This window comes from Gemella sp. zg-1178 (assembly GCF_018790995.1).
Taxonomy (GTDB): domain Bacteria; phylum Bacillota; class Bacilli; order Staphylococcales; family Gemellaceae; genus Gemelliphila.
Genome location: NZ_JAHKEI010000009.1, coordinates 1 through 57,671, shown reverse-complemented (window position 1 = coordinate 57,671; position 57,671 = coordinate 1). Strand labels below are relative to the sequence as shown.

65 protein-coding genes and 2 pseudogenes (1 of these 67 running past the window's edge) are annotated in these 57,671 nt (G+C 31.0%); 54 read left to right on the top strand and 13 right to left on the bottom strand.

Annotated features, from left to right (window positions below):
• The 6 genes from KMP12_RS07840 to KMP12_RS07700 form a co-directional block, all read left to right on the top strand.
• A protein-coding gene (locus tag KMP12_RS07840; protein ID WP_215756461.1) for a DUF1307 domain-containing protein crosses the window boundary here: on the top strand, positions 1 to 66 show its end. The gene continues 114 nt to the left of window position 1, outside the view; only the last 66 of its 180 coding nucleotides appear in the window; its start codon lies beyond the left edge, outside the window; the stop codon is at positions 64 to 66.
• 290 nt (positions 67 to 356) lie between these two features.
• Entirely contained in the window at positions 357 to 1,193 is an 837-nt protein-coding gene (locus KMP12_RS03935) for a hypothetical protein (RefSeq protein WP_215756441.1), read from the top strand.
• Positions 1,194 to 1,867: 674 nt separating this feature from the next.
• Positions 1,868 to 2,437 (top strand): hypothetical protein, encoded by a 570-nt coding sequence (locus tag KMP12_RS03930; protein ID WP_215756440.1) that lies wholly within the window; start codon positions 1,868 to 1,870, stop codon positions 2,435 to 2,437.
• Between the two features lie 354 nt (positions 2,438 to 2,791).
• The gene (locus tag KMP12_RS03925) at positions 2,792 to 3,847 is read left to right on the top strand and encodes a membrane lipoprotein lipid attachment site-containing protein (RefSeq protein ID WP_215756439.1); all 1,056 of its coding nucleotides are present in this window, start codon (positions 2,792 to 2,794) and stop codon (positions 3,845 to 3,847) included.
• A gap of 534 nt (positions 3,848 to 4,381) precedes the next feature.
• Entirely contained in the window at positions 4,382 to 4,564 is a 183-nt protein-coding gene (locus KMP12_RS07835) for an ATP-binding cassette domain-containing protein (protein WP_215756438.1), read from the top strand.
• Positions 4,565 to 4,761: 197 nt separating this feature from the next.
• Positions 4,762 to 4,884, top strand: coding sequence for a hypothetical protein (locus KMP12_RS07700; RefSeq protein WP_256442619.1), 123 nt, complete (start codon positions 4,762 to 4,764; stop codon positions 4,882 to 4,884).
• A 608-nt stretch (positions 4,885 to 5,492) separates the two neighbouring features.
• Here KMP12_RS07700 and KMP12_RS03915 read toward each other — a convergent pair.
• Complete coding sequence (locus KMP12_RS03915; protein ID WP_215756437.1) at positions 5,493 to 6,224, bottom strand: HAD family hydrolase; 732 nt, start codon at positions 6,222 to 6,224, stop codon at positions 5,493 to 5,495.
• Between the two features lie 448 nt (positions 6,225 to 6,672).
• On the opposite strand from KMP12_RS03915, the gene KMP12_RS03910 reads away from it, so the two are divergent.
• The 4 genes from KMP12_RS03910 (at position 6,673) to KMP12_RS07550 (ending at position 7,907) form a co-directional block, all read left to right on the top strand.
• Positions 6,673 to 7,008 (top strand): zinc ribbon domain-containing protein YjdM, encoded by a 336-nt coding sequence (locus KMP12_RS03910; RefSeq protein WP_215756436.1) that lies wholly within the window; start codon positions 6,673 to 6,675, stop codon positions 7,006 to 7,008.
• A gap of 125 nt (positions 7,009 to 7,133) precedes the next feature.
• Positions 7,134 to 7,268, top strand: a complete 135-nt coding sequence (locus tag KMP12_RS07695) for a hypothetical protein (RefSeq protein ID WP_256442618.1) — start codon at positions 7,134 to 7,136, stop codon at positions 7,266 to 7,268.
• Between the two features lie 76 nt (positions 7,269 to 7,344).
• Complete coding sequence (locus KMP12_RS07555; RefSeq protein WP_371741381.1) at positions 7,345 to 7,728, top strand: pyridoxal-phosphate dependent enzyme; 384 nt, start codon at positions 7,345 to 7,347, stop codon at positions 7,726 to 7,728.
• Between the two features lie 41 nt (positions 7,729 to 7,769).
• Positions 7,770 to 7,907, top strand: a complete 138-nt coding sequence (locus tag KMP12_RS07550; RefSeq protein ID WP_252344695.1) for a hypothetical protein — start codon at positions 7,770 to 7,772, stop codon at positions 7,905 to 7,907.
• A 183-nt stretch (positions 7,908 to 8,090) separates the two neighbouring features.
• Here the strand turns inward: KMP12_RS07550 and KMP12_RS03900 are convergent, their stop codons facing one another.
• Positions 8,091 to 9,089 (bottom strand): lactonase family protein, encoded by a 999-nt coding sequence (locus KMP12_RS03900; RefSeq protein ID WP_215756435.1) that lies wholly within the window; start codon positions 9,087 to 9,089, stop codon positions 8,091 to 8,093.
• Between the two features lie 206 nt (positions 9,090 to 9,295).
• Here KMP12_RS03900 and KMP12_RS03895 point away from each other — a divergent pair, with 206 nt between their 5' ends.
• The 13 genes and pseudogenes from KMP12_RS03895 to KMP12_RS03840 all read left to right on the top strand — a co-directional run bounded on the left by KMP12_RS03895 (position 9,296) and on the right by KMP12_RS03840 (position 20,504).
• Positions 9,296 to 9,754 (top strand): nucleoside deaminase, encoded by a 459-nt coding sequence (locus KMP12_RS03895; RefSeq protein WP_215756434.1) that lies wholly within the window; start codon positions 9,296 to 9,298, stop codon positions 9,752 to 9,754.
• 148 nt (positions 9,755 to 9,902) lie between these two features.
• Entirely contained in the window at positions 9,903 to 10,094 is a 192-nt protein-coding gene (locus KMP12_RS03890) for a hypothetical protein (protein ID WP_215756433.1), read from the top strand.
• 23 nt (positions 10,095 to 10,117) lie between these two features.
• Positions 10,118 to 11,152 (top strand): competence protein CoiA, encoded by a 1,035-nt coding sequence (locus tag KMP12_RS03885; protein ID WP_215756432.1) that lies wholly within the window; start codon positions 10,118 to 10,120, stop codon positions 11,150 to 11,152.
• A gap of 20 nt (positions 11,153 to 11,172) precedes the next feature.
• Entirely contained in the window at positions 11,173 to 12,072 is a 900-nt protein-coding gene (locus KMP12_RS03880) for a DNA-processing protein DprA (protein WP_215756431.1), read from the top strand.
• Between the two features lie 175 nt (positions 12,073 to 12,247).
• Complete coding sequence (locus KMP12_RS03875; RefSeq protein ID WP_215756430.1) at positions 12,248 to 13,030, top strand: TatD family hydrolase; 783 nt, start codon at positions 12,248 to 12,250, stop codon at positions 13,028 to 13,030.
• Between the two features lie 2 nt (positions 13,031 to 13,032).
• Positions 13,033 to 13,674 (top strand): annotated as a pseudogene (locus KMP12_RS07545) (ubiquitin-like domain-containing protein); the annotation flags it as partial.
• An 87-nt stretch (positions 13,675 to 13,761) separates the two neighbouring features.
• Positions 13,762 to 14,031, top strand: a pseudogene (locus KMP12_RS07540) (transglycosylase SLT domain-containing protein); the annotation flags it as partial.
• A 487-nt stretch (positions 14,032 to 14,518) separates the two neighbouring features.
• Complete coding sequence (locus KMP12_RS03865; RefSeq protein WP_215756428.1) at positions 14,519 to 15,463, top strand: diacylglycerol/lipid kinase family protein; 945 nt, start codon at positions 14,519 to 14,521, stop codon at positions 15,461 to 15,463.
• 5 nt (positions 15,464 to 15,468) lie between these two features.
• Positions 15,469 to 16,188 carry an HAD family hydrolase gene (locus KMP12_RS03860; RefSeq protein ID WP_215756427.1) on the top strand — a complete coding sequence of 240 codons (720 nt, stop codon included), beginning with the start codon at positions 15,469 to 15,471 and terminating at the stop codon, positions 16,186 to 16,188.
• Between the two features lie 85 nt (positions 16,189 to 16,273).
• The gene (gene murC / locus KMP12_RS03855; protein ID WP_215756426.1) at positions 16,274 to 17,584 is read left to right on the top strand and encodes a UDP-N-acetylmuramate--L-alanine ligase; all 1,311 of its coding nucleotides are present in this window, start codon (positions 16,274 to 16,276) and stop codon (positions 17,582 to 17,584) included.
• Between the two features lie 31 nt (positions 17,585 to 17,615).
• Positions 17,616 to 18,113, top strand: a complete 498-nt coding sequence (locus tag KMP12_RS03850; protein ID WP_215756425.1) for a DUF948 domain-containing protein — start codon at positions 17,616 to 17,618, stop codon at positions 18,111 to 18,113.
• A 216-nt stretch (positions 18,114 to 18,329) separates the two neighbouring features.
• Positions 18,330 to 19,535, top strand: a complete 1,206-nt coding sequence (gene gltS / locus KMP12_RS03845) for a sodium/glutamate symporter (protein ID WP_215756424.1) — start codon at positions 18,330 to 18,332, stop codon at positions 19,533 to 19,535.
• 99 nt (positions 19,536 to 19,634) lie between these two features.
• Positions 19,635 to 20,504, top strand: a complete 870-nt coding sequence (locus tag KMP12_RS03840; protein WP_215756423.1) for a hypothetical protein — start codon at positions 19,635 to 19,637, stop codon at positions 20,502 to 20,504.
• A 24-nt stretch (positions 20,505 to 20,528) separates the two neighbouring features.
• On the opposite strand, the gene KMP12_RS03835 is transcribed toward KMP12_RS03840, so the two are convergent.
• The 4 genes from KMP12_RS03835 to KMP12_RS03820 form a co-directional block, all read right to left on the bottom strand.
• Complete coding sequence (locus KMP12_RS03835) at positions 20,529 to 21,368, bottom strand: metal ABC transporter permease (RefSeq protein ID WP_215756422.1); 840 nt, start codon at positions 21,366 to 21,368, stop codon at positions 20,529 to 20,531.
• The gene (locus tag KMP12_RS03830; protein WP_215756421.1) at positions 21,362 to 22,222 is read right to left on the bottom strand and encodes a metal ABC transporter permease; all 861 of its coding nucleotides are present in this window, start codon (positions 22,220 to 22,222) and stop codon (positions 21,362 to 21,364) included. The genes KMP12_RS03835 and KMP12_RS03830 overlap by 7 nt, the downstream gene beginning before the upstream one ends.
• Before the next feature lies 1 nt (position 22,223).
• Entirely contained in the window at positions 22,224 to 22,985 is a 762-nt protein-coding gene (locus KMP12_RS03825) for a metal ABC transporter ATP-binding protein (RefSeq protein WP_215756420.1), read from the bottom strand.
• Between the two features lie 82 nt (positions 22,986 to 23,067).
• On the bottom strand, positions 23,068 to 23,997 hold the full coding sequence (locus KMP12_RS03820; RefSeq protein ID WP_215756419.1) for a metal ABC transporter solute-binding protein, Zn/Mn family: 930 nt from the start codon (positions 23,995 to 23,997) through the stop codon (positions 23,068 to 23,070).
• A 150-nt stretch (positions 23,998 to 24,147) separates the two neighbouring features.
• On the opposite strand from KMP12_RS03820, the gene KMP12_RS03815 reads away from it, so the two are divergent.
• The 6 genes from KMP12_RS03815 to KMP12_RS03790 all read left to right on the top strand — a co-directional run bounded on the left by KMP12_RS03815 (position 24,148) and on the right by KMP12_RS03790 (position 31,395).
• Positions 24,148 to 24,798: a metal-dependent transcriptional regulator gene (locus tag KMP12_RS03815; protein ID WP_215756418.1), complete on the top strand. Its 651-nt coding sequence runs from the start codon at positions 24,148 to 24,150 to the stop codon at positions 24,796 to 24,798.
• 402 nt (positions 24,799 to 25,200) lie between these two features.
• Positions 25,201 to 26,475, top strand: a complete 1,275-nt coding sequence (hisS, locus tag KMP12_RS03810; RefSeq protein ID WP_215756460.1) for a histidine--tRNA ligase — start codon at positions 25,201 to 25,203, stop codon at positions 26,473 to 26,475.
• Between the two features lies 1 nt (position 26,476).
• On the top strand, positions 26,477 to 28,249 hold the full coding sequence (gene aspS / locus KMP12_RS03805) for an aspartate--tRNA ligase (protein WP_215756417.1): 1,773 nt from the start codon (positions 26,477 to 26,479) through the stop codon (positions 28,247 to 28,249).
• 98 nt (positions 28,250 to 28,347) lie between these two features.
• Entirely contained in the window at positions 28,348 to 28,686 is a 339-nt protein-coding gene (locus KMP12_RS03800; RefSeq protein WP_215756416.1) for a hypothetical protein, read from the top strand.
• Positions 28,687 to 29,102: 416 nt separating this feature from the next.
• Positions 29,103 to 30,410 (top strand): DNA (cytosine-5-)-methyltransferase, encoded by a 1,308-nt coding sequence (gene dcm, locus KMP12_RS03795; RefSeq protein ID WP_215756415.1) that lies wholly within the window; start codon positions 29,103 to 29,105, stop codon positions 30,408 to 30,410.
• A gap of 4 nt (positions 30,411 to 30,414) precedes the next feature.
• Complete coding sequence (locus KMP12_RS03790; RefSeq protein WP_215756414.1) at positions 30,415 to 31,395, top strand: DNA cytosine methyltransferase; 981 nt, start codon at positions 30,415 to 30,417, stop codon at positions 31,393 to 31,395.
• Positions 31,396 to 31,418: 23 nt separating this feature from the next.
• Here the strand turns inward: KMP12_RS03790 and KMP12_RS03785 are convergent, their stop codons facing one another.
• Genes KMP12_RS03785 through KMP12_RS03765 form a run of 5 tightly spaced genes read right to left on the bottom strand, consistent with a single transcriptional unit; the run spans position 31,419 to position 36,912 of the window.
• Entirely contained in the window at positions 31,419 to 33,053 is a 1,635-nt protein-coding gene (locus KMP12_RS03785) for a hypothetical protein (protein WP_215756413.1), read from the bottom strand.
• Entirely contained in the window at positions 33,054 to 33,266 is a 213-nt protein-coding gene (locus KMP12_RS03780; RefSeq protein ID WP_215756412.1) for a helix-turn-helix domain-containing protein, read from the bottom strand.
• Positions 33,253 to 35,067, bottom strand: a complete 1,815-nt coding sequence (locus tag KMP12_RS03775) for an AAA family ATPase (protein ID WP_215756411.1) — start codon at positions 35,065 to 35,067, stop codon at positions 33,253 to 33,255. Before KMP12_RS03775 ends, KMP12_RS03780 begins: the two co-directional genes overlap by 14 nt.
• Positions 35,067 to 35,516 carry an ABC-three component system middle component 2 gene (locus KMP12_RS03770; protein WP_371741342.1) on the bottom strand — a complete coding sequence of 150 codons (450 nt, stop codon included), beginning with the start codon at positions 35,514 to 35,516 and terminating at the stop codon, positions 35,067 to 35,069. The genes KMP12_RS03775 and KMP12_RS03770 overlap by 1 nt, the downstream gene beginning before the upstream one ends.
• Positions 35,509 to 36,912: an ABC-three component system protein gene (locus KMP12_RS03765; protein WP_215756409.1), complete on the bottom strand. Its 1,404-nt coding sequence runs from the start codon at positions 36,910 to 36,912 to the stop codon at positions 35,509 to 35,511. Before KMP12_RS03765 ends, KMP12_RS03770 begins: the two co-directional genes overlap by 8 nt.
• A 407-nt stretch (positions 36,913 to 37,319) precedes the next feature.
• On the opposite strand from KMP12_RS03765, the gene KMP12_RS03760 reads away from it, so the two are divergent.
• From KMP12_RS03760 to KMP12_RS03700, 13 genes are all read left to right on the top strand, one after another.
• Positions 37,320 to 37,814 (top strand): RNA polymerase sigma factor, encoded by a 495-nt coding sequence (locus tag KMP12_RS03760; RefSeq protein ID WP_215756408.1) that lies wholly within the window; start codon positions 37,320 to 37,322, stop codon positions 37,812 to 37,814.
• 154 nt (positions 37,815 to 37,968) lie between these two features.
• Complete coding sequence (locus tag KMP12_RS03755; RefSeq protein ID WP_215756407.1) at positions 37,969 to 38,178, top strand: hypothetical protein; 210 nt, start codon at positions 37,969 to 37,971, stop codon at positions 38,176 to 38,178.
• 22 nt (positions 38,179 to 38,200) lie between these two features.
• Positions 38,201 to 38,482 (top strand): rRNA biogenesis protein rrp5, encoded by a 282-nt coding sequence (locus tag KMP12_RS03750; protein WP_371821661.1) that lies wholly within the window; start codon positions 38,201 to 38,203, stop codon positions 38,480 to 38,482.
• Position 38,483: 1 nt separating this feature from the next.
• Entirely contained in the window at positions 38,484 to 39,611 is a 1,128-nt protein-coding gene (locus KMP12_RS03745; RefSeq protein ID WP_215756405.1) for a DUF2800 domain-containing protein, read from the top strand.
• Between the two features lie 2 nt (positions 39,612 to 39,613).
• Positions 39,614 to 40,165, top strand: coding sequence for a DUF2815 family protein (locus KMP12_RS03740; protein WP_215756404.1), 552 nt, complete (start codon positions 39,614 to 39,616; stop codon positions 40,163 to 40,165).
• Positions 40,166 to 40,479: 314 nt separating this feature from the next.
• A complete protein-coding gene (locus tag KMP12_RS03735) occupies positions 40,480 to 42,417 on the top strand; it encodes a DNA polymerase (RefSeq protein WP_215756459.1) in 1,938 nt (645 codons plus the stop codon).
• Between the two features lie 121 nt (positions 42,418 to 42,538).
• Positions 42,539 to 43,219 (top strand): Rha family transcriptional regulator, encoded by a 681-nt coding sequence (locus KMP12_RS03730; protein ID WP_215756403.1) that lies wholly within the window; start codon positions 42,539 to 42,541, stop codon positions 43,217 to 43,219.
• A gap of 7 nt (positions 43,220 to 43,226) precedes the next feature.
• Positions 43,227 to 43,595, top strand: coding sequence for a DUF7768 domain-containing protein (locus KMP12_RS03725; RefSeq protein ID WP_215756402.1), 369 nt, complete (start codon positions 43,227 to 43,229; stop codon positions 43,593 to 43,595).
• Positions 43,570 to 45,816: a phage/plasmid primase, P4 family gene (locus KMP12_RS03720; protein WP_215756401.1), complete on the top strand. Its 2,247-nt coding sequence runs from the start codon at positions 43,570 to 43,572 to the stop codon at positions 45,814 to 45,816. The genes KMP12_RS03725 and KMP12_RS03720 overlap by 26 nt, the downstream gene beginning before the upstream one ends.
• Before the next feature lie 122 nt (positions 45,817 to 45,938).
• Positions 45,939 to 46,220 carry a PDDEXK family nuclease gene (locus KMP12_RS03715; protein ID WP_215756400.1) on the top strand — a complete coding sequence of 94 codons (282 nt, stop codon included), beginning with the start codon at positions 45,939 to 45,941 and terminating at the stop codon, positions 46,218 to 46,220.
• A complete protein-coding gene (locus tag KMP12_RS03710; RefSeq protein WP_215756399.1) occupies positions 46,201 to 47,544 on the top strand; it encodes an SNF2-related protein in 1,344 nt (447 codons plus the stop codon). The genes KMP12_RS03715 and KMP12_RS03710 overlap by 20 nt, the downstream gene beginning before the upstream one ends.
• A gap of 45 nt (positions 47,545 to 47,589) precedes the next feature.
• Complete coding sequence (locus KMP12_RS03705) at positions 47,590 to 48,045, top strand: DUF1492 domain-containing protein (protein ID WP_215756398.1); 456 nt, start codon at positions 47,590 to 47,592, stop codon at positions 48,043 to 48,045.
• A gap of 175 nt (positions 48,046 to 48,220) precedes the next feature.
• On the top strand, positions 48,221 to 48,511 hold the full coding sequence (locus tag KMP12_RS03700) for an HNH endonuclease (RefSeq protein ID WP_252344692.1): 291 nt from the start codon (positions 48,221 to 48,223) through the stop codon (positions 48,509 to 48,511).
• Positions 48,512 to 48,527: 16 nt separating this feature from the next.
• On the opposite strand, the gene KMP12_RS03695 is transcribed toward KMP12_RS03700, so the two are convergent.
• Both KMP12_RS03695 and KMP12_RS03690 read right to left on the bottom strand, forming a co-directional pair.
• Entirely contained in the window at positions 48,528 to 48,800 is a 273-nt protein-coding gene (locus KMP12_RS03695; RefSeq protein ID WP_215756396.1) for a type II toxin-antitoxin system YafQ family toxin, read from the bottom strand.
• Positions 48,800 to 49,075, bottom strand: a complete 276-nt coding sequence (locus KMP12_RS03690) for a type II toxin-antitoxin system RelB/DinJ family antitoxin (RefSeq protein WP_215756395.1) — start codon at positions 49,073 to 49,075, stop codon at positions 48,800 to 48,802. Before KMP12_RS03690 ends, KMP12_RS03695 begins: the two co-directional genes overlap by 1 nt.
• Before the next feature lie 207 nt (positions 49,076 to 49,282).
• Between KMP12_RS03690 and KMP12_RS03685 the strand changes: the two genes are divergently transcribed.
• From KMP12_RS03685 to KMP12_RS03630, 12 genes are all read left to right on the top strand, one after another.
• The gene (locus tag KMP12_RS03685) at positions 49,283 to 49,834 is read left to right on the top strand and encodes a terminase (RefSeq protein WP_215756394.1); all 552 of its coding nucleotides are present in this window, start codon (positions 49,283 to 49,285) and stop codon (positions 49,832 to 49,834) included.
• Positions 49,835 to 49,836: 2 nt separating this feature from the next.
• Entirely contained in the window at positions 49,837 to 50,619 is a 783-nt protein-coding gene (locus tag KMP12_RS03680; protein WP_215756393.1) for an S-adenosylmethionine synthetase N-terminal domain-containing protein, read from the top strand.
• A gap of 9 nt (positions 50,620 to 50,628) precedes the next feature.
• A complete protein-coding gene (locus KMP12_RS03675; protein WP_215756392.1) occupies positions 50,629 to 51,870 on the top strand; it encodes a site-specific DNA-methyltransferase in 1,242 nt (413 codons plus the stop codon).
• Positions 51,863 to 53,302 (top strand): DNA cytosine methyltransferase, encoded by a 1,440-nt coding sequence (locus KMP12_RS03670; protein ID WP_215756391.1) that lies wholly within the window; start codon positions 51,863 to 51,865, stop codon positions 53,300 to 53,302. Before KMP12_RS03675 ends, KMP12_RS03670 begins: the two co-directional genes overlap by 8 nt.
• A 62-nt stretch (positions 53,303 to 53,364) precedes the next feature.
• Positions 53,365 to 53,556: a DUF6900 domain-containing protein gene (locus KMP12_RS03665; RefSeq protein WP_163545661.1), complete on the top strand. Its 192-nt coding sequence runs from the start codon at positions 53,365 to 53,367 to the stop codon at positions 53,554 to 53,556.
• Positions 53,537 to 53,758: a DUF4314 domain-containing protein gene (locus KMP12_RS03660; protein ID WP_215756390.1), complete on the top strand. Its 222-nt coding sequence runs from the start codon at positions 53,537 to 53,539 to the stop codon at positions 53,756 to 53,758. The genes KMP12_RS03665 and KMP12_RS03660 overlap by 20 nt, the downstream gene beginning before the upstream one ends.
• Positions 53,759 to 53,855: 97 nt before the next feature.
• Positions 53,856 to 54,149: a hypothetical protein gene (locus tag KMP12_RS03655; protein ID WP_215756389.1), complete on the top strand. Its 294-nt coding sequence runs from the start codon at positions 53,856 to 53,858 to the stop codon at positions 54,147 to 54,149.
• A gap of 160 nt (positions 54,150 to 54,309) precedes the next feature.
• Positions 54,310 to 54,510 (top strand): hypothetical protein, encoded by a 201-nt coding sequence (locus KMP12_RS03650; RefSeq protein WP_215756388.1) that lies wholly within the window; start codon positions 54,310 to 54,312, stop codon positions 54,508 to 54,510.
• A gap of 35 nt (positions 54,511 to 54,545) precedes the next feature.
• Positions 54,546 to 56,135, top strand: a complete 1,590-nt coding sequence (locus KMP12_RS03645; RefSeq protein ID WP_215756387.1) for a terminase large subunit — start codon at positions 54,546 to 54,548, stop codon at positions 56,133 to 56,135.
• 49 nt (positions 56,136 to 56,184) lie between these two features.
• Positions 56,185 to 56,367 (top strand): hypothetical protein, encoded by a 183-nt coding sequence (locus tag KMP12_RS03640; protein ID WP_215756386.1) that lies wholly within the window; start codon positions 56,185 to 56,187, stop codon positions 56,365 to 56,367.
• A 6-nt stretch (positions 56,368 to 56,373) separates the two neighbouring features.
• Complete coding sequence (locus KMP12_RS03635) at positions 56,374 to 57,282, top strand: hypothetical protein (RefSeq protein ID WP_215756385.1); 909 nt, start codon at positions 56,374 to 56,376, stop codon at positions 57,280 to 57,282.
• 73 nt (positions 57,283 to 57,355) lie between these two features.
• Positions 57,356 to 57,671 (top strand): phage portal protein (locus tag KMP12_RS03630; RefSeq protein WP_215756384.1); only part of this gene is annotated, 316 nt, incomplete at its 3' end.

The window sequence follows — 57,671 nt, the reverse complement described above, 5'->3', positions numbered from 1 at the left end:
GCTAAATCAATACAAGGACTAATTATTGACGGAAATACTAAAAATATAATTTTAGCTAAGAGTTAAGAATTATTATAAAAAGAAGGATATTTAGAGAAAAAATAGATAAACAAAAAAGCTAAGTAATTTTTTACTTAGTTTTTTATTTTGAAATTTGTGTGGATAATTTATTTTAAATTTTTTATGCTATTTTATTAAAACTATAAATTTTTGAAAGCTCTAATTTATTTATTATATCAAATATTTTGAAGAAATACAAGTCTTGTTTTTTTCTTTTTTATTTATTATAATCGGGATGTAGATAAAAGTATATACTTTAAAACAATTAATAATATTTATAAAAGGAGGGAAATATTATGAATAAAAAAATAAAAATAGCAAGTGCTGTAATTTCGGCTAGTTTATTAGTTTCTCCCATTTCAGTATTAATTAATCATTATGATAATGTGGCTAAGGCTAATAATTATTCAAATTTAAATATAGGAAAAATGCTATATTTAAATAAAAATGAACAATATGTAGTTGTTAATAAAAATGACTATTTTATTACAGAATATGTAGTGGATAATAAAAAAATTTATAGCGTTATTTTAAAAGGTAAAGAACATTTAAGTAAAGATGAAAAAGAAAAATATTTAAATTTAGCAAAAAAAGATATAGAAAAATTACCTCAAGATAGAGCATTCCCATTACTTGTAGTTATAACAATAGTTGCTGGATTAGCGACTGTCGTAGGGATATCGAATGATATATATAAAACTTATTATAAACCTGATATAGATGAAGTTTCAAGAGCAGAGTCTGTTCAAAATGGTTGGATTAGTATATCTAAAGATTATAAAACTATGTGGTTTTATAAAGAAAATGGAAATTTCAAGAGCGGTTGGCATTGGGATGATTATTATGATGGATGGTATTTTTTCTATGATATAAAATTTAGTTTTTTCTTAAGATCTGATGTTTACGCTTCATTAATGTATAATCCCAGATTTGAAAATAGTCCATGGTTAAAAATAAACGATAAATGGTATGAATTTGAAGATGGAGGAAAATTAATTCAATATTCTGGTTGGCGAGAATATAATGGTAAATGGTTATATCATTTACCAGGCGACTATGGGGCTGTTGCTGGTCAAGGTTTGTATATAGCTGGGACATGGTATGATTTTGATGAAAATGGGTATTGGGTGTAAAAATGGAAAATAAGATATCATTATTATTAAACTCTGTAACTACTTCATTTTCCACTATAACATTAATAGGAGCATATCTTTTGTACAAAAAAAATAAAGAAAAGTCTAATATTGAAAAGACTTATAAAATAATATTAATTTTGATATTATTAGTAATAGTAATGTCAACTATATTTCTTATAACTTCATACGTATATCAATTAATGAATATTGGATATATTTTTAGTGATAAAATATTTGAAAGATTTCTATTAATAATATTATTAATTAATGGAATAATTATATTAACACTAATATTAATTACATATAAACAAAATAGAAAATATTAATAAACAAACCTAGTTTCTTAATATTTTATAAAATTATAATTATGTTTATTCATAAAGGAGATTAGATTTATGAAAAAAATATCTTATTTAATTAATTATAATGGGATGAATAATTAAAAAATATTGCAGACACTACTTCACTCACAGTATTGTACATATATTAAATTTTGTATGAATATTTTATTAAAACTCTAAAATTTTTAAAACCCTAATTCACTAATTATATCAAATATTTTGGAGAAATACAAGTCTTGTTTTTTTTCTTTTCTATTTATTATAATTGGGGTGTGAATAAAAGTATATACTTTAAAACAATTAATATATTCATAAAAGTAGGAAAATATTATGAATACAAAAATAAAAATAGCAAGTGCCGTAATTTCGGCTAGTTTATTAGTTAGCCCAATTTCTACTTTAGTTAGCGGTTATGATAATGTAGCTAAGGCTAAAGATAAGACTTTTAATGAGAATACAATTAATAACGAAAATAACTCTTTTGAAATAGAAATTAACTTCTCTGAAATAGACATAGAAAGAGAACTTTATAATGCACAGATAAGATTAAATAAAAACTTAATATCTCAAGAAGAATATAATTTAATTGAAATGATACTAAAACCAGAAATAAAAATAAATCCTTATTTAAGGAGTGCATATTATCCAGAAACTAAAATTGGGTATATCAATTACTGGGGTGTAAAACATATGTACGAGAAAGGATTACGTTATGGAAAGCTAGCTGAAACTTTATCTTCTATTGCATTTGGGTTGATTCCTGGTGTAGGTTGGGGACTTTCAGCAATTTCAATAGCTGCTACTTATGGGGGATATAATTACTTAGAAAAAGTAGTTCAACAGGCATATTGGCAAGGAAAAGGAATAGATATATATATTATCAAATACACACAAGTATAATGAGTTTAAACAAAATAAGATTAGAGGTTATTTGATGTGAACAAAATAATAAATAAATATGATATAGTAATGTTTCTTATTCTTACCAGTATATCTTCAATAATATTAAAAAATAAATATGGAGTTTCTATAATTACGTTAATTATTTCTTGGACAGTATTACTTATATTTATGCTTATAGGTAGGTTTTTAATTATAAAAAATAAAAAATAAAAAATAAAAAATAAAAAATTACTAAAATATTTAAAAATAAGTAGACAGTAGAGAATACAATATTTTTTAATATTATTATTATTATTTTTATTATACCTGTATTGTATAATTATTTTATTATTCATAAAGGAGGTTAGATTTATGAAAAAAATATTTTATTTAATAATAACACTTGTATTAATTCTAACGGGATGTTCCAATTTTAAAAATAATGAAAAAAAATATCAATATGATATAGGGATTGTCGATAAAAACAAAATACTTTTATTTGAAGAAAAAAATAATGAATTAAATTTAGTAGACACTAAAGAGAGGTCTGGTAAGTATGGGTTCTTAAATTATGATTATATAGATTTGGATAAAAACCTGCTTATAAAAACTACAGTTATAGGAAAGCATGCTCTTTTGGCAAATATAGATAAGGATACTTTAGATATTAACTTAAAAAATGATAGTAGCGAACCCTATACATTTACTCACTACAAGGATAAAATCTATGCAACAGATGTTTTTACGGATAGATTTAACATTTATGAATACGATATGTCCTTTAAAGAATTGAGAAAAAAAGAAATAAAAAGAAGTGGTATCAATGTTACTAATGACATCATAGTAAAAGATGATATTATCTACTTGTTAATAGGTAATGTAGTAGAGAAACAAAATAAAAATATATTATTAAAACTAAATATGGATTTTGAAGTGCAGGAAGAAATAGATTTGAATTATGAAAATGGTGCTTATATGAGAATGGTTATGGATGATAATTATATCTATCTTAGTCAAAATTCTGCCGGCTTAACAGAAAGTAGAGAGCCGAGAGGTAGTAATAAAATACTAAAATTAAATTTAAAAAATAATAAGCAAGAATTTATAACTTTAGACTATAACTACCCCTTATATATGCATCAAGATGAAAAAAATTTAATAATAGAACATTACAATTTATATGTTCCCAGCCATGTTTTCACCATATACAATAAAAGAAGTGGCAAAAAAACCATCATAAACTTCCCAAATGAAAAACCTGGAGATGGAAACAGTCCATATTTTGCTCAAGATAAAAATAATTTTTACTTTTTATTTGAAAAAACAATATATAAATATAACAAAGAAACTTTTGCTGAACAAATATATGATTTATCTAAATTTAATGTAGAAAAAGCAAATGTGATGATTAAAAAAGACGACAAATAGTCGTCTTTTTTCTAAATAAATTCTTTTCTTATGAAGAAATTTTAAAAAATAATTTATTGCTAGTTAAATTTTATTTTAAAAATAATATTTTTGTTTTTAAATTTTTGATTGGTTAAATATTTTTCAAATAAAACTTTCAACTAGAAAAAACATTTTTATAATTTAAATTTATATTTATCTAAATTCCTTTGGTAAGGGTTTATTGAAAAGAGAAATTTATTATGTTTAATGAAAGTAAGAGATTGTAATTATATAGTAAATTTTAGGAGATAAGATAAATGAAATTACATAAAATTCTTTCGATGATAGTATTGTCAGCAATATTTTTAACTGCTTGTTCATCAAGTGGCAACCACCACAATTAGTCAGATTCTTTATGTGAATATAATCATTCTGCAAGTACAGAGCATTCTTTTAAAAAGATGTCAGGGAAAAAGAAAATATGTTGTTGTTTATACTAGGTCGATGGGATAATATTATTTTAGATAATATCAGTTATACTTTTGAAAAAGGGAAAAATACGCATTTCTTGCTTTGTTAGGTTCTGGCAAGTCAACGCTCTTAAAATTATTATTAAGAATTAATATTTCTAATGATGATAGTGTAAAAATTAATGGGATAGATATAAACTTAATAGATGATATGAAATTAATTAATAAATTTTCCTGCATAGACCAAAACGTTTTTGTTTTAAGTAAAGTATATTTAATAATATAAGTCTACATAATAATAAGTATTCCAAAGAAGAAATAATTAAATTAATGAAAATACTAGGACTGTATCATTTTATTGCCGAAATCGATAATGAAAATTTTATAAAAGAAAATGGAAGTAATCTTTCTTTAGGGTAAAAACAAAGAATATCAAGAGCAAGGCTTCTTATAAGAGCTTGCCAGCCAATATTAGCGGATGAAATGTTTCCTAGTTTAGATAATAATAATGCTTTAAATATTGAGAACTACTTATTAGAGTATGAAAACTTAACCCTTACCTCTATAACTCATAAAATAATGGCAGAAAGTCTAAGAAAATATTAGAAATATTAGTTTTAAAAGATGGCAAAATAATAGAGTGTGGTTCTTTTGAATATTTACTTAATCAAAAACCTCACTTTAAAAAATTATACACAGTGGAAAATATATAAAATTTTCTTAACAAAAAAGATGACTAACAAGTCATCTTTTTATTTTAGCAAGATTATATTTATTAGTGCTAAATTGCAGAAAATATTGCGATACTAGATGCAAACCAATTTGGTAGGTAAATAAACTATACTTTGATAATTAAACACTTTCTATGTTTATTTTTAGCACAATTAAATTTTATTTAAAATCTTTTATTAAGATTTTAGTATGAATTTTTACTTATAGACTTTGTTTATTTTCTTTTACAAGCTAGAAGTAAATTAATTTATTCTCTTCTAGTATTTAATTAACAATAAATTAAACTAATCGATATTTTAAAAGTTTTAAATACTATTTCACTAAAGCTAGAATAATTTCTAATTATTTTTTCTAGCAGATAGTATTTCAATTTTCAACTAACTTTTTCAGAATATTAACTGAAAAAATAGAAAAATAATTTTTATTTTTATTTGAATATAATTTTATATTTGATATTAAAATTTAATGAAAGCAGAAAAATTTTATATTTCTAGTGTTTTGACAGTATCTTTTAGTGAGTAGATAACATCTTTTCTTTCTATTATAATATCAATTTTTTGGGAAAGATTTTTATTATTTTTAATATTTGTTAAGAGTTCGCTACTCGGATTTATTGCCACAGGATTTCCAACCCGGCTAAGCATTTCATAATCTCCGTTAGTATCGCCATAAGCGTAGGAATTTTCTAAGTCTATTTCATAGGTCGCTATAAGTTCATCAATCATATTATTTTTACTCTGCGAATCCCACATAGGAATTACCTTACCAGTAAAGATATTGTCTTTTATAATATAGCCGCTACCAACGCTTAAAAAAACTTCGTGTTTTTCTCCCATTTTTTCGACCAAAAAGTCTGGACTACCCGAGATGAAAAATACTAAATGCCCTTGTTCTTTGTGTTTTTTAATAATATTTCTTGTATACTTATAAACCCTATCAGCCTTTAATTTTATCACCTGCTCGGCAACAAAATCTAAGGTGCTTTTTTCAAGGCCAGTTATTGCCTGAACATATTTATTAGATAGTTCAAACAAATAACCGTCGTAGTCATCTTCCCTATTGTCCCAAGCCTGATACAAGTGGCGAATGTCGTTTACCCAAATTTTATTGTCCAATATTTCATATTTAATTAATTTTTTAAAGTGTTCTGTCATCAAGGAATCACGATAAAGAGTTCCATCTATATCAAAAAAAGCTGCTATTTTCTTTGCCATGGTTACCTCCTTTTAAATTTTTCTTATCTTATCACATATATTTAAAATAAGCAAATAAAGAAAGCTACTATTATTTAGTAAATAGGGATTTGTAATAAAATAATTTTTTGCAATTAAAATTTCTTAGACAAGATATTACATCTTGAGATTTTTAAAAACTTTAGCAAGGTAAAAAATAGTTTATAAATAGAGAAATATGTAAATTTAATTTGTATTTTAATAAAGTAAAAAAATTGTTCAAAAGTATAAATTCAAAAATCATAAATTTAAAATAATTTTAAGTCTTTTTTGTTTTTGTTTATATATTTTTACTAATAACTAATTTATTTCAGCAAAACTTTAAATATGCTCAAAGGAAAAGAAAAAATTTAACAAGTAAAAATGTTATATATGCTAAAATATAAATATTTATGTTAAAATAATTTTATAAAATTAATAGGAGGTTATTATGACAATTTTACCAAATTGTCCAGAATGTAAATCAGAATATACTTATGAGGATGGGGCTTTATTTGTCTGTCCTATGTGTACTTATGAATGGACTGCAAATGATATAAAAGAAGACGAAGAAAAAGTTTATAGAGATTCTAAGGGAAATATCTTGCAAAACGGAGATACAGTAACAGTAATAAAAGATTTGAAAGTAAAGGGAGCCTCATCAGTTTTAAAACAAGGAACACGAGTAAAAAACATTCGTTTAGTGGAGGGCGACCACGATATAGACTGTAAAATTGATGGTTTTGGAGCTATGAAATTAAAATCAGAATTTGTTAAGAAGATATAGAATATAAATAAAAAACATGAGAAATATTATTAATAATATAAAAAATTTTTTAAATATACTATACAAAAAATCAAATAAAAGTAGTGATAATAAAATAATAAATTATCCTAAAATATATATATATAATGAATAAACAAACAGATTTAGACTATATAGAGAAACTTATTTTTGATTTAAATAAGGAAAATTTTGGTATAAATTCAGATGATTTTGAATTTTTACTTGATGAAAATTTTAGCTCTAAAGAAAATCTTTTTTAGGATATAAGGCTATATTAGTAATTACAGAATCTATGAGTCTTGAAGGTCGTACACTTATTAAGCTCTATTGAACTAAATTAATTCTAACTCCAAAAAATTAGGTATTAAGGCTTCTATTGAAAAAGCAAAAGAACTAACAGAAAAATACGAAAATGCAATTATTTTAAGTCAATTTGATAATCCTGCAAATCCAAATTATCACTATAAAACAACTGCAAAAGAAATTTTAGAACAAGTACCTAATGTTGATATTTTTGTTGCTGGAGTTGGTACTGGTGGAACATTTACAGGGGTAACTAAGTTTCTAAAAGAATCTAAAAAAGATTTATTAGCAGTAGCACTTGAGCCAGCAGAATCACCAGCAATTTCTAAAGGTGAAGCTGGAGTACACAGAATTCAAGGTATAGGCAGAGGTTTTGTTCCTGGTAATTTCAACAGAGAATTAATGATGAAATTTTAACAAGAACAAGTGAAGAAGCTATTGAAGAAGCTAAAAACTTTATGCTGACAAGAGGCATTGGTCTAGGTATTTCATCAGGAGTCGTAATATTAGGAGCTAAGCGTGCAGACGCTAAGTACCCAGAAAAAACAATAGCTAATTTTACCAGACGGAGCAGAAAAATATTTCTCAATGTATGAATTTGAGGATTTAAAATATATTAACTAATTAGGTAATATAACTATTGGAGAAAATAGTAAAATATCTACTAATCTTGTTGTAAAAAAGACGTTCCTAAAAATTCAGTAGTATATGACCACAGATCAATAGTAAAATTACAAAATGAAAATTAAAAAACTGGTTAATGGATTTAAATCCACTCATCAGTTTTTATTTACTATATTAACAACTTCTGGAGCAAAAATATTTTTTTCAATACACTTAAGTCTGCCGTCTTCATTTCTTTCAAATAAGGTTAGATTATCAGATTCTTGATGTCCTACAAGTAAAAATTTATCATCTGAAGATAAATTAAAATCTCTAGGCACACTACCCAAGGTATCAATAGTTTGAATATGATTTAATAAGCCATCATCTTCAATTTTAAATGCTAGTAAAACATCTTTTCCTCGGTTGCTAGCATATAAATTTTTTCCGTCCTTAGTAATGCGTATAGCTGCTGCCCATTTTTTTTCATCATTTTCTACTAGGGCGATACCATCCTTTTTAGTAAAACTTCCATTAATTTTATCAAAATTTAATATTTCTATGCTGGCATTTAGTTCACATATCAAGTAGGCTATATCTTTTTGAGGATGAAATACTAGGTGTCTAGCCCCGCTTTTTTCTGTTGCCTTGTAGGTTGCGACCTTAAGTAATTTTTTATTTTCTATTTTATATGTTATTAGGCTGTCAGTTCCCAAATCGCAAGCTACAATAAATTTTTTATCAGAACTAAAATTGCTGTAATGTATGTGGGATTTTTCTTGAGAACCTAATGAACTTTTGCCTTCATGAATTATTTTATCAAGTAAAATTATTTTGTCCTTATTAATTTCATACAAGATAAGACTAGCTGTATGGTAATTAGCTGTTAGTAAAAAATTATTTTTTTCATCATAGGCTATGTAGCAAGGACCAGAATTTTCTGAATGATGGTCGGCTATTTTTTTACCATTTTTAAAATATGTAAGTCCTCCTAAAGATTCTTTAGTAGAAACGGTAAAAATATTTTCTTTGCTAGTTACTAAATATGTAGGATTATTTACTGAATATTCTAGTTTCAAATCAAATAATTTTTTATTTACTTTATCAAGTTTTATAGAATAAATTCCTTGACTAATTCTTTTGGTATAAGTTCCTAAATAAAATTTTTCAATCATTAGCTACCTCTAAAATTTATTTTATCTAATTATATAATATTCTAGCTTATAATTCTAATTTTATATTTAAAGTATTTTTAAAATTTAATAATTATTTTAGCTTGAAATTATATTCTAAAATTTTAAAAGAAGCCTTGGATCTTAGCTTGATAACTTTTTTTTATTTTGATACAATTTAATTAAAAGTATAGTAAGGATAAGTGTAAATGACAAATCATGATTACTTTATGAGCATTGCTTTAGAAGAAGCTAGACTTGCCTACCAGAAAGGAGAAGTTCCTATTGGTGCTGTCTTAGTTGTCGATAATAAAATTATTGCTAAGGCACACAATACCAGAGAAACAAGCCAGCAAGCCCTAAATCATGCAGAAATTTTGGTGATAAATGAGGCTTGTAAGAAAATAGGATTTTGGCGACTTGATAATAGTTTTTTATATTCTACTGTTGAACCCTGCGTTATGTGTAGTGGAGCTATAATTCAAGCTAGGGTAGAAAATGTTATTTACGGCACAAAAGACCCCAAAAATGGTTGTTGTGGTAGTATAATAAACTTGGTAGAAAGTAATCTTTTTAATCATAGGGCTAAGATAATTGGCGGTGTCATGGAAGAAGAATGTAGTTATATTGTAAAAAAATTTTTTAAAGAGCTTAGGGAAAGAAAATAAAATTTAAGATAAAAATAGAAAATGTAGTAAAAAATTTAATAGTCAATTAATTTATTCTTGTCATAAGTGTAAGGCTAACTCATATATAAAGGAAAAAAGTTTAGTTTTTATAAACAAGCACAGTTAGGGTTTTTCAACAAAGGCTTATATGCATCTAATAGCTAATTATAAACCTACTAAGTATAGCGAAGAACTATTTAAGCCTAGGGAAATAATATTTAATGCTACTTTTTATAATCATATAACATTTTCTAAGGAAATAAGGGCTGAAGATATCGAAAAATTAAAAAATATAAGTATTGAATTAGAGATGATTGTCGCCAAGGTTAAGAAAGGATAAGTTTTATAAGGAAGTGAGTAGGTATGTATATTGTATATGATAAAAATAATAAAATTTGTAATGCAATAGATGAGGAGATAAATAGAAGGGATAAGTATTATTGTCCCCTGTGCAAGAGTGAAGTTATTTTTAAAAAGGGAAGCAAAATCCAATCACATTTTGCTCATGTAAAAAATAGTGAGTGTAGTTTTGAAAATTATAAAAAAGAGAGTAAGGAACATTTAGAGGTAAAGAAAAAGTTATATCAACACTTTAAAAATAAATATAAAAATGTCCAAGTTGAATATATTTTTAAAACAAATGATAGTTTACAGATTGCAGATCTTTATTTAGCCGATAAAAATATTGCTCTTGAATACCAGCGTTCTATCATACCCTATACTTTATTGGCAGATAGGACAAGGGGATATTTAGATGCAGGAATAAAATTAATTTGGCTAATAGATGTTAATAAATTTGTTAAAGAGATTAAAAGAAATAATGATATAGTGTATATAAAGTATTCACCTTTTGTAGATAATTTTTTAAACTATCACAAGGGGGCTATTTTTTTCTATGGTTTTGATAGGAATAGGGATGAAATTTTATTCTATCAACTTTGGGCTAGCAGTTTAAAAAAACATAATGCGATTTGTAAAATTAGTAGTTGTAAATTATCTAATTTTGATTTGCCCCTAAATTTTACTTTTTCTAGCAAAAATTTAACAACAAAATTTTATCCGACCGATATAGAAAATTATGTTTATAGGCAATTAAAATTTGATAAAACTGTAAAAAACAAACTTTTAAGTTTATTCTACAATCAAAGAATTGCCCTTAATAAGATACCAAAAATTATTGGTCTTAATCTAAACGAGCAACTATTATTAAGAAGCCCCTTAATCATGTGGCAGGGACAAATGTTTAAACTTTATAAGCAGGGAAAATCATATCAAGAAATTTTAAAATACATGCTCAACTATATTACTTTTATTGATACTATATATATTAATGATTATGAAAAGTTAAAGATACTAAAAAAAATAATAGACTGGTATTACACAAAATTACAAAATTAATTTAAGAGGAGGGAAAAAATATGGATAGGGAAGAAATCTTGCAAAAGAAATTAACAGATGAAGAAAAAAAGATAATCTTATCACTAATAGCCATTGAAAATATAACAACATTAAGGATACACAAGGCACTAAAAAATGTAAAAAAAATTGAAGATATGGCTAGCCTAGACTTAAAAACTTTTACATCTTATTTTGGCAAGTCTTGTGAAGAGGCTTATGATAAATTTCAGTATAATTTAAGTTTTAACTATGAAAAATATTTTAATTTTTACGGAACTGAATATATTTTTTATGACACTGAATACTATCCGAAAGAATTATTTAGATTATATGATTTTCCTTTTGTAATTTTTTATAGGGGCAATAAAGACTTGCTCCTGTTCAAAAGAAAAATTTCCATAGTGGGGACAAGAAATAATACAAAATATTCTGAGAATGCCCTTGATGTGATTGTGCCTTTTTTGGTTGATAATAATTTTGTTGTGGCAAGTGGTCTTGCAAGTGGAGTAGATAGCATAGCCCATACAAAAACCATAAGAAGCAGGGGCTATACAATAGGGGTAATAGCTCACGGTCATAATACAATTTACCCTGAAAGTAATAATAAATTGTATGAAATAATGAGAAGAAAACATTTGATTATATCGGAATATTTTCCTACTGCCAAAATTAGAAAATACAGATTTTTAGAACGTAACAGAATAGTTGCAGCCCTAGGTTGTGGTTTAATAGTTACAGAAGCGGGTATAAAAAGTGGAACTTCTAGGACAATAGATTTTGCTCTTGATATAGGTAATGCAGTATTTTGTCTGCCTGGTAGATTTGGAGATAAGATGAGCTTAGCCTTGAATGAACATATTAGAAGCGGAGCAATTATGTTAAATCAGTTGAAGGATATAAAAGATGAATTTAATCTTTAAGCAAGTATATTAAAAGTTATAACTTAATAGAAATAAAAAATCTAGTTTGATATTTTAATCGACTAGATTTTTTATTGAAATTAATTTTTGTAAAGAATTTGTAACATAAAAGTAATAATCATTATATTTAATTGTAATTTTTATTTGTTACAATGTAATAGGTAAGGAGTAGCTTATGTTATTTGATACACATGCTCATCTTAATGATGATGCTTTTAAAAATGATTTAGAAAAAACAGTTAATAGGGCAAGAGAGGCTGGAGTTAAACTGATAAATATTGTCGGTTTTGACGATAAGAGTATAAAACGTGCCTTAGAAATTGTTGAACTTTATGATGAAATGTATTTGACTGTGGGTTGGCATCCAGTAGAAGCCATAGACTTTACAGAAGAAAAATACAATATGATAAAAGATTTAGCCTTAAATCATAAAAAAGTAATAGCTATTGGTGAAATAGGTTTGGATTATTACTGGGATAAAAGTCCCAAAGAAATTCAAAAAGAAGTATTTAGAAAACAGATAAAATTAGCAAAAGAAGTTAAAAAACCAATAGTAATTCATTGTCGAGATGCCATGGCAGACACATTAAAAATATTACAAGAAGAAAATGCTAAAGAAGTCGGAGGAATAATGCATTGTTTCTCTGGTTCTGTTGAAAGTATGAAGATAGCATTAAAAGAAAATTTCCATATATCATTGGCTGGTCCGGTAACATATAAAAATGCAAAAACTCCGAAAGAAATAGCAAGATTGTGTCCATCAGATAGGTTATTACTAGAAACAGATTGCCCCTATTTAACACCAAGTCCATACAGGGGAAAAAGAAATGAATCTTCTTACGTTAAATATGTTGCACAAGAAATTGCTGACTTGCGAGAAATGTCTTACGAAAAGTTGGCAAGCCTAACCTATAATAATGCTTGTAATTTATTTAAAATAAAAAATAAAGAGAGGTAACAATGTCAAAATTTAAAAAAGTAATAGCTTCTATTTCTGTTATTACTGTATTATTCTCTGGAGCTTATATAACTAATGATGACTATAGAAAAGTTGCTTTAGCCATACATGCAGATGATTCGGTAATTGAGGTTAAAGTTAAAAAAGGAACTGTTAGGGAAATACTAGAAAGTCAAGGAATAAAACTAAATCCTACTGACAGGGTAGAACCGTCTTTAGATTCAAAAGTTAGTAACAATGACGTTATAAAAATATTTAAGGCTAAAGATATTCTTATACAGGATGCAGACAAAACAGAAGTCAGAAAAACTACTTATACAAAAGTAGAGGATATTTTAAAAGAATTAAATATTAGCTTGGGTCAGTATGACATAGTAAGTCCAGAAAAATCATCTGACGTAAAAGCTGTCGATACCATAACTATTACAAGAATAGAAAAAGAAAAAACTACTTCAATAGAAGAAATACCTTATACTAGGAAAGAAGAAAAGAAATCTACACTAAAAGCAGGTGAAAGAAAAGTAGTAACTCAAGGTAAAAATGGAAAAAAAGAAATAATAAGAGAAGTAGTAAAAGAAAATGGACTTGTAGTTTTTGACGATATAGTTTCAGAAAATATAATTACAGAAGCAATAGAAGAAGTTGTCCAAGTTGGTTTATTATCATCTACACAAAATATTTCTAACAATTCTAGTTCAGCACTGCCTGTTCAAAAAACTTCTTATAGCGGTAGAGTTTTATCAAATGGAAATAGGGCTGGAGCAACTGGAGAATATGCAGCTCAACAAATGGCGGCAAAAACTGGAGTTCCAGCAGCAACTTGGGAATATATTATAGCAAGAGAATCAAATGGAGATCCATCAGCCCGCAATCGTTCAGGAGCGTCTGGTCTGTTCCAAACAATGCCTGGCTGGGGGTCAACTGCTACTGTTGAAGATCAAATCAATGCAGCAGTGCGTGCATACAAGGCTCAAGGCTTAAAAGCATGGGGAATGAGATAAGTTATACAAGTAAATTGCTTGTATAACTTTTTTTCTTTTTAATAGCACTGATGAAAAATATTTTAATTTTTTTGTTAAAATAATACCTAGTTATGTCAATGACAACATAAAATAAAATTTCTAGCAAGTTAATTAATATATCTAGTATGAATAAAAATTTATACTAGATATTTTTATTTTTAGAAAATAATATTTAAAATAATTTAAAGAATAAAATTTATAAATTAATTTTGTAAAAGTAAACAATTTTTTTGTAAGATAATAATAAAATTTAGCTGGATAAAAAATTCAAACTAAATTTTTTATTTTTTATAAATTAAACTAAAAATTTTTTATCAAGAACAAGCAAAAATTAATTTTATAAAAATCAAATTTTAAAAAAGTAATTAATACAAAAATTCTATAATACGGAAGAACACAATTAAATTGTTAAAAAATACTTTTCTATGTTAAAATATATATAATTAATTTCTGAAAGGATATAATAATGAATAGTATATCTATACTTGTATATTTAAATGCAGGTGGTGAGCATGGGAAAAGTTCAGTTGCAAGACTGCAAGCTACCTGCAATCAAAGAAATATAGATTTTAAAGTTTATACAACAAAATATCCAAAACATACTAAAATATTAATACAAGAAATTGCCTTGAAAAATAAATATAAAGAAAATCATAGAATAGTTGTTGTCGGTGGAGATGGTACTCTTAATGAGGCTATGTATGGTCTGCATAGTCTTAAAGAAAAAATACCTATATCATATTTTCCATCTGGAACTGGTAATGATTTTGCTAGATCCTTAAAACTTACAGCCGATGCAGAAAAATTTATTGATAATATTTTTAAAGTTGATTTAGAAAATCTTGAATTTATAGAGGTAAGTAATGAACGGGGGCTTGCCTATGTAGCTATGAATGGTATGGGTATAGGTTTTGATGCCCTAATTTCACATCTAACCAACCAAGATAAAAAGAAAAATATTCTTAATAGGGCAAAAATGGGAAAAATGATTTATATTTCTAAGATACTTGCTGCTTTTAGAAATAGAAGTGTTTTTGATGCTGAAATTTCTGTTGATAATAAAGAAGTTTATAAACACAAAAATATTTTATTTGCGTCATTTATGAAAAATCAATATTTTGGTGGTGGAATAAAAATAATTCCTGACGCCCATAAAAATAGTGGTTTGATTTATCTGGCTTTGGCAAAATATATTTCTGCTAAGGATATTTTAAGACTACTACCCCACGTTTTAAAAACTGGAAAACATTTTGAAAAAACTCCAAAATTCACCAAAATTATCGGCAAGGAATTCACTATAAATGTGTCTGGTGAAAATTATTTGCAGGCAGACGGAGAAACAGATAAAATAAAGGATACTAAATTTAATATCAAGCTAGCAACCTATCCATTTTATTTAGTGGAGGAATAGTGCTTATGAAAGAAAATATTAAGGCTGTAATTTTTGATTTGGACAACACCCTGTATGACTTTAGTAAATCCTGGTTAAGAGCAAATAGAGATATGTATAATTATCTAAACTTATCCCCATATGCAAGTTACGAAAAATTTTTTGCAATATTTAAAAAATACAATGAAAATATATTAGCCGATATTTCTCAAGGTAAAACTAGATTAAGACACTTACGATTTTTAAGAATTATGGCAACTATGAAAGAGCTAGGTCTTAATTTTACAGAAGAAGATGCCCAAAAATATTATGAAAAAATGTTTGAATTTATCTTGGCAGATATTAGAGAAGATAAAATTTTAACTAGCAACCTAACTAAATTAAAATCAAAATACAAAATTTTTCTTCTTACTAATGGCATAGCAAGAGAGCAGAGATTAAAATTAGAAAAAATGAAAATTTTAGATATTTTTGATGGTATTTATATCTCTTCTGAAACAATGCTAAATAAACCAAATAGTCAGGCTTTTTTACAAATAATTGAAAATCATAATTTAAGGGTGGAACATACACTCATGGTTGGTGATTCTTTTTATCATGATATTGTTCCAGCTCAAAAATTAGGCTTGCAAACTTTTTTTATAGAAAAAAAGTGGCACCTATCAGATGAAAATTATACTTATGACTACAAGGGCTACAAGACGAATAGAATCAATAATGTATTTTCTAAACTCTTAGCAAATTAGATATTTGCCTAACTCTTGAAAAAAATTCTAATATAGGGTAGAATTAATTTGCTTGTATAAAAGTTACTTTAATTAGGAGGAGAATATGGAAAAATTTCATTTAATAGGAATAAAGGGTTCTGGTATGAGTCCCTTGGCACAAATATTACATGATATGGGATATTACGTTCAAGGCTCAGATATTGAAACCTATTTTTTTACACAAAAAAAACTAGAAGATAGAAATATAAAAATATTAGCCTATTCTGAAAAAAATATTGAAGAAGGACTTACCATAATTTTAGGAAATGCCTTTAATGAAGAACATATAGAATATGTCAGGGCAAAAGAATTAGGACTAACAACCTACACATATAGTGAGTTTTTAGGAAAAATAGCAGATAAAATAAAATCTATCGCAATCACGGGTGCTCACGGTAAAACTACTACAACAACAATGGCAAGCACCATCTTTAAAAATGCAAAAGACATTTCCTACTTAATAGGAGATGGCACAGGGCTGGGTAAAAAAAATTCAGATTTATTTATCTTTGAAGCCTGTGAATACTATCGTCATTTTTTACATTATAGACCTAATCATGCGATAGTAACCAATGTTGATTTTGACCACCCAGATTATTTCAAAGATGAGAGTGATGTTTTAGATGCTTTTCAATCATTTGTAAATCAGGTAAGAGATGCTGTCGTTTACTGTGGTGATGACTTGTTAGCGTCAAAACTAAAATCTTCTTCAGCCCAAATGATTTCTTATGGCTTTAAGGATAGCAACGACTATCAAGTTAGAAATTTAGAAACTTCTGAAGAAGCTAGTAAGTTTGATGTTTATAAGCACGGTGAATTTTTCGGAAAATTTGTTATGCGAGTTTTTGGACTTCATGAAATTAGTAATGCACTTGCTGTTATAGCTATGGCTGATATAAATGGCATTCCACTAGAAAAAATGCAAGAAGCGGCAAAAAATTATAAAAATGCCCAGCGTCGTTTTATTGAATATAAATTTAAAAATAATATCATAGTTGATGACTATGCTCATCACCCAAGAGAAATTGAAGCTACGATAAATACGGCACGCAGAAAATATAAAGATAAAAATGTGGTAGCAATTTTCCAACCCCATACATTTACTAGAACTGAAGCATTTTTAGATGGCTTTGCTCAGAGTTTACGCAAGGCTGATGATGTTTACTTGTATCCAATTTTTGCTTCGGCAAGGGAAACGAGTGGTAATGTAAGCATAGAAGATTTGAGAAAAGTAGTAGATGAGAATGCGAAAGTTATAAGAGGGGAAGAAGATTTTTCTACCCTATCCAAATTAGAAAACTCTGTAATTTTATTTATGGGAGCAGGAGATATTAATAAATATCAACAAAAATTTTTAAAATCATTAGACAATTAATAATAAAATAATAGTTAAAAGGAGAAATATTATGCCGGATATAGATTGGTTAAATATTGCTTATGCAGGTATATTTTTAGCAGGAATAGGAGTTTTAGCGATGGGCTTTAGTGCGGCAAGAACTCTTAGAACACTTAGAAAATCAATAAAGACAACTACCGAATGTGTAGAAGATTTAACAGCCATGGCTGATGATGGAATAAAATTAGCTAAAGATTTGAATGAAACTATTAAAAAAGTAGAAAAAAATATTGAACCTATCATGATAGAAACAAATATACTACTTCAAAACACAAATCTTTTAGCAGAAGATATGCAAGAAAAATCAGAAAAATTAAATCCACTTTTCGACTCGGCAGAAGGATTTGTAAAATCGGTAAATACTTTACAAAATTCTGTAACTAATATGACTAACAATGTTACAAGTTTTAAAAAAGAAACTGATGAAAAAATAACTAATGCAGTAGAAAAAAGCAAAGAGAATGTAGAAAAAGCAAGCGGACTTATAAATAAATTTTTGAAAAAATAAAAAAATTCTAGGGTAATTACTTACCTTAGAATTTTTATTTTTGTTAGGAGTTTTAATAAAAAATAAAATTTTAAAAACAAAGAAAAATCCAAATACAGTATCATTTAAAACGTTATAAAATCTTACACACTCGGTAAATAAATCTTACAAACATTTGCAGAAAAGATATTTCTTAGATAAAATATTATTAAATTATTTTCTGAAAGGAGCAATACTATGATTGAATTGAAAATGAATATGATACAAACAGTAGGATTGGCAGTGATAGTATTATTAGTTGGAAGAATACTGAGAAAGCAGGTTAAATTTTTTGAGAATTACTGCATACCTTCACCAGTAATAGGAGGTTTTTTATTTGCCATTATAAATTTAATTTCCTACAAGGCAGGATTTTTATCCATAAAATTTGATATTACTTTACAAAGTTTTTTTATGACAATTTTCTTTACCAGTGTAGGCTTTAATGCCAGTTGGAAATTATTAAAAATCGGTGGAAAGAAAGTTGCTACTTTTTTAATAGCGTCAATAGGCTTAGTTATTGCTCAAAATATTACGGCGATAGGTGTAGGCAAGTTGCTGGGCTTGAATGCTATTTTATCATTAATGACAGGGTCAACACCTATGACAGGTGGGCATGGTACTTCTGCTGCCATAGCCCCCCTAGCAGAAAATTTAGGTGCTTCTGGAGCTAGTACGGTAGCAATAGCGACGGCAACATTTGGACTGATAGCCGGATCTAGTTTAGGAGGTCCCTTGGCAAATAGGTTAATAAAAAAACATAATATAGCTATCAAGCCAGAAACAACCAAAGAAGAAAAATTAAAAAATGATGAGTTTTTATTTGGTATTAATAATAAAATACTTGATGGAGAAAAATTTACTAAGGCATTTTTTATTATTCTAGTTTCCATGTTTATTGGTAGTTATGTGTCTATCTTTCTAAATAAATTTTTAAACTTTCCTAGTTACATAGGACCCATGCTGGTAGCGGCCCTGCTTAGAAATATAAGCGACCATACTGATAAATTTAACCTGCACTATGAAGAAATAAGAATTTTAGAAGATGTTTCGCTAAATTTATTTTTAGGTATGGCAATGATGACTTTAAAACTTTGGGAACTGACAGGCCTCGCCCTTAGCTTGTCCCTACTTTTAATTGCTCAGGTCTTGCTAGCTTATCTTTATATTTATCACATAACATTTAGACTTATGGGGAAAAACTATGACGCCGTTGTGCTTTCGGCTGGACACATGGGTTTCGGACTAGGTGCAACACCAAACGGAATTGCCAACATGCAAAGTTTTAGTGATAAATACGCTTATTCCAATGTAGCATTTTTTGTTCTGCCCATAGTCGGAGCCTTGTTTATTGATTTCTTCAATATTTCCATAATAAGTTTATTCCTATCTTGGTTGCAATAGATTTAATATTTATAAATTTACTTGCCCTGCTTAGAACTTTACAAGCAAACTTATATTTGCTAAAATCAAATTAATAATATTTGTGGAGGAAGAAAAAATATGGGGAAAATATCAAGAAGAATATTACTAGGAGTCGTTTCAGCCTTGGGAGCTTACTACTACAAAAATCCGAACAAGGCAAAAAATCACAAAGATTTATTGGTAGACAATATTAAGCAAGGGCTTGAAAAAATAAAAAACAAGGATGTAGCAGAAGTAAGCCAAGAAGAGAAAAATGAAGCTAAGGAAAAACTAGATAATTTAATCTCTGCCTTTGATATTAAAGAAGATCTTGTAAGAGAAGATGAGAAAACAGGGCAAGAAGATACAGTAATCGATGGACAAGCAGTAAAAGAACAAGAAATATTAATTCCAGAACAAAAAGAAAATGTTTCGACTGCTGAATTTGTAATATTAAAAGATGGACTAGCAGACCAAGAAGTAGAAAATATCTTTGATGAAGACTTAGTAGAGGGAGCATTAGGACAAGAAAATATTTCAGCACACGAACCACTAGTAAGAAAAGAAATATTAATTCCAGAGCAAGAAAAAAATATTTTAGAAGAAGCAAACCTAGAAGTGCCAGAAGCAAATATTTCTAATGAGCAAGCCCAAGAAATTTCACAAGAAGAAATTTTAAATGAAATAAAAATTAGGGAAGTTGGTGGAAATATCTTAGAAGAAGTTGAAAAAAATAGCCTAAACGAAGAAGCAATTGCTGAAATTAGCCTGCAAGACACGGTAACAAATCTCGATAACTCAGCCCTAAAAAAAGAAAATGAAAATATAGAAATAGCAGAAATAAAAGAAAAAATAATGAAACGTTCAGAAAGAGAAATTCATTTCTCTAACGAAACAGAAGAAGCAAAAGAAAAAACTAAAAATGCACTAGAAACAATAGTTTCTCTATTTTCATCAAAAGAAAAATAAAACCAGAAAATATTTTCTGGTTTTTTATTTATGAAATTTTATTTTAATTTTACTAATATTGATAATCAATAAAAGATTTATTAGAGAAACAAAGCAAGTTATACCTGCAATATTAATATCCATGTAGAGGGCAACAAAAAATCCTATAATGGCATTTACTACACTAATTAAGCCCGATAAGACAAGCATTTTAAAATAATTTTTTGTTAAAAATATGCTGGACATGGCAGGAGCAACAAAAAAACAAATTACGGCAATAGAACCTACCGAATTAAAAGAAATTATACAGGTAGTTGCCACCAAAACAACAGAAATTAATTTTAATACTCTGGTATTTATTCCAAGTAATTTTGCTTGTGTTGGATCGCTAAGATATACTTTTAACTTGTAATAATTCAAACCGATAAAAGAAATATTTAGAATTAATATTATGGCTAATTCTAAAACTGATTTTGCTATGGAAAAACCAAAAATTTCAGTTCTATTCAAAGAAGTAAAAAGAATTTCTCCCATAAGAACAATATCAATATCCAAGTGGGCATTTCTAACAAACATAGTTATTAAAATTACGGCTATGGAAAAAAGTAGGGGAAAAATAATTCCAGTCGCAGAATCATGATTTATTTTTTTAGACGTATTTATCCAATCTATTAATAAAATAGTTAGTAGGGCAAAAAGTGCTGCTCCGATAATTAATAGGGGAGAATTTAAGTCTGGATTAACAAAAAAGGCCAAAACAATTCCTAAAAGAACAGAGTGCGACAGGGCATCTGTTAGCATAGATTCATTCCTTATAACTAGAATAGTTCCCAAAGAAGAACAAGCCAGACTTGTTAAGATTAAGGCAATAAAAACTTCTAACATTTTTTCTTCCTCCCTCCACTAAAAGTTGGTAAAGATTTAAGAGCTAGTGATGTTAAACAAATAATAGACATTATCACAATAATAGCTGGGCCCGTTGACAAACCAGAAATAATTGATGACAGATAAGAACCTGTTAGGGCAGCAAAAGCACTTGACAAAATAGAAATTATCAAAGCCCTAATATATGTTTTAGACCATATTATGCCCGTAACTGCTGGAGCAATCAGAAAAGAAGAAATTAAAATAGCACCGACAACTTTTAAACCGACTGCAATAATACTAATCATCATAAAATTAATTAGATGTTTTAAAAATTTCACAGGCAAACCAGAAAGCTTAGCCAGGCTATAGTCCATAATATAAAGTTTAAAATTATTATAAAATAAAATAAACACGACAATACACATCGAAGCAACAATAGAAATCATAATAATATCATTATATTTTATAAAGGCCGCTTGCCCGAATAAATATTTTTGCAAACCCGCTTGTGCAGATTTTGCTGAGAATGACTGCGTTAAAGTTTTTAAACTTATACCCAAACCAAAAAATGATGATGAAACTAGGGCTAAGGCATTAACTTTTGTATGCTTAGAATGGCTGACGATATATTCTACTGTATAGTAAGACAAGTAGCCAGAAAACATTGCTCCCAGTGTCATTATTACGGGATTAAAAGAATTGAATATAATAAATGCAAAAATTAATCCGGGATAACTAGAATGTGCCAGGGTGTCGCCAACTAAACTTTGACGAGTAAGAACAGATACAGACCCAACCAAAGCCGCAGCAATAGCTAATAAAGACGTACCTATTGCAATAGTTAGGAAAGAATAATCTAACAAAATAGTCATACTAATTCACTTCCTTATCAAAAGTAAATATTTTTGAATCTACTGCAGTATAAGTTTTTTTATAATTTTCTTCATTAAAGGCTTGCTCTACACTCCCCTGAGCTACCACATTTTTATTTATCCAAATAACATAGTCAAAATATTTACTCACACTAGATAAATCATGATGAATAACTATACAAGTTGTATTATTTTCTTGAAATTCTTTAAGACTATTCATAATAATTTCTTCAGTTTTTATATCTACACCAGCAAGGGGTTCGTCCATAATAAAAATATCTGCCTCCTTGGTTAAGGCTCGTGCAATAAATGCCCTTTGAGCCTGCCCACCAGAAAGCTCGCTTATATGCCTATCTTTTAAGTCGCTTATTTTCATTTTTTCCAAAGCAGAAATTGCAATATCCTTGTCTTTTTTACCAGGAATTTTTAAAAAATTTTTTATGTTTGCATATCTTCCCATTAAAACAATATCAAAAACATTTGTAGGAAATTGTGAATTTATTTCGCTACGTTGAGCAATATAGGCTATCCTATCAACAATAGTTTCTTTACTCATCTCCTTGCCGAGTATTTTTAATTTATCATATTTTGCTTTTTCCAGTCCCAGTATAGTTTTTACCAAGGAAGATTTTCCAGCCCCATTAGGTCCTAAAATTGCAATTCTTTTTCCCCTGGGAACTTTTAAAGATAAATTATTTAAAGCCTTGTAGCCATTAGGATATACTAGGTTTAAATTTTCTATTTCTAATACATAATCATCCATAATTTTACCCCTTCTCTAATCTTAGATACAGAAAAAAGGAGTTTCCTCCTTAATTTTCTGTACTATTTTTATTTTAAATCTTCTATTTTAAATTTTCAACAATTAAGTTAATATTATGCTTATACATTTCTATATAAGTATCCCCAGCTTGCCCTTGAGGAGCTAGTGAGTCAGAGAATAACTCTTGTCCTTCGCCCGTAACAACTTTTACATTATGTCCTCTTGCTGCGACAGCCTCTTTTAATTTTTCCATTCTTTCAGGGTTGGTAGTAGATTCTGAGAAGATGGCCTTAATTTTTTTCTCGATTATTAAATTAACTGTTTCTATCATGGCCTTATTATCAACCTCTGATTCGGTAGTAATTCCCTGTGGGGCTTCTACCTTAACATTATATTTTTTGCCAAAGTAAGTAAAGGCATCGTGTGGTGTAATTAAATATCTAGATTCAGCTGGAATTTTATCTAATTCTGTTTTAATCCATTTATCCAATTCATCAAGTTTAGCAAGATAATTTGTCGTATTAGTTTTTACTAAATCTGCTTGGTCTGGAAGTAGTGTGCTTAATTCTTTAGAAGCAGCCTCTACTGCCATTTTGTAAAGGTCAATATCAAACCAGAAGTGAGGGTCAAGAAGCTTAACTCCGTCTTCTTCCATAGTATTGATTTTATCTTTTGGAAAATCTTTACTAACTGCTTGGCCCCTACTTTCTAAAGCCTCAACCATTTTTCCTTCAAAATGTAAACCATGATATAAAACTAAATCAGCATCTTTTATCTTTTTCAAATCGCTAGCCTTAGCAACGTAAAGATGTGGGTCTTCTCCGGCTGGAATAATAGTTTCAATATTAACCTTATCGCCTACTAATTCTTTAGTCATATCTGCCAAGAATGAAGTAGTTACCGTAACAGTTTTTTTGTCAGTTTGTGTATTGTTTGTTGATTTACTAGAACAAGCTGTTAAAGTAAAAACTAAAACTAAGCAGATTGCTATAATTTTTTGTAATTTTTTCATATAATTTACTCCTTATATTTTTTGTTAAGTATGATTAACTACAATATTAAGTATACATAAAAAAAATTTTATGTCAATAGCTTATTTAAAATTTTTAATAATTTGACTAAAAAAAAATAATAAAATATAATAGCACAAAAGGAGATAACTATGACACCTAATAAAGAAGATTATTTAAAATGTATTTATAACATAAGTATCAGCAAGGAAAAAGTTACAAATAAATTAGTTGCAGAAATTATGAACGTATCAAAACCAGCAGTTACTGAAATGTTAAGAAAATTAGTAAATTCTAAGCTAATAGAAAAAGATAATTCTAAAGGCTATACTCTTACAGAAGAAGCCCTGATTTTAGTTTCTAATGTTGTGCGTAAACACAGACTTTTAGAAGTTTTTCTTTTAGAACATTTAGCCTATCCAACAAATAAAGTTCATGAAGAAGCAGAAATATTAGAACATGCCGTATCCGATTTTTTTATTGACAGTTTGGATAAAATGTTAGGCTATCCTAATAAATGTCCTCACGGCAGTATAATTCCCCAAAAAAATATTATTCTTGAAGATGATATAGTCTTATTGTCAGAAGCCTTGCAAGGAAAAATTTATTATGTAAAAAGACTATCTGCAAAAAAAGAAATAACAGATTACTTATTAGGTGAAGGAATTAAATTAGGTTCAAAAATTATTATAAAAGAAAAATCAAGTTTAGGAAAAATTATCAAGTTAGAAGTTGACGAGCTTACCATAAGTCTTAGCGACCATCTAGCTAGCCACATTTTTTTAGCAACAAATAATTTATAATTTATCATTTGTCTTGACAACAAGCCTAAATTATTATAATATTTAAAGATAACAAAAAGTAATAATAGTAATAAAGATTTTATTTTAAAAAATATTAATTTTAGAGAATCTGGTTCGTCGGCTGCAAGACTGGATAATTAATTTTAAAATGAGCAACACTTTATTATCACAAAAAATATTTTAATGAGGTATCAATAAATTTTGATATAAATTAGGGTGGCACCACGAATTATTATCGTCCCATATAAGCACTAGCTTGTATGGGATTTTTTATTATTAATTAAAAAATTAATTTTACAAGTTAAAAAATTTGAAGAGAAAATTCACAAAAATATTTTAATTAATTTCAAAGAATATAAATTAAAAATTTATGGAAAAAAGGAGAGAAATTGCATGAATAATATAATAAATATGCCAAGGGGTACACAAGATATACTACCCCTAGAAGCAAAAAAATGGCAGTATGTAGAAAACATGCTTAGAAAAATAAGTAATAATTTTTGCTACGACGAAATTAGAACGCCAATTTTTGAATCGACAGAACTTTTTGCTAGGGGAGTAGGAGATACTACCGACATAGTTCAAAAAGAAATGTACACATTTTTAGACAAGAGTAATCGTTCTTTGACCTTGCGTCCGGAGGGAACGGCGGGGACGGTACGTTCTTACATAGAAAATAAACTTTTTGCAGAAGTAATTAAACCCCAAAAATTATTTTATATCGGTCCTATGTTTCGTTATGAAAGAAAACAAAAGGGCAGATACAGACAGTTTGTGCAATACGGAGTGGAAGTTATCGGTGAAGAAAGTCCCAAGATAGATGCAGAAGTTATCAGTCTAGCTTATAACATTTACCGTTCGTTCGGTTTAGAAAATATTAAAGTCAGCATTAATTCTTTGGGCAATCCAGAAGAAAGAAAAGCCTATAACGAAGCCTTGGTAAAACATTTTGAACCCTCTATTGATGAATTTTGTAGCGACTGTAAAAATAGATTGTATAAAAATCCAATGCGTATCCTAGATTGTAAAATTGATGCGGGTCATAAACTTATGAAGACAGCACCAAAATTATTAGATTTTCTCGGTCAAGAATCAAAAAATTATTTTGATGAAGTGCTTAAACACTTAGACAGCTTAGAAGTAAAATATGAAATTGACCACAATTTAGTGCGAGGCTTGGACTATTATACACATACAGCCTTTGAAATTATGATAGACAATAAAGAAGTTGAACTGAAAACTCTTTGTGGTGGTGGTCGCTATAATGGTCTTGTAGAAATGTTAGGTGGGCCTGCTGGGGAAAAAGGTATCGGTTTTGCCCTGAGTATTGAACGTCTATTACTGGCACTAGAAACTGAAAATATTTCTTTACCCTTAGAAGATAATATTGATATTTTTGTAGTTTCTATGGGAGAAGAAGCAGGGAATTACGCAGTAAAACTTACAAATGATTTACGCTTGGCAGGTTTTAAAGTTCAAAACGACTACTTCGATAAAAAAATGAAAGCACAATTAAAATTAGCCGACAGATACAAGGCAAGCTTTACAATAATTATTGGCGAGCAGGAACTAGAAGAAAAAGAATTAGTAGTAAAAAATATGGCAAACTTTACACAAGATAGGGTAGCCATAAATGAAGTTATAAAATATTTAGAAGAAAGAATTAAAGGAGAATAAAATGTCAGCATACGGAAGAACAGAATATGCAGGTCTTATCGACGAAAGATTTGTAGGACAAACAGTAACAGTAAAAGGCTGGGTAGCCAAGAGAAGAGATTTAGGGAATTTAATTTTTATTGACCTTCGTGATAGAATGGGAATTGTACAATGTGTTTTTTCAGGAGAAAAAAATGAAAAAGCTCATAAGATAGCCGACAGCATTCGTAATGAATATGTAGTTTCTATCGAGGGGCAAGTAGTTTTACGTAAGGCAAAAACAATCAACGAAAAAATCCATTCAGGTAAGGTTGAAATTATCGTAACTCATGTAGAAATTTTATCAGAAGCAAAAACTTTGCCATTCGTACTAGACGACGCTTCACTATCAAGTGAAGAATTAAGAATGAAGTACCGCTACCTAGATTTACGCCGTACAGAATTAGCAGATGTAATTAACCTACGTTCAAAAATTACCAAAGCAAGTCGTGATTACTTAGACGGTAATAATTTTATAGACGTTGAAACACCAATTTTAACAAAATCAACACCCGAGGGAGCAAGAGATTATTTAGTACCTAGTAGGGTTCATCCAGGAGAATTTTACGCCCTGCCTCAATCACCTCAACTTTTCAAACAATTATTAATGGTTGCAGGTTTTGATAGATATTATCAAATCGCCCGATGTTTCCGTGATGAAGACTTACGTGCCGACAGACAACCAGACTTCAGCCAAATAGATATGGAAATGAGCTTCATGTCGCAAGATGAAATTATTGCTACCATCGAAGGACTGATTGCCCACGTCATGAAAGAAGTAAAAGGAATTGACGTAAGTCTGCCATTTGCAAGACTAGATTATGACGACGCAATGGAACGTTTTGGTTCTGACAAACCAGATACACGCTTTGGTATGGAATTAAAAGACGTGAGTGATATCGTAGCGACTAGCGATTTTAAAGTTTTTTCTAACGCAGTAGAACAAGGCGGAGCCGTTAAGTGTATAGTTGCCAAAGGTGTAGCCGACAAATATTCACGAAAAGATATTGATAATCTTGCATCCTATGTCGCAAATTACGGAGCTAAGGGACTGGCATGGCTTAAGGTAACAGAAGAGGGACTTAACGGAGCAATAGCAAAATTCTTTACTGAAGATGTAGCAGCAGAATTAGTAGAACGCACAGAAGCAGAAGTAGGAGATTTAATTTTATTTGCCGCCGACAGTAAAAAAGTATGTTACGCTTCACTGGGAGCCTTACGCCAAAAACTTGCTCGTGATTTAGACCTAATAGATAAAAATAAATTTAATTATCTGTGGGTAGTCAACTGGCCCCTACTAGAATTTGACGAAGAAAGTGGACGCTACAGTGCAGCCCACCACCCATTCACCATGCCAAAAGAAGAAGACGTTCATCTGCTAGAAAGTTCACCAGAAAAAGCCTACGCCCAAGCCTACGACATCGTCCTTAACGGTTATGAATTAGGTGGAGGAAGTATTCGTATCTTCGACAAAGAAATTCAAAAATCAATGTTCAAGGCTCTAGGCTTTACAGAAGAAAGTGCCAATTCACAATTCGGTTTCCTACTAGACGCCTTTGAATACGGAGTACCACCACACGGAGGGTGTGCAATAGGTTTAGACAGATTTGTAATGTTGCTAGCCGGCAGAGAAAATTTAAGAGATACAATCGCCTTTCCAAAAACAGCCAATGCTTCTTGCCTAATGACACAAGCACCATCACCAGTCGACCTAGAACAATTACTAGAACTAAACATTTCAACCCTAAAAAAATAAGAAAAAAACACCAAATTTTTGGTGTTTTTATTTTGGGAAAATTTAATAAAATTCTATTTTATGATACAATAAAAAAAATAAGACAGAAAGGAAAAACCATGGCAAACATATCACAGCAAAAAAGACAGAAAATGCTAGAGTTTTTAAATAAACTAAAAGAGGAACATCAAGATGATGATAGTCTAAGAGCTTTGGGAGAAATTGAAACAGCACTTAACGAGAAAAAATACGGTCTAGTCTGGGAAAAACACACAGAAAAAGTAGATGAAATGTTAGAACACAACATACCCGTATTCTGTGAAGATGAGAATAGAAAAATCACAGTAAAAGAAAATGAAGTTTACAATTTTTTATTAGAGGGGGACAATCTCCACTCCCTAAAACTTCTTGAAAAAACACACAAGGGTAAAATTGATGTTATCTATATTGAAATGTAAGTTACAGAAATGATACAATAGGAATGCTTATATTAAGGGCTTTTATTCAATTAAGAATAGAAGGCTTATTTTTTATCTAAAAATAGCATAAAATCTAAAAGATAGAGTTTAGGTAGGTGCATACTTTATAACGAATAAAAAGGTCTATCGTTAAATGTTGCACATAGTTTATTAATTATGTGAAGTGTGCTGTATTGCTGAAAAAAGGGGCTCTAAAGCTACTTGATACTAAAGGTTTTGTTAACTCTTTTTTGGCTTTAAACCATTGTGTCTATTGGCTTAGTGAAGTTGATAGAATGGTTACAAGGGGAGGTTATGGAGAGAGGGGAGATTAATCAAAAAAATTGAAAAACTCCGAAAGACATGGTAATATAATTCTGATATAGCAGAAAAACATATTCATACAGGAGTAATTAATGAGTGTTAGATATAATAAATTATGGAAAATTTTGGTAGATAAAAAATTAAATAAAACTCAATTTAGAGATACTGTTGATATTAGTAATCAGACACTATCAAAATTAAGCAAAAATCAATTTGTTAGTTTAGAAGTATTAGATAGGATATGTGATGTTCTTAAATGCAATATAGGTGATATAGTTGAGCATATATCAGAGAAAGGTGTAGAAACAAAAAAAGCGGAATTAAGAGTGGTTAGTCTATTTTCTGGAATCGGTGGTTTTGAGAGTGGAATAGATTCCTCAAATATATCTGCAAAAGTTGTTTTTGCATCAGAAATTGAAAAATTTGCGACTTTATCATATCAATCAAATTATCCAGATCATATGTTAGTGGGGGATATAACAAAAATTCACGAAACTGATATACCTGATCATGATATTCTTGTGGGGGGATTTCCTTGTCAAGCTTTTAGCATAGCAGGAAAGCGAAATGGATTTAAGGATACACGAGGAACATTATTTTTTGAAGTTGCAAAGATATTAAAAGAAAAAACACCTAGAATTGTTTTGTTAGAAAATGTTGAAAACTTAATAAACCATGATAAGTCAAATACAATACGAACTATATTGTTGACTTTAAGTGAATTGGGATATACTGTTGATTTTACCATATTGAATTCTTCTGAAATGGGGGTGCCACAGAATAGGTCTAGAACTTTTATTTTAGGTATAAAAAATTTCCCTAGTGAACCTTATAAAGAAGATTTTAGAAGTCAAAAAATTAGTAGCTTAAAAAAAGAATTGAATTTGGATGATAATTTTAATGGTTTTAATTTTTTTAACGATTTAAAGTCTAATAATGAGGATAAATATATAAAAGATATATTAGAGAATAGTGTAGATTCAAAATACTACTTTGACAGTAAAAAAGTCCAAAATTACATAGATTCTTTGGAAATTCCAAAAATAAATTCTGAGAAAAAGATAATAAAAGTATTTGATTTTCCCAAAGAAGTTCATAATGATCAAGAAAGACAGAGAAGAGTACATTCTATTGAAGGAATTTCTCCTACAATTTTGGCGAGATCGGATACTACAAAGATACTAGTTGAAGTTGATGGAAAGTTAAAAGTAAGAAAATTAACACCAATTGAAAATATGCGCATTCAAGGCTTTGATGAGGCGTTTATTGACAACATAAAAAACATTGGTATGAGCGATACACAGATGTATAAACAATCAGGTAATGCAGTTAGTCCACCAGTAATTTCAGAAATATTTAACCTAATAAACGATTCAATACTTCATAAAAAAAGGAGATAGTGCGATGAAAATTAAATTTATTGATTTATTTGCAGGGATAGGTGGATTTAGACTTGCATTAGAAAAAAACGGTGGTACTTGTGTTTTTTCTAGTGAAATAGATAAATTTGCTAGTGAGACGTATTTTAATAATTTTGGAGAATTTCCATCAGGTGATATATTTAAAATAAAGGATGATGAAATACCAAATCATAACATTTTATGTGCAGGATTTCCTTGCCAACCGTTTTCTTTAGCAGGGAAAAGACTTGGTTTTAATGATGTTCGTGGTACACTTTTTTTTGAAGTTGCTAGAATATTAAAATCTAAAAAACCGGAAGCTTTTATTTTAGAGAATGTTGCGGGGATTGTTAGTCATGATAATGAAAAAACATTAGAAACAATTGAAAATATATTAACAGAGTTGGGTTATAAATTTTCTTGGAAACTATTGAATGCAAAAAATTATGGAATTCCTCAAAATAGAAATAGATGGTATTGTGTAGGGGTCAGAAACGAATTTGCCATTGATATAGACTCTGTTTTTCCAGAAAAAATCAAACTAAGTAAAACTTTAAAGAATATAATTGAAATGGAGATAAAAGATTCGCATATTGTATCAGATACAGCGATAAAAAACATAAGTAAGCATGTTAATTCATTTTTAGAAAAATCAAATAACATAATATATAATGAGCCCATTATTGCAAATAATATTAGACCTTCCAAGGTATCTTTTAGCGCTAATGGGATATCACCTTGTTTGACTGCAAAAATGGGAACAGGTGGGAATAATGTACCAGTCGTTGTTGAATTAAATAGAAAATACACTATTACAGAATGCCTAGCTATTATGGGGTTTCCTTCTAATTACAAAATAAAAGATAACTATAGTCAGAGTTACAAACAAATAGGTAATAGTGTCGTAGTACCGTTAATTGAATTAATTTCAAAAAATTTATTTAAATCACTAGAAATACTTTTACAAAAACAAGCGATGGAATAAATTTATACCATCGTTTGTTTTTATCAATTTGGTTTGATAGTTATATAGTATTTTCCTTTACTTCTACCAGATCCATTATCAATATGGTATGGCATTAGTAATTCTTTGCTTAATTTTCCGTGCGAAAATAAAAAAGATGTATAGTAAGGAGGATTGAACCACCCTTTGCCTTGGAATAAAGCTTCCTTAAGGTCTATATTAGCATCGATAACTTGTTTGATTTCATTTTTTACCAATGTTGTTAATTTACCTAGAGCACTATAGTCCAATATACTCGTTACATTTATTTTATAATATTCATTGCAGAACTTGATATAATTTTCTATATTTACATTTAAATTATTTGCAATAGTAGGGTTTTTATTGACTTGTTTTTTATCACAATAAAATATCAAAGTTGCAATTTTATTATCGATTTCATCAATATATTTAGTGAAAGCATCTTTGAAATTCGTAACCGACATTTTAGTAATTGTATAATTTTTTGAATCTTTTAGTTTTACTGATATACCCGAGTTATTTAATATTTCATAGTTAGGTATTAGTTTTAAATCCTCTTCAGTTAGTTGATAGTCATTTTTTAGTAGTAGATTCCTATCAATTGGCGTACAGGTTCTAATTATATAATTGTCAGATTTACACATAACTTTCTTTTTGGCGTTTTTTGAAAATTTATGTCCAACAACTTTAATGACATAGTAGTGATTGTTAGTGTCTAAATTGAGATCTGCACTCAAATATTTCCAAAAGGAATGTGATTTGTTTTTATTTAGTAGTTTAGAAAAACTGAATTCTTCAATATTTCCCTCGAATGTCCCTATATTGTTGGTATTTTGTAACATTAGGTTTGCAAGATCGTTTTGTATATTTCCATATTTAAGTTGAATATATCCACGTTTTTTTTTGCCAGAATCAGTTCCTTTAAGGTCGGCATTATAAGTTTGGAAAGACAATCTACCAACATTAAAGGTGCTTTTTTCTATTTCATTTTCTAGGTTAAATTCTAGTAATTTTGATTGCTTAATCCAGGATCCATGACGTTCATTTCCATGATAGATATAATGTACTTCCTTTCCTACTTTGCCAAAAAATAATGCACGTCGTATTATTGCTTCTTTATTATTGGTCAATAAATTTTGAATTTTTGTCCATTTATCTGAGAATAATATTTTGAACTGAGTGGTTGAAAATCTTCCAATGACGTTACCTTTAAGATCTCTTTTTATAGGTGCAGTTCCGTCAATTGTACCATCTGCCCAAATTAATAATCGTAAATCATTGTATACCGACTCATCGCAGTCATTAACACTATTTAAACTTTTTAGCCAATTTATAAAAGATTCAATATCTTCCTGATGAACACTGTTTCCATTTCCAATTTTTGTACTAATACCAAATGTACTATCTTTTATATGTATATAAAAATCAGGTTTTACATTTATTTTTTTGTTTGAAACGGGATCAAGCTCTTTAGTGGCAATTTCTGAGGTAATTATCGTATTGTCAGAAATTGAAATTTGATTATCCGAGCAAATACTTAGTATAAATTGTTTTAAATGAGATGATAATTCTTGTAAAGATTTGTTATTTAAACATTTTACTAAAATTTCTTCATTTGAAAAACCATGTGAATTATTTCCTGTAATGTGCATACTCATTTAATTTTCCTCCTTGTAACTTTCCATAATATCTTCGAGTCTGCAATCCAAAGCGTTGCAAATTTTCAGCAAAATATCTGTTGTAATATTTTCTCCTCTTCCTAATTTTGCAATAGAAGAAGGACTGACACCGCTGACTTCCATTAGTTCTTTTTTGTTCATTCCTTTGTCAATTAGTAGTTTCCATAATTTGTTATAGCTAATTCGTAACATCAATTTCCTCCTGTTCTAGATATAAAAAGCCTTGTCTTCCAAAATTAGAGAATTCAATAATATTTGCATTTTGAGTATCCATATCTTTGAAATGTTCGGCATTTTCTACAATTATTAACTGTCCAGATTTATACGATTGGGTTAAGTAATTGAATAAACCTATTTTCATTAAATCACTTTGATCTTGGTATATTTCTTCATCTAGACCTAGAGTAGGACTATCTATAATTAAATAGTCGATATTATGGTCAGCATATTCATTCATATATTCTTTCAATGATAAAGCTACTATACTATTTACAAAAGATCTATAACCATTCCCATTGTTTTGATGTTTTTTCAATCCATTAATACGTACATCAAAGTCTTTTCTATTAAATTCAACAGTTGAAACATCGGGATAATTACAACTTGATAAAAGACTTTTAATTATATCTCCTAGACTATCGTAAAAATTACTTGAGAAATGCTCTTTAGGATGGTACTCATTTTTTTTATCAGTAGTTTCTTTTCCAAAATCTTTTAAATCTTTCTCATATGAAGAAATGTAATCATCAATAGATTTCAGATTTTCTTTGAGATTACTATATTTTGTGTATAAAGAGAGTGTATTTTTTATACTATCCACTTGTGGTTGTAAAGTGCGTTTGATATGACTTTTTATTTTCAAGTACTCGTTATTTAAGTTTTTTAAAGTTTCTTTTTGAGATTCAATTTCATTACCTAAATCAAGCGTAGTTAATTCTAGAGAATGAGAGTGTTCTAAAATATGACTAAGTTCAGCCTTTGCAGATTCAATATATGAGTGATTACCTTCTATTTTAATTTCAGAATCACAGAATGGACACAGTCCACCATTAGAATGAGCATCCAGTAATGTGCTTCCTTCTACAATTAAAGAAAGACGCTTGATATCTGAAATATATTGTTCTCTCAAATTATTATATCTATCTTTGAGTACGTCATTTTCAATTAATTCATTCTGTACTTTAGAAATATCTTCTAAAATAGTATTAGCTTGTGTATTATATTGATTGATGATTGTTTCAGATATTTCGAGTTCCTTAATTAAAGTTGTCATCTCTTTATTTATATCTAAGTTTTCGAACTCTGATAAGTTTTTTACCAATATATTTTTTTGTTGAACTAAACTATTTACTTTAAGAGCTACATAATCGTTAAGGGCAGTATTTTTTGCTTCTTGTATTTCTTTTGTTACATTAGCGTCATAACTAGAAAAATCTTTTGATGATAATAGATAAATTAAGGAAGACAAAAACGCAGTCTTGCTAGTATTATCCATAGAGAGAAGTATAGACTCTTTATTACTAATGTTTGTTTGAGAAATATAATTAATATCAGAAATAGTTCTCCATGTAAGAGAATTTCGCACAAAATCTTTATTTTTTATAACATTAACAGGAGTATTTATACCTATTAAGTACAATAATAAATCGGATAGATACATCTTTTTGTCGCTACGTTTACTAGCGTTTAGATAATAATCTCCATCGTTAATAGTTGGGATTGTTGAAGTAATATGTACTTTATTTGTATTAAAATTTCTGGAAATGATAATTTTACCTTCTGGGTGAATAAGAGTGAGTTGAACATTATCATAACCATGAGTTTTAGAAAAAGGGAGATTTTTACTACCTAGACAATAGTCAATAGAATCGGCAATGCAACTTTTACCCGTATTAGATGGTCCAATAATGAAATTTATATTTGGAGAAAACTCAATAATAGCATCTTTTCTTAATTTTCCTGTAGCTCGTATTTCTTTTATATAAAACGACACTAAAGTATACCTCCTTCCAATTTTATAGATTTTTTGCTAACTAATTGTTGTAACTCAATATCATTTTTGTGATGAAAGTTTTTATAAATTTTTTCAGCTAAGATAATGTATTCATTTTTATATTCTGATTCAATTGAGTTTACAATGTTAATTCCGTTATTATTAATGGCGTAGACGAATCCATGTTCAGTCGATGTAGCTGTTATTAATCCTTTTTGTATCAAGATTTGTAATCCTTTTTTTGTAAAAGTTCTTCTTAATGATAATTGACTAAATGCTAGTGAAGAATTACCATGTAAATTATGAAGTGCAATATTGAATATTTTTGAAAAACAAACCATAAAATCATAAAGATATATCCGTTCTAACGAAATAGGAGAGGTTTGAACAGATAGCATCAATAATGTGCGTAGACTGAATTCTGTAGGAGTATTAAATATTTTATTCATCTATTGTCACCCACGATCTAATTACATTATCATTTACTAAAACATGACAGATACCTCTTTTTTCTAAATTTCCTATCAATCCAATGATATTTTTTAATGTTGAATTATCTAAAGTAATAGTAGTAATTTTTTCTAATATGGCATTTAGTCTCTCTAATCCAGTAGTATAATGATTTAGGTATGTCATTTCGATACCACTAAATGCATCTTCTTTCAATATCTCCATCTGATACTCTCCGTCATCAAATACATCTCTAATAGCGCGTTGTTTTTGCTCTAACGCAAAATAAGATTTATTTTGTGTTTCATAGTGGTTTTTTAAGTTAGGTAGAAGAGAATTAATGTTTGATGAAGTAATATCTATGTTAGTAATCTCAGAATATAACTCATAAAGGGCTTGTACATATTTTTCATCTTCACTACTTATATTAGCATCTGGAGAAATACTGATTGGTATACTTATATCCACTCCAGATATAGTTATGGTATTTTTATACTTATTATATCTGGCTTGTGCAATAGGAACTAAAGGTTTATTATTTGAAATTTCTAAATTATTAATTTCTAAATTTATCACCCCACCATTACTTGCATTGAAAAAATTATTTGTAACTTGTGGTGTATTCTGTTTATTCTCTTCTAAGGTATTTTGAATATATTCATCATCAATAGGTTTTGTTGACGCTACTACATTCATCTGGGAAGAAGATGAATTAAACATATTATTAATGTCATCTTCAGATAAATCAGTTAATTGAATACTATTAAATCTATTTCCTAAGGCGTCATTATTAAATTTCCAAATTCCTTGGCTAGACTTTGAATGCCAACTTAGGAATGTTGGTCTACCTAAGCTATTATCTGTTCGATTTTTCAATATAAATCGAAGGATGCTAAAAAGAAATATGGGAAGACATACATGCTCAATTTGAGGAAAATTTTTCTTTTCTATCTCTTGATTAATATCAATATCAAAATGCTCTGTATCAGATATTTCTATATCTAGTATTATGGTTTCCAATAGTACTTTAGTTAGCCATTTTCTTTTATCTGTTCCTAAATAATTATTTATTAACCTAGAAATTCGAGAAAGAATTTCTAGGTTATTTTTGTTTGAAGCAAATGTTGATACGTTCTGAAAATTATCTAATTCAATGTATACACTTTTAAAATCTGAACATTGCTTATAGTTACTTGTAGCTTTTTTTATTGTGTTTCCCATATTTGAAGTATCATCACCAGTTAAAACATAATTTAATGCGTGCATTAGATCAATTTCACGTAGATTGTCGGTTCCACCTTTCAGTTTATCTCTTGCTTTTTGCCGTGGTTTTCTAGCAGGTAAAAGTAGTGAAAAAAATATACCTCCTGTAAGATAAGGAACATTTTTAGTCATATTTTTTCCTCCTTTCTTAAATTAGTAACGCCCAGGTACCTTAGGCACCTCAAAGTACATTTGACTAGGACTATATCTACTATAGGGTAGTATATGTAGAAACAATTAATTTCATTTATTGTAAATATTATATCAAAATTGAAGCAAAAAATATATTCAATAGTATAAGAAAATTTTGTTTTTAGACAAATAATTACAATAAAAGATAGTTTTCTACTTATTAATATTCCCTTCTTAGCTCATCAATTAGCTACTGATGACTGGCAGCGAAGAAGGGAAAACAAAATTTAATAGTATCAACCTAGCCAGTTGGTTGATCTGAAATGAGGAATTCATTTTATGATCAACAACAATAGGAAATTCCACTGGGTTCCTCATTTCCATTATGGAAAGAGAGGTAACCAAAAGTGGTTAATAAAAATTACATTGGGAAGAAAACCCCACAAAACAAACGCACTACATACAAGTATTATGTAACAGAAAAGACAGAAAAAGGTGAGTGGAAAACAAAAGTTGTATGTGAAATCAAACCAGATGGCACTGAAGAAACAGAGATTTTAATAGATACTCTTCATAAAATGGACGATGCTGAGATTTACAACAATATCAAAAATAAACGCAAGATTTTAAATAATAAAGAGAAAGCAGAAAAGAACAAGTGGGAAAAAGAACATCCAGATAAAGAATGGGACTTTAACTACACACAGTCGTTAGATGCCATAGAAGAAAAAGGCATTCAGTTAGACAAAACATCAATTTTGGCAGTATCAGATAATATAGAGCTTGATGAAAACGTTGAAAAGCTTAAGGATGCAATGCAAAAACTGACACCTAAACAAAGAGAACTGATTCAAAAAGTATTTTATGACGAAATTCCCCAAGTGGAAATCGCAAGACAATAGAATGTCTCTCCATCTGCGATTCATAATCGCCTACAAAAGATTTTTAAAGCAATACGAAAAAATTTTGAGTAGGGGGTTCATTTTAGCAACTTTTCTTTGCCTATATATGTGAAGGGGTTAAGCCTTTCAAAAAATATATAGGAGGATAGTTGCTATGAACTTAAAACATAGAGTATGTATCAACGTAACAGATAGTGGTGGCAACAAGAAAGCGGTGCTACGTGGTGGTATGCGAATTATACCACGGAAAATAGCACAGTGGCTGTTTGGAGAAAATCTTGAGATTTTAGTCCTAACACCTGGTCAAAGCGTTGAATCGGTAGAGATACATGAAGTGAAGAAAGGAGAAGATAGGGATGAGTAAAACGAAGTTGTTGCTAGACGTAGTGGAGAATTTGCGAAATTTAGCTGATAGTCTTCAAGATCTACATGACGTAATGGTTAAACCACTAAATGTTGAAACAGTAGGTGCTATAGAAGAAAAAAATAAAAATTCAGAAAAAACGAAAGTCTCTCTTGAAGAAGTGCGTGGTTTACTTGCAAAAAAATCTAAGGAAGGAAAGTCTGCGGAAGTAAGGGCATTAATTCAAGGGTATGGTGTGGTTAAGTTATCTGAAATAAATACATCTGACTATGAAGATTTATTTAAGAAAGCAGAGGTGTTGTAGAATGACTGAAAAACATGCGGTTTTAAGTCCATCGTCAGCACATCGATGGATTACATGTCCAGGACTTCCACAATTAGAAAAATTTTTTGCAAACAAGACAAGTGAAGTAGCACATGAGGGAACACTCGCACATGCTGTAGCAGAAAACAAATTAAGAAAAGCACTCGGTATGAAATATAAGATGATTCAAGTATCCGACATAGATATGGACGCATATACAGATGATTATGTAGCCTATATCTTGCAGGAACTGGAAAATATCAAGCAGTCAACAAAAGACCCCGTAGTCTTGGTTGAAGAACGTTTAGATTTTTCAAACTATGTACCCGAAGGTTTTGGTACCGGTGATTGTCTGATTATCGCAGATGAAAAACTCTATATTATTGATTTTAAATATGGAAAATCTGTACAAGTTGATGCAAAAGATAATCCACAAATGATGTTGTATGCTCTAGGCGCTTTAAATCTCTATGATGCACTATACGACATTAAGGAAGTCACGATGACCATCTTCCAACCGCGAAAGTTTCATATTTCAAGGGATACGAAATCAGTAGACGATTTGTTACATTGGGCGAATACAGAGTTAAAAGAAAAGGCTGAATTAGCTTTTAAAGGTGAAGGAACGATTGAGTATGGACCTTGGCTACAATTTAGTAACTGTAATGCCGTACTAAGAGTTAGGAAAGACTATCATGATAAACTCAAACAATTTCAACTAGCGTCGCCACATTTATTAACCGATGCAGAAATAGAAGAAGTGCTAGAACACGTAGATGACTTAGTTAAATGGGCAACGGAGATAAAAGAATATGCAACGAAAGTCGCAATAGAAACTGATAAAGAGTGGTCTGGTTACAAGTTAGTAGAAGGACGTTCAATTCGTAAATTTAAAGATGAAGAACAAGTCGCAAAAATAGCACAAGAAAATGGTTATACGAACATTTATCGTCAAAGTCTAATTACACTGACGGATATGCAAAAGTTGATGGGACGAGATAAGTTCAATGAGTTATTAGGAAATTACATTTATAAACCACAAGGTAAGCCTACTCTTGTGCCAATAACAGATAAAAGAAAAACATTCATTATGCATAATGCAAAACAAGAATTTAAGGAGGAAAAGTAAACATGACAAATAAGTTAAACAATACAAAGGTAGTAACGGGAGTAAACACACGATTTTCATATTTTAACGGTTGGGAGCCGGTGTCTATCAATGGAAGTAATCCAAAGTACAGTGTATCGGTTTTAATTCCAAAGGATGATAAAGAAACAATCACAAAAATTGAAAAAGCGATAGATGTTGCGATTGAACAAGGAATTGCTAAATTTGGAGGTAAAAAACCAAATAAACAATCGATAAAATTACCACTACGTGATGGGGATATTGAACGAGAAGATGAGGCCTATAAAGGACATTATTTCATTAATGCTAATTCAACAACAGCCCCACAAATCGTAGATAAAAATGTAGAACCCATTTTAAACCGTGAAGAAGTGTACAGTGGTTGTTATGGGCGAGTATCGTTAAACTTCTATGCTTTTAACTCTAATGGAAATAAAGGAATCGCCTGTGGTTTAGGGAATATCCAAAAATTACGAGATGGAGAACCATTAGGTGGTAGAAGTAATGCGGCTGATGATTTTAGTACAATAGAAGATGATGAGTTTCTAGCTTAGGAGGATAAAAAGATGAGTGAATTTTTAACAGTAATGGCTTATGTTTCAATGATTTTATGGACGTTATTTGGATTATTTATGCTTTATACGTCTGTACGTGATGATATTCGCAACGAGAAAAAACGTAAGGAGGAAAAACAATGATTGACATAGTAAATGGCTTACTTGTCCTACTCCTAGGTGTATATATTGGTGAAATTATCATTAAGCGACTAACTGACTTATACATTGAAATTAAAGACAAATTCGATAAGTAGATGACAATGGGAGTGGAGAGATTCGCTCCCTTTGTTTGATTGGAGATAAAAATGAAAATAGAAAAACTCAGTATTGATATTGAAACATTCTCTAGTGTTAACCTCGCAAAGTCAGGAGTGTATCGTTATGTTGAGTCAGATGATTTTGAGATATTACTATTTGCTTATTCGATTAATGATGAACCCGCCAACATAGTGGATGTCGCCAGTGGAGAGAAGATACCGCAAGGAATAGTTGATGTGCTAAAAGATAACACGATAGCTAAATGGGCATTTAATGCACAGTTTGAACGTATTTGTTTATCACGTTATCTAGGTTTGAAAGCTGGAGAATACTTAAACCCGATGAGTTGGCGATGCACGATGATATGGTCTGCTTATATGGGGTTACCATTATCGCTTGAAGGAGTAGGTACTGTACTAGGATTGGATAAGCAGAAATTAACAGAAGGCAAAGACCTTATTCGTTATTTTTGTGTACCGTGTAATCCTACTAAGTCAAATGGGCAAAGAACAAGAAATTATTATTATCATGATGAAAAAAAGTGGCAACAGTTTAAAGAATACAATAAGCGAGATGTAGAAACTGAACAAGCAATACAAACTAAGCTAAAAAAATTTCCAGTACCAGATTTTATATGGGATGAGTACATCTTGGATCAAAGAATCAATGATTGCGGCATTTTAGTAGATAAAGAGTTTGTCAAACAAGCAATCAAAACAGATGAAAAAGTGCGAAATGAGCTTTTATTAGATTTACAAGAAATAACGGGTTTAGATAATCCAAATTCAGTAGTTCAATTAAAAGAGTGGTTATTATCTAAAGGAATAGAAGTTGAAAGTTTGGATAAGAAATTAGTTATGAAATTAGTCAAAGAAACAAAAGGTGAAATTGCTGAAGTATTGGGTAAAAGACTACAACTTGCGAAGTCATCGGTTAAAAAGTATCAAGCAATGAATAATGTAGCTTGCGAGGATAATCGGTGTCGAGGTATGTTTCAATTTTTGGGAGCCAATCGTACAGGACGGTTTAGTGGTAGATTGGTTCAATTGCAAAATCTACCACAAAACCATATGAAGGATTTATCTGAAGTAAGGGAACTATTCAAACAGAAAGACTCTAACTTAGAGTTACTTTACGATGATATTCCTAAAGTGTTATCAGAGTTAATTCGTACAGCGTTTATTCCATCAAAAAATAAAAAATTTTATGTAGCGGATTTCTCAGCTATTGAAGCAAGAGTGATTGCATGGCTTGCAGGAGAGAGTTGGCGTGAAAAAGTGTTTAAAGAAAATGGAGACATTTACTGTGCTAGTGCTAGTCAGATGTTTGGTGTTCCAGTTGAAAAGCATGGTGCAAATAATCATTTAAGGCAAAAAGGGAAAATTGCTGAACTTGCTCTTGGTTATGGTGGGTCGATTGGAGCCTTAACGGCTATGGGAGCATTAGATATGGGATTAGCTGAAGAAGAGTTAAAACCACTGGTTGATGTATGGCGAGAGTCTAATCCAAATATTGTTGATCTTTGGTGGAGTTTCGATAAGGCTGTAAAAGATGCGGTGAAAGGACGGACAACAACTAGAAAACATGGAATTGAGTTTAATTGTAAAAGTGGGTTACTTAGAATAACACTACCTAGTAAACGTCAACTAACCTACATCAAACCACGAATTGATATGAACAAGTTTGGTAGTGAGTCAGTGACTTATGAAGGAGTAGGCACAACGAAAAAATGGGAGCGAATTGAAAGTTATGGTCCTAAGTTTGTCGAAAATATCGTTCAAGGAATTGCCCGAGATATTTTGCTATATGCGATGAAAAATTTAAGTGATTATGACATAGTAGCCCACGTACACGATGAAGTAATTATTGAATGGGATAAAAACATAAAGATCGAAGATATTATTCAAGTTATGAACCATGTACCTGACTGGGCTAAAGGTTTGATGTTAAATGCAGACGGATATGTGTGTGATTTCTATAAAAAAGATTAATGTGGGAAATTTTTTCTCACATTTTTTTATTAAGGGGGTTCATTTTAGCTAAATTTCTTTGCCTATAGATGTGAGAGGTATAAGACCTTTTCAAAAGATAAAACTATAGGAGGTAGCTACTATGAAAGAGCTAATACCAAAAAACGAATTTGGCATTTTTGCCGACAAGCATGATATTGCACGAGTAGATAGTTTGTTTGTGGCTGAGGCATTTGGGAAAAACCACAAAGAAGTACTGAGGGATATTAGAAAAATGACTGAAGTAAATTCTGGACTAAGTGAAGAATTTGCTGAGCGCAATTTTGCGCTGGGGTCTTATAAAGATAAGCAAAATCAAAAAAGACCTTGTTACTACTTAACTAGAGATGGGTTCACGATGCTTGTGATGGGATACACTGGAATTAAGGCGATGAAGTTTAAAGAGTTGTACATTAAACGATTCAATGAAATGGAAGAGTTTATCTCGACATTACAGTCTGCAAGATATGAATTTCCACATTTAACTGAAAACATTAAACTCATTCATATAAATCCAAAACCATACCACTTCAGTAATGAGTGTGACTTGATTAACAGAGTAGCTTTAGGACAGTCAGCTAAACAATTTAGACTTGCTAACGGAATTGAAAAAGGAAAAAGTATTCGACCTTATTTAACAAAAGAACAGATTAATCTTGTTGAAGTTTTACAAAAAGTGGATGTAGGATTGCTTGTTGCTTTTTCAAATTATGAAGATAGAAAACGACACTTAGAGTGGTACAAAACAAAATGGGAGGAGCAAAACAATGTCAAAATCAATTAATCGAGTAATGAAAGAAAAAGGGACGGAGTTTAAACCCTTGATTTATATCTGCGCACCATTTAGTGGGAATGTAGAAAGGAATATTAAAAATGCAGTTAAATTGGCAGAATTAGCTTATCAAAAAGGTTGTATTCCACTAACTCCACACTTACTGTTTCCATTTATGGATGATGACAACAAAAAACATCGAAAAGATGCGATGTTCATGGATATTATCTTTTTAGGTAAATGTCAAGAGTTATGGGTGTTAGGAGATACCATTACAGAAGGTATGGAAAAAGAAATTCAAGTCGCAATGCAAAGACGTCAAACAATTAAACATTTTAATAATGATTTTTTGGAGGTAGCGTATGAATCTGACGATTTATTCATCTAATGATAGTGGGAATGCGAAAAACTGCGTATACCAAACGTTGCATACAGTACGTAATGCTGAAGAATTAAAACAAGCCGTTTTACATGACCATGTTTGTGCGAGGTTTAAAAACAATTATCGAAATAAGGAAAACTTTATAAGTAGTGATTGTGATGTGTTTGACTGTGATAACGAGCATAGCGACAATCCAAGTGATTGGATTTATCCAGAAGATTATGAGTTTTTACTAGACGGTGTGAGTTACGCAGTAGTTCCAAGTAGAAATAATATGAAAGATAAAAATGGAAGATCAGTACGACCAAGACACCATGTTTATTTTCCACATAAGTCGTTTAATAGTACTGAAGAATGTGAGAACTTCAAACGAAAAGTACAAGCAAAGTATTCTTTCTTTGATGCTAATGCACTAGACGCTGCACGTTTTATCTTTGGACATAATACGGATGAGATTGTTTGGTTTGAAGGGACTAAAACAATTGATGAACTATTGTTTGATGATGTGGATGTGTTTGAAGAAATGGAGTTACAACTACCTAGTATTGAAGAAGGTTCAAGGAATGCTACTCTGAGTCATATCGCAGGAAAACTTATCAAGCGATATGGCAATTCGGATACTGCTTATCAATTGTTCTTAAAAGAGGCAGAAAAGTGTAATCCACCATTAGAACAAGATGAACTGCGTACGATTTGGAACAGTGCAATTAAGTTTGGTCATAAGATAAGCAGTCAAGCAGACTACATTCAACCAGAACACTATAACCAAGAATTACAACTTATGCCCACAGACTACTCGGATGTTGGGCAAGCAACGGTTCTTGCTCGTGAGTACAAACATAAATTACGTTACTCACCTTCAACAGAGTATTTAGTATATAACGGAAGATTTTGGGAAGAGTCTAAACCTTTAGCCCAAGCAGTCGCACAAGAATTAACCGAGCGACAATTAGATGAGGCAACGATTGAAATTGAAAAGTGTTTAAAAGATTTAACGAACACTGGTGCTATGAAACTCATTATAGGAATAGGGGCTAAAAAAGCGAAAGAGCAATTTAATAAACTACAAAAACGTGCATATGAAAAATACGAGAATGCTTTGAATTATGAAAAGTATGCTATCAAAAGACGTGATAGCAAATATATTTGGTCTGCTTTGAAAGAAGTACATCCGATGATACAAATAGCACCTGTAGATTTAGACACAAATGAGTTTCTACTCAATACTCCAAAAGGAACAATTAACTTGCAAAACGGTAGCTTGCAAGCACATAATCCTAGTAATTTTATTACGAAACAGACAAGTGTAAGTGTATCAAACGAAAATGAACATATATGGCTAGAAACACTAAATACTATTTTTGTAAATGACCAAGATTTAATTGATTATGTTCAGCTGATTGTAGGTTTAGCTGCAATTGGCAAAGTATATGTAGAGGCACTCATTATTTCTTATGGCGAAGGACGAAATGGGAAGTCCACCTTTTGGAATGTCATTTCAAGAATATTAGGAACCTACGCTGGTAGTATCTCGGCAGATATTTTAACGAGTCAAATTAGACGAAACGTCAAACCAGAACTAGCTGAGGCAAAGGGTAAACGCCTACTAATTGCCGCTGAATTAGAAGAAGGAATGCGACTAAATACATCTAACATCAAGCAACTGTGTTCAACAGATGAAATTGCAGCGGAGAAAAAATACAAAGACCCATTCAAGTATGTACCAACGCACACCTTAGTCCTTTATACCAATCATCTACCAAAAGTTGGAGCAATCGATAAAGGGACGTGGCGACGTTTGATTGTTATTCCGTTTCTAGCGACTATTGAAGGCAGTCAAGATATTAAGAACTATGCTGATTATTTATATGAAACCTGTGGCAGTGTAATACTTCAATGGGTTATTGATGGTGCTCAGAAAGTAATTAAAGCAAACTATCATCTAACCTTACCACAAATCGTGCAAGAATCTATTGAAACCTATAAGAAAAATAACGATTGGTTAGGTTATTTTATTGAAGAGTGTTGTGAAATGGATAAGGCTTATACTCAAAAATCAGGAGAGTTTTATAGTGAGTATCGTGCGTTTTGTGCACGAAGTGGGGAGTATGCACGAAGTACTTCTGATTTTTACACAGCATTGGAATCAATTGGAGTCGAGCGTAAAAAGACTAAACAAGGTATTTTGATTTATGGCTTACGTTTGAAAAGTGAGTTTTTAAACTAAGGTGCAAGTCATAGAAGGTCATATACAGTACTTTTTCTATAGTATAAAAATTTTTAATCTATATAAAAGTATAGTATAAGACTTTCTACAACCTGCAACCATATAAGTGGAGGTATTAAGAAATGCTAGAAAAAAGAGTAGAACAACAATTAGTGAAACAAGTAAAAGCTAAAGGTGGTTTATGTTTAAAGCTAAATAGTCAGAGTATGAGTGGTATTCCAGATAGGTTAGTTTTGTTACCACCAGGGAAAATAGGTTTTGTAGAAGTGAAGCAGAAAGGAAAGAAACCAAGACCACTTCAAATACGAAGAATGAAACAATTGATGGAGTTAGGTTTTTACTGTTCGCTCATGGATGAGATAGAACAAGCTGGAGGTGTAATTGATGAAATATGTGCCACATAGTTATCAAGAATATGCTAAAGAATTCATTGTGAAGAATAAGGTAGCTGCTTTGCTACTTGAAATGGGTTTAGGCAAAAGTGTCACAACACTAACAGCTATTGATGAGCTTATCTACGATAGATTTGAAGTGAGTAAGGTTTTAGTTATAGCACCGCTTAGAGTAGCGATCAGTACATGGCCAAGTGAAATCAAAAAATGGGAACATTTAAATAGACTAACTTACTCAGTGGTAGTTGGAACTGAGAAAGAACGCTTGTTGTCTTTAAACAAGAAAGTAAATATTTATATCATTAATCGTGAAAATATAGATTGGTTAGTGAACAAAAGTGGAGTAACGTTTGATTTTGATATGGTAGTCATTGATGAACTGAGTTCTTTTAAATCATATCAAAGTAAACGAGTGAAAAGTTTACTAAAGGTTCGACCGTACATTAAACGCATAGTTGGTTTAACAGGAACACCAAGCAGTAATGGTTTGATGGATTTGTGGGCTGAGTTTAGAATACTTGATTTTGGAGAAAGACTGGGTCGATATATTAGTCACTACCGCAGCACATACTTTGTTCCCGATAAGCGAAATGGTGCAATTGTATATAGCTATAAGCCACAAAAGAATGCTGAAGAACGAATCTATGAAAAAATTTCAGATATTACCATTTCAATGAAAGCTAAAGACCATCTGAAGATGCCGGATTTAGTCATGAATGAAGTAAATGTAGAGCTGAGCAATAAAGATAAAACAAAGTACGAAGAGTTTAGAAAAGAAATGGTTATGCAAGTAAGTGATAGGGAAATTGATGCTGTAAATGCTGCAAGTCTATCCAACAAACTACTACAGATGGCGAGTGGTAGTATTTATGATGAAGATGGAAAGTTTTATGAAATCCATGATAAAAAATTAGATGTACTGGAAGACTTAATTGAAGGAGCAAATGGGAAGCCAGTGCTAGTGGCGTATTGGTTTAAATCAGATAAAGAACGAATTGAAAAAAGATTCAAAGTAAAAGAAATCAAAACAAGCGAAGATATAGCTGAGTGTAACAAAGGGAACATTCCAGCAGCACTCGTCCACCCAGCAAGTGCAGGGCATGGACTCAATCTACAAGAAGGGGGTTCTACCTTGATTTGGTATTCTCTAACATGGTCGTTGGAGTTATACCAACAAACCAATGCACGGCTTTATCGTCAAGGGCAAACACAAACAGTGGTGATTCAACACATTATCACTAAAGGCACGATAGATGAAGATGTCCTAAAGGCATTGAAACGAAAAGATAAAATACAAACGGCACTGATGAATGCCGTGAAAGCACAGATTGAGTAGAAATTCTATCGAGAATTTACCTCAAAGTAACAGGAGGTAAAAGACATGAGTGCAGTGAATATACTAAATCGAGTAAAGGAAATAGAGAAAGAGATACAAATCAAACAAAATCTTGCGATGAGTTATCGACAAATCGCAGAAGGCTTACAATCTCCAAAGTATTCAGATATTCCTAAAAGTCCTAATCGTAAGCGAGAGCCGATGGCAGATGCATTGAACAAAGCGATGGATTTGGAAAATGAAGTCAAAGAATTAGAAAAAGAAATTGTATCAGTGAAATCAACCATCTTTCATGTGATTCAGTTAGTGGAAAACAAGGAGCAACAGTTGATATTACTGGAACGCTATATACATGAACAACCGTGGAATAATATCATCAAGAAGATTAACTACTGTCGTTCGCGTGTTTTTGAACTTCATAACGATGCCATAGTGAGTTTTTATAGGGCATATGATAACTTCGGACTCGAACGGACTTCAGTGGACTCTAGTGGACGTTGAAAGACTAGTAGTCTTTATGTTATGATATACTTGTCAAAATAGAATAAAGAGAAGCCTTGAAGGAGAAATCCGACAGGGCTTTTTTCATACCCCAAAGGAGAAAGTCATGCCGAGAAAACCAAAGCGACCGTGTTCATATCCAAGTTGTCCGAAGCTGACGGAAGGACGATTTTGTATGGAACATGAACGACAAGAGAATAAGCGATACGAACAGTATGACCGTAATCCAGTAGTCAGAAAACGTTACGGCCATAATTGGCGAAAGATACGTGCCAGTTATGTTAAAGCTCATCCTTACTGTGAACGATGTTTTAAAGAAGGTCGTATGAAACGTGTAGAAGAAGTTCATCATATCAAGCCACTCGCTGAAGGTGGTACACATGATACAACTAATTTAATCTCGCTTTGTCAGTCTTGTCACAGTAAAATTCACGCACGAAATGGAAGTCGATGGAATAAAAAATAGTCACTCAAGTGAGTGACTAAAATAAATCTGAATGCGACCCTGTATCGATCATAGTTAAGGTTAGAATATCATTTTCTATTAAATAAATTAAAAGCCAATCTGGTTTGATATGACATTCATGATATCCAGCAAAATTACCTGTTAACATGTGATTCCTATGTTTTTCTTCGAGAGGAATGCCTTTACTTAATTTTGTGATGACATCCTCTAATAAACTAAGATCATAGCCTCGTTTCTTCATTAGTTTATAACTTTTTTTGAATTTATTGGTGTACTTGATATGATACATTATTCTTCATCCAATGCTTTAAATAAATCTTTAACAGATGAATAACTTGGTACATTTGGGTCTTTAGAAATTTTTCTTGCTTCTTCCATAGCATCTAACGTTTCTTGATTATACTTTGGAAGTTCTACTGTAAAAGGTAAACCTCCACGTAGAACGCATTGACGTAAGAACATATTCACTGCACTAGACATATCTAAGCCAAGTCTCGAAAATAATGCGTTGGCATCTTCTTTAACAGTCGAATCGATTCTAATTTGAGTTGGACTTGTAGCCATAATTAATACCTCCTTTAATCAAGTATAATTATACTACAAAAACAACACATTGTAAACCGATGTGGTGACTGATGAAAGGGTAGGGGGGAGTTAAATCTCTAAAAATGATCCGATCCAACAACGGGTGCCTCCCATCACGCACAAAAATAGCGAAATCAAAAGGGTAATAGGGAAAAATCAAAAATAAAATAAAGTGAGGTGATAGAAATGCCGACAAAATCAAACAATATCGGAGGACGTGGTGGTAAAAGAATCGGTGCAGGAAGAAAGAAAAAAGCCACAATTGAAAAATATAAAGAAGGAAATCCTAGTGGGAGAAAACTAGAAATATTAGATATTCCTGAAATTGAAGGAGTCAGCATGCCAGAGCCACATGAGTTTTTATCCACAATACAAAAAGATGGTACAAGTCTTCAAGCAAAAGAAATTTTTGAAGAAACCTGGAAGTGGGTCCATGACATCGGAGTTGGCAGGAAAGTTCCGACCCCACTTCTTGAAAGATATGCCATGAGTAGTGCTAGATGGATTCAATGTGAAGAGATGACAAGTAAACTAGGTTTTTTATCGAAGCATCCAACAACAGGCAAACCCATTCCATCTCCATTTATTAATATTGGTATTAACTATATGAATCAAGCAGTACGGCTATGGAATGAAATCTTTCAAATTGTTAAAGAAAACTGTTCTACAGAATTTGATGATATTACACCTCAAAACGATATGATGGAGCGATTATTACGCTCTAGGAAAGGATTATAAATATGATTGAAAAAGTAAACCCACAACACCCAGACAAGATTGCTGATCGCATTGCAGGGGCAATTGTGGACTTAGCCTATACAAAGGAAGATGAACCAAAGATTGCAATTGAGGTATTGATTGGACATGGTAAGTGTCATGTCATTATTGAAACCACAGTCACTCTAAAGAAAAAAGAGATTATCCCAATTATTGAACGCATTGCTGGTAAGATATCGTGTGATATCACAATTGAAAAACAAGATGAACATTTGGCAAATAATCAAAAAGAGAAAATGCGATGTGGTGATAATGGTATCTTTAAAGGTGTTCCACTCACAGATGAACAGAGACGACTATCAGATATTGCACGAAACATTTATAGACAATACCCATTTCACGGCAAGTATATTTTAGACAAAGAGAAACTAATCATCTGTCAAAGTAATGCCTATACGCAGTTTTTACAAAGTCAATTTCCAAATGCCATCATCAATCCGTTAGGTGATTGGACTGGTGGTACGGATGTAGACACTGGGGCTACTAACCGTAAGCTAGGCAGTGATATGGCAGATTCAATAACAGGTGGTGGTTTACATGGTAAAGATTTATCGAAAGCAGATGTATCGGTCAATATTTATGCTTTTTTAAGAGCACAACAGGTAAATGAATCTGTGTTGTTCTCTTGTGCTATTGGCGATGAAACGATTGACGGTATACCGTATGAGGATATTGTCAACATCGCAAAAGAATATGTAGACTCCGTTGGCGGTTTTGAAAAACTAGCCGAATGGGGTCTTTTTTAGAGGTGTGATATGAACAAAGAAGCAACCTATTATTTAGCTAATATTCATGACCTTATCCCTTATGCGAACAATGCAAGGACGCATTCAGATACTCAAATTGCACAAATTGCTTCCAGCATAAAAGAGTTTGGGTTTCTTAATCCAATTATTGTATCACGTGATCACACAATTCTCTGTGGACACGGTCGTTATTATGCCGCACAAAAGTTAGGTCTTGAAAAGATACCATGTATAAAAGAGGAACATCTAACGGAAGCACAAAAGAAAGCCTATATTATCGCAGATAATAAACTAGCACTTAACGCTGGGTGGGATAATGACCTATTAACCATTGAGTTATCAGAATTACAAGGGTTAGACTTTGATTTAGACTTACTTGGATTTGATGATAAAGAATTATCCAAACTGTTTGATGATGACAAAGAGACTCAAGAATATGACTTTGATGTCAATGACGAGTTAACGAAACCAACGATCACACAATTCGGTGACATTTGGCATTTAGGCAAACATATGTTAATTTGTGGTGATTCTACCAAAGAAGAAACTTATAAAAAGTTACTCGGAGATACTAAAGTCAATCTAGTGGTAACTGATCCGCCTTATAATGTGAACTATGAAGGTAGTGCAGGAAAAATTAAAAACGATGATATGGAAGATGGAGCGTTTTATCAGTTCTTGTGTGATGCTTTTACGCAAGCTGAAAAGGTCATGGCACAAGATGCAAGTATCTATGTGTTCCATGCGAATACGGAAGGCTACAATTTCAGAAAAGCATTTAAAGATGCAGGATTTTATTTATCAGGGACGTGTATTTGGAAAAAACAGTCACTTGTTTTGGGGCGAAGCCCTTATCAGTGGCAACATGAACCCATTTTGTTTGGTTGGAAACAAAAAGGTAAACATCAATGGTATACCGGTAGAAAAGAATCCACGATTTGGGAGTTTGATAAACCAAAGAAAAATGCAGATCATCCAACGATGAAACCCATCGAGTTGATGGCTTATCCGATTAAAAATTCAAGTATGACCAATAGTGTCGTGTTAGATATGTTTGGTGGTAGTGGCTCTACTTTACTGGCGAGTGATCAACTGGGTAGAATCTGTTATTCCATTGAACTTGATGAAAAATTTTGTGATGTGATTGTAAAACGATATATCGAACAAGTCGGAAAGTCGGATGATGTGTATGTCGTCCGTGATAATAAGAAAGTATCATACGATGATTTAGTAGGTGATGAAAATGCGTAAGCTAACAATGGGAAGTTTGTTTTCAGGGTCAGGAGGTTTTGAACTCGCTTCAAAATTGTCTGGTATTACACCGATTTGGAATTCAGAAGTCGAACCGTTTCCTGTGCTTGTCACTAGGAAGAATTTCCCAGAAGTCAAACAATTAGGCAATATTCAACATATCAACGGCAAAAGAATACCACCAGTAGATATCATTACTTTTGGTAGTCCTTGTCAAGATTTATCTATAGCAGGCAAAAGACAAGGGTTGGACGGTAAACGGTCTAACCTTTTTTATGAAGCGATTCGAGTAATTAAAGAAATGAGGAAGGAAACAAATGGTAACTATCCACGATTTATCATCTGGGAAAATGTCCCAGGTGCCTTCTCAAGCAACAAAGGAGAAGATTTCAGATGTGTCCTTGAAGCCATCTGCCACATCAAAGACATACAGACATCTATCCCTAGACCTTCAAAATGGGAAAACAGTGGCGACATCATGGGTGGAGCATTCTCTCTTGCATGGCGAGTGTTGGACGCTCGGTATTTTGGAGTCCCCCAAAGACGCAAAAGAATCTTTCTTGTCGCAGATTTTAATGGCAGAAGTGCCAGTGAAATATTATTTGACGAAAAAAGCGTGCCAAGGAATATTGAAACGAGCTCAGATGAGAGGAAAACAACTACCAAAAGAATTGGAAGACGCACTACGTTGTGCTTAAACGACCAAGGTGGAGAGCGTATGGACGTGACCGAAGATTTCACAGCCACACTTCGTGCCAAAGGGAATCGAGCCCCGTATGTGTTTGAAAATCACGGACAAGATAGTCGATTTAATGGACCACTTGACGTATCCCCAACATTGGGGGCAAACCTTGGTTTAGGGGACAATAATCAACCATTGGTAGTGGATGCCAAAACTTACGACATTCGTTTGACAAGCGAAAACACACGCAATGTCAGGGCGACTATTTACGAAACAGATACCTCAAGAACGATTGATACTGGAGGCAACAATCTAGACAGAAATCAAGGTGGATTAGCTGTGGTGTATTCCACCAGTAAAAACTCACACCATACAATCGCTAATGTGAATGAAGTTGGGACGCTTGTGGCAAGTGATTATAAAGATCCACCAACCGTCATGGAAAGAAACTTAAAGGTTCGTAGATTAACACCATTAGAGTGTGGTCGATTACAAGGCTTTCCAGATGACTGGTGTAAGGATTTAGCGGTTCTAGAACCTAGTGAAAAAAATATACGGCTTTGGAGAGCTGTCTTTGAAGAACATCGACTCATCAATGGCAAAAGCAAATCGAAGTCTGATAAACAAATTAAAAAATGGCTATCCAATCCATATTCGGATACGGCTCAGTATAAAATGTGGGGAAACGGTGTCGCCCTTCCATGTGTCGTTTATCTGATGAAAAAAATCTTCGAAATAGCGAACAAATGACTTGATAAATAATCGGTTTAGAGTGATATATAGTGTAACGAAAATACAGGAGGTTAATTCTGATGACACAAGCATTAAACGAAAAATTATACGAGGTTGCAGAAAAGCATATTTTTTCTTTAGAAGGTAGAGGCGATTTAGTACCTAGAATGCGAGATAACGATGACTTTTTGGATGTTTATGTGATGAGTTTAGAGAAACTTTTAAAAGAAGTCTATGAGTTGGGAAAAGCAGATGGAAAAAATGAAAAATAACATTGAGAAATTAAGATTGGAGTACCAAAACGGTACTCGAGTGAAACTTGTTAAAATGGATGACAAACAAGCACCACCTATTGGTACAAAAGGGACTGTGTTAGGAGTAGATGATATTGGCTCTATTATGGTTTATTGGGATAATGGTAGTCGATTGAGTGTCGTATTGGGTGAAGATTGTTGTATGAAACTTGATGATTAAAAAAATTGAATCATTATGAGAAATAATCAACATAAGACTTGATATTCATAGCGTTTAGAGTGATATATAGTGTAACAAAACAAAAGGAGAAAACACCATGTACAGACATACACAAGAAGCACTCAACGGATTAAAAACAGAAATAAAAGCCTGTAAAAAATATGCAGATTTAGCTACTCAACAAGCACAAAAAGGAAACGTAGGCAATGCGATTCAATTTTTAGAGATTGCCCAAACGGCAAGGACGTGTGCCAAGCAAGCACATGAAGCCTTATGGGATTTATCAAAAGGGCAACTAAGTGATGAAGCATTTGATCGTTTTTGCGAAGCAGAAACCCTAAGTCAAGTGATAAACAAGGCTTATAAAGCCATTCAACAAGCAAGAACTTAAGAAAAACGGATCGGATAGGGGTTTATACAAGTTTGTCACTTTTATTGAAGAAGATGAAAAAGAATGTCGTAAAATCATTCTAAATAGTGAAAAAATCACTTGATAAATAGTTGTTTTAGAGTGATATATCGTGTAAAGACATGAAAGCGAGGAAAGTAACATGACAAGATTTGAAAAACATTTTAACATGATACAAACTGACCCATTTTCAGCAAGAGAGATTTTAGAAGAAAGACAAAAGGAACTGAATCGTTTAAAAAACAAACGAGACTGTTGTAAAAATGGATTTAGATGGCAATGTATCACACAAGAATTAGAACAGCTAGAAAAAGAATATCAACTTTTAGATGAATTGATTTAGGAGCATTGGCTCCTTTTTTGTTGGGAGGACAGAACATGACCTATAAACCAAGTCCGTTTAAATTAAAGACATCAACCTATAATAAAGAGTTTGCTGACTATGCCGTCAATTTTATTGAATGTCTATCGCATACTAAAGGCACATGGGCAGGGAAGCCATTCAAACTTCTTCAATGGCAAGAACAAATTATCCGTGACTTGTTTGGCATTGTTAAACCAGATGGGTATCGACAGTTTAACACGGCCTACATTGAAATCCCTAAAAAGATGGGTAAGAGTGAGTTAGCGGCTGCTGTTGCATTATTACTTTGTTGTGGGGACTTTGAGGAACGTGCAGAAGTCTATGGTTGTGCAGCAGACCGACAACAAGCAAGTATTGTCTTTGAAGTAGCAGCAGATATGGTACGAATGTGTCCTGCTTTAAATAAACGTGTGAAGATTTTAGCCTCACAAAAACGACTTGTGTATTTACCAACCAACAGTTTTTATCAAGTCTTATCAGCTGAGGCTTACTCCAAGCATGGTTTTAATATCCACGGTGTGGTGTTTGATGAATTGCATACACAGCCCAACAGAAAACTCTTTGACGTCATGACCAAAGGGAGTGGAGATGCACGGACGCAACCTTTGTATTTTTTGATTACCACAGCTGGTACAGATACCCATTCGATTTGTTTTGAAACGCATCAAAAAGCAAAGGACATCTTAGACGGACGGAAAGTCGACCCTACTTTTTATCCTGTCATTTATGGGGCAGACGAGAGTGATGATTGGACAGATCCAAAGGTGTGGCATAAAGCCAATCCATCATTAGGAGTTACTGTACCCATTGAAAAAGTCAAAATGGCTTGTGAATCGGCTAAACAAAATCCAGGAGAAGAGAATGCCTTTAGACAATTAAGACTCAATCAATGGGTAAAACAAGCAGTCCGTTGGATGCCGATTGAAAAGTGGGATGCGTGTGCGTTTAACGTCAATGAAGCAGACCTTGAAGGACGAGTGTGTTATGGAGGCTTAGACTTATCTTCTACAACTGACTTGACTGCGTTTGTATTAGTCTTTCCACCAGAAGATGAAGACGATAAATATGTGATACTACCATACTTTTGGTTACCCGAAGATACCATTCCGTTAAGAGTTAGACGTGATCATGTGCCGTATGATTTATGGGAGAAACAGGGGTATGTTGAAACGACAGAAGGGAATGTCGTGCATTACGGTCATATTGAAAAATTTATTGAACGATTAGGTCAAATATTTAACATTAAAGAAATTGCCTTTGATCGCTGGGGAGCCGTTCAAATGGTACAGAATTTAGAGAGTATGGGATTTACCGTTGTACCTTTTGGACAGGGATTTAAAGATATGAGCCCACCCACTAAAGAATTGATGAAGCTCACACTTGAACAAAAGATAGCTCATGGGGGGAATCCTGTTTTAAGATGGAATATGGATAACATTTTTATTCGAACAGACCCAGCAGGAAATATCAAAGCAGATAAGGAAAAATCAACAGAAAAGATTGACGGTGCGATTGCGACTATTATGGCATTGGATCGTGCGATAAGATGTGGAAATCAAAATACAGAAAGTGTTTATAATGACAGAGGCTTGTTATTTATTTAGTTTTAGTTTTATGTTATATTTTATATAAAATTAATTTGGAGGAAAGATTATGTCTTTTAATAAACTAATTTCTAAGTATAAAGAAAATGTCGGAGAAATTAAAGATTTTGATGAATTATTGAAAATAGAAGAGTATAACCCATGGACTTCAGAAAAAGTGAAAGACTTGTCTTTGAAGTTCATAGATGACCTAGAAAATGATTATCGAGACTTTTCATGGTTAAATATATAGGAAGGATTGTGTGAATTAGAGTCTAATCAATATAAAAATCTTCACTATGGTATACCAAATCATGTTCGAGGTAATATTGATATAGTAACATTATTTTTATGTTTAGTAAATCCAAATATTCCACTAAAGGATAAAAAAAGAGAGGTAGGTGCATATTCCTATTTTAATGAAGCAAAAGAAATTAATAGTGAAGATAGTTCGTTAAATATTCTTGGAGAAAAAGAAGAATATTTAAAAAAATATATAAAAGATCATATTATAAATATCGAAACCGAAAGTAGCATTCTATATCAAGAATTAGAAAAGATAAAGAGTACTTGTTCAAAAGAAGACGCATATTACTTATCACATTATTTTTCGCATGTTTGTTTTAATTACTTAGAGAAAAAGCAAATACCTGTACAAAAATTTATAAGTAATTTGAATGATGAAGAGTGGGAAAAGTTAAAGGATATGTCTAAGTTAATTGTTAATCTTGAAGCTTTTCCTTTTAGAAGTAAGAATCCAGGTTTTACGAAAAGTAAGAAATCTAGTTTTACAAATCATATCGTTTCATCAAATACAAAGGTTGGTATGTTAAGTGCAAGGATAATTATTTGGCGTATTGTCAAATATTTAGAGAAGAAAGATAAGGAAGAAGGAAAAGGAGAAGTAAAACCTATATTTATTTTTAGAAGATTTAATACTGCATGGCTACCTTCTATTCGAAATGTTTTATTATTATATTTGAAATTCAACAAAAATGAATGTGATGAATTAATAAAAAAATTTCATCAAGAATTTTTCTTAACTATTAGCGAACAAGAGTATGATAGACAAAGTGGTTTTGTTGGGAAATATATATGTAAGAATAACGATAAACTAACTGACAAAGAATTTGAAAAGATTTTCAACGAAACTTTAAGTAAAAAGTAGTATAATATCATAAGGTCAGCATTAAGCATCTCATTAGAGGTGCTTTTTTAGTATTCAAATTTAGGAGGTATGTATGAATTATTTTATGAAATTATTTAAATCTAGAGATAATCCTAAAAATAGATTAAATGGAAGTTCCTATAGTTTTTTTATGGGTGGAAGTTCTAGTGGAAATAGAGTAACAGAAAGAAGTGCCATGCAGATGACAGCTGTATATTCATGTGTGAGAATATTATCAGAAACCCTCGCTAGTTTACCACTGCATATATACGAAATAACAGATTTAGGAAGTAAAAAAGCAACCAACCACTATTTATATAACTTACTCCATAACGAACCTAACAATGAGATGACAAGTTTTATATTTAGAGAAACATTAATGACACATT

What these genes read in the sequence shown, in the direction of transcription:
- KMP12_RS03935 (WP_215756441.1), top strand. Translation starts at nt 357, where the DNA reads ATGAATAAAAAAATAAAAATAGCAAGTGCTGTAATTTCGGCTAGTTTA.
- KMP12_RS03930 (WP_215756440.1), top strand. Translation starts at nt 1,868, where the DNA reads ATGAATACAAAAATAAAAATAGCAAGTGCCGTAATTTCGGCTAGTTTA.
- KMP12_RS03925 (WP_215756439.1), top strand. Translation starts at nt 2,792, where the DNA reads ATGAAAAAAATATTTTATTTAATAATAACACTTGTATTAATTCTAACG.
- KMP12_RS07700 (WP_256442619.1), top strand. Translation starts at nt 4,762, where the DNA reads ATGTTTCCTAGTTTAGATAATAATAATGCTTTAAATATTGAGAACTAC.
- KMP12_RS03915 (WP_215756437.1), bottom strand. Translation starts at nt 6,224, where the DNA reads ATGGCAAAGAAAATAGCAGCTTTTTTTGATATAGATGGAACTCTTTAT.
- KMP12_RS03910 (WP_215756436.1), top strand. Translation starts at nt 6,673, where the DNA reads ATGACAATTTTACCAAATTGTCCAGAATGTAAATCAGAATATACTTAT.
- KMP12_RS07695 (WP_256442618.1), top strand. Translation starts at nt 7,134, where the DNA reads ATGAATAAACAAACAGATTTAGACTATATAGAGAAACTTATTTTTGAT.
- KMP12_RS07550 (WP_252344695.1), top strand. Translation starts at nt 7,770, where the DNA reads ATGCTGACAAGAGGCATTGGTCTAGGTATTTCATCAGGAGTCGTAATA.
- KMP12_RS03900 (WP_215756435.1), bottom strand. Translation starts at nt 9,089, where the DNA reads ATGATTGAAAAATTTTATTTAGGAACTTATACCAAAAGAATTAGTCAA.
- KMP12_RS03895 (WP_215756434.1), top strand. Translation starts at nt 9,296, where the DNA reads ATGACAAATCATGATTACTTTATGAGCATTGCTTTAGAAGAAGCTAGA.
- KMP12_RS03890 (WP_215756433.1), top strand. Translation starts at nt 9,903, where the DNA reads ATGCATCTAATAGCTAATTATAAACCTACTAAGTATAGCGAAGAACTA.
- KMP12_RS03885 (WP_215756432.1), top strand. Translation starts at nt 10,118, where the DNA reads ATGTATATTGTATATGATAAAAATAATAAAATTTGTAATGCAATAGAT.
- KMP12_RS03880 (WP_215756431.1), top strand. Translation starts at nt 11,173, where the DNA reads ATGGATAGGGAAGAAATCTTGCAAAAGAAATTAACAGATGAAGAAAAA.
- KMP12_RS03875 (WP_215756430.1), top strand. Translation starts at nt 12,248, where the DNA reads ATGTTATTTGATACACATGCTCATCTTAATGATGATGCTTTTAAAAAT.
- KMP12_RS03865 (WP_215756428.1), top strand. Translation starts at nt 14,519, where the DNA reads ATGAATAGTATATCTATACTTGTATATTTAAATGCAGGTGGTGAGCAT.
- KMP12_RS03860 (WP_215756427.1), top strand. Translation starts at nt 15,469, where the DNA reads ATGAAAGAAAATATTAAGGCTGTAATTTTTGATTTGGACAACACCCTG.
- murC (WP_215756426.1), top strand. Translation starts at nt 16,274, where the DNA reads ATGGAAAAATTTCATTTAATAGGAATAAAGGGTTCTGGTATGAGTCCC.
- KMP12_RS03850 (WP_215756425.1), top strand. Translation starts at nt 17,616, where the DNA reads ATGCCGGATATAGATTGGTTAAATATTGCTTATGCAGGTATATTTTTA.
- gltS (WP_215756424.1), top strand. Translation starts at nt 18,330, where the DNA reads ATGATTGAATTGAAAATGAATATGATACAAACAGTAGGATTGGCAGTG.
- KMP12_RS03840 (WP_215756423.1), top strand. Translation starts at nt 19,635, where the DNA reads ATGGGGAAAATATCAAGAAGAATATTACTAGGAGTCGTTTCAGCCTTG.
- KMP12_RS03835 (WP_215756422.1), bottom strand. Translation starts at nt 21,368, where the DNA reads ATGTTAGAAGTTTTTATTGCCTTAATCTTAACAAGTCTGGCTTGTTCT.
- KMP12_RS03830 (WP_215756421.1), bottom strand. Translation starts at nt 22,222, where the DNA reads ATGACTATTTTGTTAGATTATTCTTTCCTAACTATTGCAATAGGTACG.
- KMP12_RS03825 (WP_215756420.1), bottom strand. Translation starts at nt 22,985, where the DNA reads ATGGATGATTATGTATTAGAAATAGAAAATTTAAACCTAGTATATCCT.
- KMP12_RS03820 (WP_215756419.1), bottom strand. Translation starts at nt 23,997, where the DNA reads ATGAAAAAATTACAAAAAATTATAGCAATCTGCTTAGTTTTAGTTTTT.
- KMP12_RS03815 (WP_215756418.1), top strand. Translation starts at nt 24,148, where the DNA reads ATGACACCTAATAAAGAAGATTATTTAAAATGTATTTATAACATAAGT.
- aspS (WP_215756417.1), top strand. Translation starts at nt 26,477, where the DNA reads ATGTCAGCATACGGAAGAACAGAATATGCAGGTCTTATCGACGAAAGA.
- KMP12_RS03800 (WP_215756416.1), top strand. Translation starts at nt 28,348, where the DNA reads ATGGCAAACATATCACAGCAAAAAAGACAGAAAATGCTAGAGTTTTTA.
- dcm (WP_215756415.1), top strand. Translation starts at nt 29,103, where the DNA reads ATGAGTGTTAGATATAATAAATTATGGAAAATTTTGGTAGATAAAAAA.
- KMP12_RS03790 (WP_215756414.1), top strand. Translation starts at nt 30,415, where the DNA reads ATGAAAATTAAATTTATTGATTTATTTGCAGGGATAGGTGGATTTAGA.
- KMP12_RS03785 (WP_215756413.1), bottom strand. Translation starts at nt 33,053, where the DNA reads ATGAGTATGCACATTACAGGAAATAATTCACATGGTTTTTCAAATGAA.
- KMP12_RS03780 (WP_215756412.1), bottom strand. Translation starts at nt 33,266, where the DNA reads ATGTTACGAATTAGCTATAACAAATTATGGAAACTACTAATTGACAAA.
- KMP12_RS03770 (WP_371741342.1), bottom strand. Translation starts at nt 35,516, where the DNA reads ATGAATAAAATATTTAATACTCCTACAGAATTCAGTCTACGCACATTA.
- KMP12_RS03765 (WP_215756409.1), bottom strand. Translation starts at nt 36,912, where the DNA reads ATGACTAAAAATGTTCCTTATCTTACAGGAGGTATATTTTTTTCACTA.
- KMP12_RS03755 (WP_215756407.1), top strand. Translation starts at nt 37,969, where the DNA reads ATGAACTTAAAACATAGAGTATGTATCAACGTAACAGATAGTGGTGGC.
- KMP12_RS03745 (WP_215756405.1), top strand. Translation starts at nt 38,484, where the DNA reads ATGACTGAAAAACATGCGGTTTTAAGTCCATCGTCAGCACATCGATGG.
- KMP12_RS03740 (WP_215756404.1), top strand. Translation starts at nt 39,614, where the DNA reads ATGACAAATAAGTTAAACAATACAAAGGTAGTAACGGGAGTAAACACA.
- KMP12_RS03730 (WP_215756403.1), top strand. Translation starts at nt 42,539, where the DNA reads ATGAAAGAGCTAATACCAAAAAACGAATTTGGCATTTTTGCCGACAAG.
- KMP12_RS03725 (WP_215756402.1), top strand. Translation starts at nt 43,227, where the DNA reads ATGAAAGAAAAAGGGACGGAGTTTAAACCCTTGATTTATATCTGCGCA.
- KMP12_RS03720 (WP_215756401.1), top strand. Translation starts at nt 43,570, where the DNA reads ATGAATCTGACGATTTATTCATCTAATGATAGTGGGAATGCGAAAAAC.
- KMP12_RS03715 (WP_215756400.1), top strand. Translation starts at nt 45,939, where the DNA reads ATGCTAGAAAAAAGAGTAGAACAACAATTAGTGAAACAAGTAAAAGCT.
- KMP12_RS03710 (WP_215756399.1), top strand. Translation starts at nt 46,201, where the DNA reads ATGAAATATGTGCCACATAGTTATCAAGAATATGCTAAAGAATTCATT.
- KMP12_RS03705 (WP_215756398.1), top strand. Translation starts at nt 47,590, where the DNA reads ATGAGTGCAGTGAATATACTAAATCGAGTAAAGGAAATAGAGAAAGAG.
- KMP12_RS03700 (WP_252344692.1), top strand. Translation starts at nt 48,221, where the DNA reads ATGGAACATGAACGACAAGAGAATAAGCGATACGAACAGTATGACCGT.
- KMP12_RS03695 (WP_215756396.1), bottom strand. Translation starts at nt 48,800, where the DNA reads ATGTATCATATCAAGTACACCAATAAATTCAAAAAAAGTTATAAACTA.
- KMP12_RS03690 (WP_215756395.1), bottom strand. Translation starts at nt 49,075, where the DNA reads ATGGCTACAAGTCCAACTCAAATTAGAATCGATTCGACTGTTAAAGAA.
- KMP12_RS03685 (WP_215756394.1), top strand. Translation starts at nt 49,283, where the DNA reads ATGCCGACAAAATCAAACAATATCGGAGGACGTGGTGGTAAAAGAATC.
- KMP12_RS03680 (WP_215756393.1), top strand. Translation starts at nt 49,837, where the DNA reads ATGATTGAAAAAGTAAACCCACAACACCCAGACAAGATTGCTGATCGC.
- KMP12_RS03675 (WP_215756392.1), top strand. Translation starts at nt 50,629, where the DNA reads ATGAACAAAGAAGCAACCTATTATTTAGCTAATATTCATGACCTTATC.
- KMP12_RS03670 (WP_215756391.1), top strand. Translation starts at nt 51,863, where the DNA reads ATGCGTAAGCTAACAATGGGAAGTTTGTTTTCAGGGTCAGGAGGTTTT.
- KMP12_RS03665 (WP_163545661.1), top strand. Translation starts at nt 53,365, where the DNA reads ATGACACAAGCATTAAACGAAAAATTATACGAGGTTGCAGAAAAGCAT.
- KMP12_RS03660 (WP_215756390.1), top strand. Translation starts at nt 53,537, where the DNA reads ATGGAAAAAATGAAAAATAACATTGAGAAATTAAGATTGGAGTACCAA.
- KMP12_RS03655 (WP_215756389.1), top strand. Translation starts at nt 53,856, where the DNA reads ATGTACAGACATACACAAGAAGCACTCAACGGATTAAAAACAGAAATA.
- KMP12_RS03650 (WP_215756388.1), top strand. Translation starts at nt 54,310, where the DNA reads ATGACAAGATTTGAAAAACATTTTAACATGATACAAACTGACCCATTT.
- KMP12_RS03645 (WP_215756387.1), top strand. Translation starts at nt 54,546, where the DNA reads ATGACCTATAAACCAAGTCCGTTTAAATTAAAGACATCAACCTATAAT.
- KMP12_RS03640 (WP_215756386.1), top strand. Translation starts at nt 56,185, where the DNA reads ATGTCTTTTAATAAACTAATTTCTAAGTATAAAGAAAATGTCGGAGAA.